Consider the following 57,521-nt stretch of genomic DNA (forward strand, 5'->3'; position numbering starts at 1 on the left):
CATGTCACTTTGAGTGCCCACACAGATTGTCTGATAAATTGTTAAAGAGCAGTGCCGCTTCGCTTTTCTCAGCGGCGCGGGGTGTGCATATTACGCTTTCCCGCCTCAGAGTCAAGCTTTAATTTCGCTTTTTTCTGCTAACCCGGCGGCGTGTGTGCCGTTGTTCCGTGTCAGTGGAGGCGCATTATAGGGAGTTATTCTGAGGCTGCAAGTGCAAAGTGAAAATTATTTACTGACTGCTCACTTTCCAGGCAAAACACATCTCAGATCTTCATTCTTGCCTGGTTTTTAAACAAAAACGAGCCGCAAGCGGCCCGTTTTTGCGTTTTGTGACTTACTGCACTGCCACAATTCGGTCTTCGTTGGCTTCCAGGCGGATAGCTTTACCCGGAATCAACTCGCCTGACAGTATCTGCTGTGCCAGCGGGTTTTCAATCTGCTGCTGGATAGCACGTTTCAACGGACGCGCCCCGTATACCGGATCGTACCCATTCTCGCTCAGCAGTTTCAGCGCATCGTCGGAGATGTGAATTTCATATCCACGCTCTTCCAGACGTTTGTACAGACGCTGCAGCTGGATCTGCGCAATCGAAGCAATATGTTTCTCACCCAGAGGATGGAACACAACCACTTCATCAATACGGTTGATGAATTCCGGACGGAAGCTATGGCTCACCACGCCCATCACCAGCTCTTTCATATGACCGTAATCCAGTTCGCCAAAGCGTTCCTGAATCAAATCTGAACCCAGGTTCGAGGTCATGATGACCACCGTGTTGCGGAAATCGACCGTTCTCCCCTGCCCGTCTGTAAGACGACCATCGTCCAGAACCTGCAGCAGGATGTTGAAGACATCCGGGTGCGCTTTTTCCACTTCATCCAGCAGGATCACGGAGTAAGGACGACGACGCACCGCTTCCGTCAGATAGCCCCCTTCTTCATAACCCACGTATCCCGGAGGCGCACCGACCAGACGCGAGACGGAGTGTTTCTCCATAAACTCGGACATATCGATACGAACCATTGCGTCATCGCTATCGAACATAAAGTTCGCCAACGCCTTACACAGCTCGGTTTTACCCACACCGGTCGGCCCCAGGAACAGGAACGAGCCGATTGGACGATTCGGATCGGATAACCCCGCGCGGCTACGACGAATGGCATTCGAGACCGCTTCAACCGCCTCGTTTTGACCAATAACGCGATGATGCAGATCCTGTTCCATGCGGAGCAGTTTTTCGCGTTCGCTCTCCAGCATGCGAGCGACCGGAATACCCGTCCAGCGCGCAAGCACTTCGGCAATCTCCGCATCCGTCACTTTATTACGTAACAGACGCATCGTTTTGCCTTCGGACTGCGTAGCAATCTCAAGCTGTTTTTCAAGCTCAGGGATTTTGCCGTACTGCAGTTCAGACATCCGCGCAAGATCGCCGACGCGACGCGCCTGCTCAATAGCGATTTTCGCCTGTTCCAGTTCCGCCTTGATTGTCTGCGTACCGGAGAGTGAAGCTTTCTCCGCTTTCCACTCTTCTTCTAACTCTGAATACTGGCGCTCTTTCTCGTCCAGCTCCTCGTTGAGCATATCCAGACGTTTCTTGCTGGCCTCATCAGACTCTTTCTTCAGCGCCTGCTGCTCCAGCTTGAGCTGAATAATTCGGCGATCGAGTCGGTCCAGTTCTTCCGGTTTCGAGTCAATCTGCATACGGATGCTGGACGCCGCTTCATCGATAAGGTCAATCGCTTTATCCGGCAACTGACGGTCAGCTATATAACGATGCGAAAGCGTCGCCGCCGCCACGATGGCCGGGTCAGTGATCTGCACATGGTGGTGCAGCTCATAACGCTCTTTCAGACCACGCAGGATTGCGATGGTGTCTTCGACGCTTGGCTCAGCCACAAATACTTTCTGGAAGCGACGTTCCAGCGCGGCATCTTTCTCAATGTACTGGCGATACTCATCAAGCGTGGTCGCGCCCACGCAGTGAAGTTCACCGCGCGCCAGCGCAGGTTTCAGCATGTTCCCGGCATCCATCGCACCGTCGGCCTTACCGGCACCCACCATGGTGTGCAGTTCGTCGATAAACAGAATGACGTTACCTTCCTGCTTCGCCAGATCGTTAAGCACGCCTTTCAGACGTTCTTCGAACTCACCGCGGTACTTCGCACCGGCCACCAGCGCACCCATATCCAGCGCCAGTACGCGGCGGCCCTTCAGCCCTTCCGGCACTTCGCCATTCACGATACGCTGCGCCAGCCCTTCAACGATGGCGGTTTTACCGACACCCGGCTCACCGATCAGCACCGGGTTGTTTTTGGTACGGCGCTGCAGAACCTGGATGGTACGGCGAATTTCTTCATCACGGCCGATAACCGGGTCCAGTTTGCCCTGCTCAGCACGCTCGGTCAGATCGACCGTAAATTTTTTCAAAGCCTGACGTTGGTCTTCGGCTCCCTGATCGTTCACGCTTTCACCTCCGCGCATTGTCTCAATCGCCTGAGTCACGTTGGCGGTGGTTGCGCCGGCAGATTTCAACAGGTCGGTCAACGTCCCGCGTGATTCAAGCGCCGCCAGAACAAACAGCTCTGACGAAATAAAGTTGTCCCCACGTTTTTGCGCCAGCTTGTCGCAAAGGTTCAGCACTCGCACCAAATCCTGTGAAGGCTGTACGTCACCACCGGTCCCTTCGACCTGCGGTAAACGGCTCAACGCCTGATCAATTGCCGTGCGTAACTGGCCAGCATTAATGCCAGCTGAGGTTAATAATGGACGTACCGATCCCCCTTCCTGATTCAGTAAGGCGCTCATTAAATGAAGAGGTTCGATGAATTGGTTGTCGTGCCCGAGTGCGAGAGACTGGGCATCGGCGAGAGCAAGCTGGAATTTATTAGTAAGACGATCCAGACGCATAACTCCTCCCATAACAGGTCAAATTTGCTACTGGAGATTAAATGAGGTCATCCCTCAATTATTCAAGGTTAATGACCTGAATTATGTGAAAAGAAAACGGCGCGTACCGGATCGTCTTGATTCTTTAGGTTATATCAGCCAAATGAAACTTGCCATACGCCCCGTCGTCTTGTCACGACGCCAGGAGAAAAAATCACCCGTTTCGGTGACCGTACAGCGATCGCCGCCGAAGATCTGCGTTACCCCGATATTATTCAGGCGCTGGCGTGCAAGCTGATAAATATCGGCCAGATATTTATCGCCCACGGGCGTAAACGCCTCGACCGCCTGCGGATCTTTCTCCATAAACGCTTCGCGAACTTCAGGCCCAACTTCAAACGCGCGTGGGCCGATTGCCGGACCGAGCCAGGCAAGGATATTGGCAGGGTTATCTACGAAACAGGCAACGGTCTCTTCCAGCACGCCCTGACACAGGCCACGCCAGCCCGCATGCGCTGCCGCGACCTCTGTACCCGCACGGTTACAAAACAGAACGGGCAGGCAATCGGCCGTCATAACGGCACAGACTGTTCCTGGAGTATTGCTGTAAGAGGCATCGGCGCGTTTTGAAGCATAGGGTTCCCCTGTTAACTTCAGAACGCCCGTACCGTGAACCTGCTCCAGCCAGACCGGTTTCGAAGGCAAATTCCCCGCAGCAAACAGACGATTGCGGTTCTCTTCGACATGCTCCGGGCTGTCGCCACAATGGGCACCGAGGTTCAACGACGCCCACGGCCCCTGGCTGACGCCACCGATACGGGTCGAACTACAGGCAGCCACGCCTTCAGGCAACGGCCACTCCGGAACAATCAGTTTGGTCATAACCAGTCCACGTGATCCTTATGTTCTTCAAAATCTGCACGCATCGCGTCGATAAGTTCCACCATATCCTGTGGGATAGGCGCATGCCACTCCATTTGAATGCCGGTGACAGGATGGTAAAGACGCAGCATTGTGGCGTGCAGCGCCTGGCGGTCAAATTTACGCAGTACGCTGATAAACTCCTCGGATGCGCCCTTTGGCGGACGCGGGCGACCACCGTAGACCGGATCACCCACCAGCGGATGAGTAATGTGCGCCATATGGACACGGATCTGGTGCGTACGCCCCGTTTCCAGACGCAGACGCAGGCGCGTATGAATGCGGAAATGTTCCATGATGCGGTAATGCGTTACCGCCGGTTTACCCATCGGATGAACGGACATATGGGTGCGCTTTGTTGGGTGACGGCTAATCGGCTCGTCAACCGTGCCGCCAGACGTCATATGACCAATGGCTACCGCTTCATATTCGCGCGTGATTTCGCGCAGCTGCAGGGATTCAACCAGATGGGTCTGGGCCGGAATGGTTTTTGCCACCACCATTAATCCGGTGGTGTCCTTATCCAGACGGTGAACAATCCCGGCGCGAGGAACGTCGATGATTGGCGGATAATAATGGAGAAGCGCGTTAAGCACCGTGCCGTCAGGGTTGCCAGCACCCGGATGAACAACCAGCCCACGCGGCTTATTGATCACCAGAATATCGTCATCTTCATAGACGATGTCCAGCGGGATATCCTGCGGTTCGAAGCGGACGTCTTCTTCAATTTCAACGTTGATGGCGACAGCTTCTCCACCAAACACTTTCTCTTTTGGCTTGTCCCAGATCTTGCCGTTTACCAGCACGCGCTGGTCAAGGATCCATTCTTTTATGCGTGAACGCGAATAATCAGGGAACAATTCGGCCAAAGCTTGATCTAAGCGTTGACCGAGCTGATTTTCGGAGACTGTTGCGGTGAGTTCTACTCGTTGTGCCATAAACTGCTTCTTCGTTTAACGTTGGGTTTTACGGCTTTGCCGTTTAATATAGTGTGCTATTGTAGCTGGTCTTAATCGGGAGCAGGAACAGAGATTCTCCCGGACAAACATTTGAGGAAAGTCAAAACGTCATGACGCGCATGAAATATCTGGTGGCAGCGGCCACGTTGAGCCTGGCTTTGGTGGGCTGCTCCGGTTCAAATGAACAGGTCCCTGACAATCCGCCGAATGAAATCTATGCGACTGCACAACAAAAACTGCAGGACGGTAACTGGAAACAGGCGATAACGCAACTGGAAGCGCTGGATAATCGCTATCCGTTTGGCCCGTATTCGCAACAGGTACAGTTAGATCTCATCTACGCCTATTACAAAAATGCCGATCTGCCGCTGGCTCAGGCCACTATCGATCGCTTCATGCGTTTGAATCCAACTCATCCTAACATCGATTATGTCATGTACATGCGTGGCCTGACTAATATGGCGCTGGATGACAGTGCATTGCAGGGCTTCTTCGGCGTGGATCGCTCTGACCGTGACCCGCAGCACGCGCGTGACGCCTTCAACGACTTCTCAAAACTGGTGCGCGGTTATCCGAACAGTCAGTACATCACTGACGCCACCAAACGTCTGGTGTTCCTGAAAGACCGTCTGGCTAAATACGAATACTCTGTGGCGGAATACTACACTCGCCGTGGCGCCTGGGTTGCGGTGGTTAACCGTGTCGAAGGCATGCTGCGCGACTATCCGGACACGCAGGCTACACGTGATGGCCTGAAGCTGATGGAGAACGCTTACCGTCAGATGCAAATGACCGGACAGGCTGAAAAAGTGGCTAAAATCATCGCCGCAAACAGCAGCAATACCTGATACAGGTTCAAACGCAAAACGGCAGCCCTGGGGCTGCCGTTTTTTTATTCATTTTCGTTTACGTCTGAAGCGCGTTGGATTCAACACAACCCGTCAACTATGACCGCAATTCCTGACTTCGACAAGGTAAATCTCGCCTCTTCCTGCCCTGCCTCACAAAATAATACGGTTGACAAAAAGTGACAAAAATACGTGATTTAGATCACACAATTTGACATTCGAAGAGGTATGCTGGAATCACCAAGACGGAAAGACAAGAGGTAAAATTTATGCCAATGAACATTACCAGTAAACAAATGGAAATTACTCCGGCAATTCGCCAGCACGTCGCAGACCGTCTCGCCAAACTGGATAAATGGCAAACACATTTGATTAACCCACATATCATTCTGTCTAAGGAGCCGCAGGGTTTCATCGCTGACGCAACTATCAATACTCCAAACGGCCATCTGGTCGCCAGCGCGAAGCATGAGGATATGTACACCGCTATCAACGATTTGATCAACAAGCTGGAACGGCAGCTCAATAAAGTGCAACACAAAGGTGAAGCCCGTCGCGCCGCAACATCGGTGAAAGACGCCAGCTTCGCGGAAGAAGTTGAAGAAGAGTAATCCTTTAAATTGAGTGTACCGCCAACGCGCCTTCGGGCGCGTTTTTTATTGACAGGATGAAAACAGTACGGGTACTTTAACGGTATCAATTTCAGGATGACCCTATGAAACATACGCCGTTTTTCTTCGCATTCTTTTTTACCTTCCCCTGATTGGGAGGCGTTTCGTCGTGTGATAAAGAATGCGAAGACGAACAACAAGGCCTCCCAACCGGGAGGCCTTTTTTATTGATAACGATAAATGAGACAGACAACACTATGACACCGGAAAACCCGTTACTGGACCTGCGCGTAAAGATAAGCGCGCTGGACGAAAAATTACTGGCCCTGCTGGCCGAGCGACGCACTCTGGCAGTGGAAGTTGGCAAAGCCAAGCTGGATTCACACCGCCCCGTGCGCGATATCGACCGCGAGCGCGATCTGCTTGAACGTCTGATCCACCTCGGCAAAGCGCATCATCTTGATGCGCATTACATTACCCGCCTGTTCCAGCTCATCATTGAAGATTCTGTTCTGACCCAGCAGGCGCTGCTGCAACAGCATCTGAACAAGACCAATCCACACTCCGCGCGTATCGCGTTTCTGGGGCCAAAAGGCTCTTACTCACATCTGGCGGCACGTCAGTATGCGGCCCGCCATTTCGAAGAGTTTATCGAAAGCGGCTGCGCGAAGTTTGCCGACATTTTTAATCAGGTTGAAACTGGCCAGGCGGATTACGCCGTGGTCCCCATTGAAAACACCAGCTCCGGCGCGATTAACGACGTGTACGACCTGCTGCAACACACCACCCTGTCTCTGGTTGGCGAGCTGACGATCCCAATTGACCACTGCGTGCTGGTCTCCGGCTCGACGGATTTGAATAAAATTGAGACGGTCTACAGCCATCCGCAACCTTTCCAGCAGTGCAGCCAGTTCCTGAACCGCTATCCACACTGGAAAATCGAGTACACCGAAAGCACATCAGCGGCGATGGAAAAGGTCGCTCAGGCCAATTCCCCGTCCGTTGCCGCCCTCGGCAGTGAAGCAGGCGGTGCGCTGTATGGCCTGCAGGTGCTGGAGCGAAATCTGGCTAACCAGACGCAAAATATCACCCGCTTCGTGGTGCTGGCACGCAAGGCGATCGATGTGTCAGAGCAGGTCCCCGCTAAAACCACCCTGCTGATGGCGACCGGTCAACAGGCAGGTGCGCTGGTTGAAGCCCTGCTGGTTCTGCGTAATCACAATCTGATCATGACCCGGCTGGAGTCCCGCCCAATTAACGGCAACCCGTGGGAAGAGATGTTTTATCTTGATATCCAGGCTAACCTGGAGTCTGCATCCATGCAGAAAGCCCTGCGTGAGCTTGGCAAGATCACGCGTTCCATGAAAGTTCTGGGCTGCTATCCGAGCGAAAACGTAGTGCCGGTCGACCCGGCTTAACGTTCGATAAACCGGCTTTTCTTCACACCTGCCACGCTGACGGGCAGGGTGAAGATCGCCCCTGAGAGCGGATATTTCGCCAGCTCTTCCTCGTCCATATTTTCCCGCGTGGTGGTGATAAACAACGTTTTCATATCCTCTCCACCAAAACAGACCATCGTCGGGCAGCGCACCGGCAGCCGATATTCTTCAAGCTGCTCACCCTGGGGCGAAAACCGCGCGATACGCCAGCCGTCAAACAACGCGCTCCAGTAACAGCCTTCAATGTCCGTCGCCGCACCATCAGGTATGCCCTCACCCTCTTTAAAGCGACGAAATACGTCACGTTGACCCGGCTCACCCTGCTCGTCCAGCGGCGTTCGGTAAATCACGCCGTTTGGCGTGTCGGCGGTAAACATCCATTTTTTATCCTGAGTAAACGCAAGGCCGTTGTGTCCCTGGATGTCCCACTGGATGACTTTAGGCGTCAGGTCGTTATCAATGCGCATCAGCATGGCACCGTTGTAGTCGCCTGGCCCCCAAAAGGTGCCCGCGTAGAAACGCCCTGCACTGTCGGTGCCTCCATCATTAAAACGCGCCAACTGCGGGTTAGAGGGGTTATCGCAGACCTTTTGCCGGAGCAGACCATGCTTGTCGGTCAGCCAGATGGCGTTACGCATCGCAACAATAAAACCGCCGTTTTCACGCAGGGCAAAACAGCCCACCTCTTCGTGAAACGAAAGTACAGTATGTTCCGCAGTGGCGATATGAAAGCGGTGGATCTCGCCTTCGAGAATATCCGCCCAGTAGAGCGCCTGCTCTTCCTCGCTCCACGTCGGGCATTCCGGCAGGTGGCCGGTGTAATTTAACAGCAGCTGTGGTTCGGACATGACAGTTCCCCAAAATGAAAAAAGCCAGCATTGCTGGCTTTCAGTATATACATCATCGCATTACTGGCGACTGTCATTTGCCTGTCGCAACAGCGTGCGGCTTTCGCTCTGGAACCGCGTCGCATAATCACCGAACCAGTGCTCAACCTTACGGAAGCTGTCGATGAACGCCTGCTTATCGCCGTGCTCCAGCAAGGTGATGGCTTCACCAAAGCGCCGGTAGTAGCGTTTGATCAGCGCGAGGTTATTCTCCGAGGACATAATAATGTCGGCATACAGCTGCGGATCCTGCGCAAACAGCCGCCCGACCATCGCAAGCTCCAGACGATAGATCGGCGAAGAGAGCGCAAGCAGTTGTTCAAGCTGAACGTTCTCTTCTGCCAAGTGCAGCCCGTAGGCAAAGGTGGCAAAGTGGCGCAGCGCCTGGATAAACGCCATGTTCTGGTCGTGCTCCACGGCGCTGATGCGATGCAAACGCGCGCCCCACACCTGAATCTGTTCCAGGAACCACTGATAGGCTTCTGGCTGACGACCATCGCAGTACACCACCACCTGTTTCGCCAGGCTGCCACTGTCCGGGCCAAACATCGGATGCAGCCCAAGAACAGGGCCACTGTGCGCTGCCAGCATCGCCTGTAGCGGACCATTTTTGACCGAGGCCAGATCGACCAGGATACAGTCGTCCGGCAACGGAGGAAGTTTCCCAACGATCTGCTCCGTTACGTGGATAGGCACGCTAACGATAACCATCCCCGCATCGGCGGTCAGCTCCGGCGCGCGCGCCCAGTCTTCTTTTTCCAGAATGCGCACCTGATAGCCGGAAAGCGTCAGCATCTTCTCAAACAGTCGGCCCATCTGACCACCGCCGCCCACAATCACCACAGGTCGTAGCGACGGGCAGAGTGTCTTGAAGCCTTTGTCGTTTTCGCTGGAATAGGATTCACGCATAACGCGGCGCAGAACGTCTTCAATTAAATCAGGCGAGACGCCCAGCGCCTGTGCTTCTTTACGGCGGGAGGCCAGCATTGACGCTTCGCGCTCCGGGACATAAATCGGCAAGCCGTACTGGCTTTTAACTTCACCTACCTCGGCAACCAGCGCCATACGGCGCGCCAGCAGCTCCAGCAGCGCCTTGTCCACTTCATCTATTTGATCGCGTAACGCGGTCAATTCAGCAACCATAACTAACCTCTTAAACCAGACGCGTCGACAGCTGGCCGCTTAAATCTTTATGGATCTCACGCAGCAGCGCATCGGTGGTTTCCCAGCTGATGCAGGCATCCGTCACGGATACGCCATGCTTCATTGCGCTGCGCGGTTGTTCTGATGACTGATTACCTTCATGAATATTACTTTCAATCATCAGACCGATAATAGAACGGTTGCCATCTTTGATCTGCGCGATCACAGACTCTGCCACCGCAGGCTGTCGACGGTAATCTTTATTGGAATTACCATGGCTGCAATCTACCATCAGAGCCGGGCGCAGTCCCGCCTGTTCCATCTCTTTTTCACACTGTGCCACGTCCGCCGGGCTGTAGTTCGGTGCTTTACCGCCGCGCAGGATCACATGTCCATCCGGGTTGCCCTGGGTTTGCAGCAGGCAAACCTGCCCTGCCTGGTTGATTCCAACAAAGCGGTGTGGCATCGCAGCGGCGCGCATTGCGTTGATTGCCGTCGCCAGGCTGCCGTCGGTACCGTTTTTAAAGCCAACCGGCATAGAGAGGCCAGAGGCCATCTCACGGTGAGTTTGTGATTCCGTGGTGCGTGCACCAATCGCAGACCAGCTAAACAGATCGCCAAGGTATTGCGGACTGTTCGGATCCAGCGCTTCGGTTGCCAGCGGCAGCCCCATGCTGACCAGCTCCACCAGCAGGCTACGCGCTATCTTCAGGCCTGCTTCCACATCAAACGAGCCATCCATGTGCGGGTCGTTGATCAACCCTTTCCAGCCAACGGTCGTACGTGGCTTTTCAAAATAGACGCGCATCACCAGATAGAGGCTATCGCTGACCTCCTCCGCTAATGTTTTAAACCGACGAGCGTACTCAATGGCGGCTTCAGGATCGTGAATAGAGCAAGGGCCACAGACCACCAGCAGGCGCGGATCGCGACCGGCAATGATGTCAGAAATGGTCTGGCGAGAGTGCTCAATTTGAGCCTCTTGTGCCGCGCTCAGCGGAAACTCCGCTTTCAGCTGATCCGGAGTAATCAAAATCTGTTCGTCGGTAATGTGTACGTTATTCAGCGCGTCTTTTTGCATGATGGCAGTCCTGTAAAGCTCGTTTGCGATAGTGGTTTCCTCTAAGAGGTGAAGCAACGATACCACATCAAGTAAAGATTTCAATCCAAAATACGTACAGATATGTTTACAAAAACCATTTGTTAGCAAAAATCAGGCGTCAAAATCGTAAACTTAAAATTACATCTCCGATTATCTTATGAGGCTATGCTGATAAGAAAAGGAGAATAACTATGCGTGCAATCGCATCTGCACTATTGATGCTGTGTCTGGCAGGCTGCCAGATTAACCCGTACACCTTTCAACCCGACTGGACGAGTCCTGACTGGTTTACCGCAGGGAAAGAGGACGCCATGAACGGCTTGCCTGCTAAAGATAACGCGGCCCTGGCCGATAACCTTAACGACAGGCATGTCGATCGACATGCCTATTTGCGCGGCTACGCCGATGGTCAAAAAAGAGTCTGCGAAGAAGAATTTATTCACGCCTGGGGATTAGCGGGAAAATCATTCCCGGCCAGCTGTGAAGGTACAGAAAACGCCCTGAAGCTGCACAAGGCGTGGCAAAAAGGAATGGATGACAGCATTAAAAGCAGTCGGCTTAATTGATTATTCAGCATTCACAAGAAATGCAACTGTAAGATTTTACCTACAGCACAGCAGGAATTTTCTGACATAATGACGGCTATATTAAACGACGTTATTCTGCCATCACGTTGTTAAGGCATCTGGCCCCTGAGCGATATGGCGGATTCTGATGAGAAAATCATTCTTGATCTCTTTATCACGGCTCACTCTGGCGCTCCTGTTGCTTCTTTTTATGGGTCAGGCAGCCGCAGTCGCCTTAACAGAAACGGATAAATCGGTTCGTTCTATTGTATCGGGTATCGTCAGTTACACCCGCTGGCCAGCCCTCGCAGGCCAGCCTGTGCTCTGTATTTACGCCTCTTCGCGCTATAGCCAGGCGCTCAGCACCCGGAATGAGGGGCAGAGCGTTTTGCCTTATACACCCGTCATTGTACGCAACGATCAAGAAGCACTCTCAGCAACATGCGACGCCATTTATTTCGGCTCGGAATCACCGGCAAAGCAGCTTGAATTAATAAGCCAGTATCAGGGCCGGGCATTGCTGTTACTTTCAGAGCAGAACCCGGAATGCGTTATTGGCAGCGCCTTTTGTCTGGTATTTGAAGGTGGCCGGGTTAGGTTTTCCGTCAATCTGGATGCGCTATCGCGCAGTGGCGTAAGAGTCAATCCGGATGTATTAATGCTTGCACGGAATACAAAGCATGAATAAGGATTTCACTTCAGCACCACGTCCGACGTTTAAAAGAACGCTGAGGCGTATCAATATGATAAGCGTAATAGTAACAATGACGTTTATATGGTTGTTACTCAGCTTTGCTTCCGTCGTGACATTAAAGGAATACGCCCAAAAGAATCTCGAATTAACGGGGGCGACCATGAGTCACAATCTGGAAGCCTCCCTGGTTTTCAACGATTCATTGGCGGCAAATGAAACCCTCACCACCCTTGGCAAGCAGGGGCAGTTCGCCGCAGCGGAAGTGCTCAACGTTCATGAGAAACGCTTCGCATACTGGTCCTGGAACCCGCAGGATAATAGCGACACCCTGGGCACGCTGGTTAGCCGCTGGCTGTTTCCCAATCCGGTTTCACAGCCAATTATGCACAACGGAAGCAAGATCGGCGAAATTCGCCTGACCGCACGCGACAGTCTGATCGGCCATTTCCTCTGGATGTCGTTTGCGGTTCTCACCGGCTGCATTCTTTTAGCCTCTGCCGTTGCCCTTACCCTGACGCGCTCGTTACACCATGGCATGGTCATCGCCATGCAGAACATTACCGATGTCGTTCATGATGTGCGCACCAACCGCAACTTCTCGCGGCGTGTAAAGGAAGGGCGTATCGAAGAGTTCCATCAGTTCGGTGAAGATTTCAACAGCCTGCTGGATGAGATGGAAGAATGGCAGCTTAAGCTTCAGGCAAAGAATGCCCAGCTTCTGCGTACCGCCATGCACGATCCCCTGACAGGCCTTGCAAACCGGGCGGCATTTCGTAACAGCATTGCCGCTCTGATGAATGATGTATCCGCTAAGGCACATTCCGCCCTGCTGTTCCTGGATGGCGACAACTTCAAATATATCAACGACACCTGGGGCCATGCCGCAGGCGACGGCGTGCTGATTGATGTCGCCGAAAGAATGGTCGAGTTCGGACAAAAGCGTCACCGGTCTTACCGTCTCGGCGGGGACGAATTTGCGATGATCCTGTACGGCGTCCATTCAGAAAATGAGGTTCAGCACATTTGCGCTGCCCTGGCGCAACGGTTCATTCGTCCGTTTGATGTTCATAACGGGCACACAGCATCAATGTCACTCAGCATTGGCTATGCTCTGGCGTGGGAAAATGCCTCCGTGGAGGTATTACTGGAGCAGGCCGACCGCAACATGTACCTGGTGAAAAACCAGCGAACCAAAACACTCTCTTAGAAAGGAATACGGTATGTTAAAGCGATACCTCGCGCCCCTGTTTATGGCATCACTTGTCCTGGCAGGCTGTCAGGCCCCGCCAAAAGGGAAATTCACCGCCGAGCAAATCGCCGCCATGCAGTCCTACGGTTTCAATGAATTGAACGGGGACTGGTCTCTGGGCCTGTCAGATAAGATCCTGTTTGATAAAAACGATGCCAGACTACGCCCGGAAAGCGAAACGCAAATCCGGACCATGGCTTCCCGCCTTGCGGCGACCGGTTTAAACCATGCGCGAATGGACGGACATACGGATAACTACGGAGAAGAGAGCTACAACGAAGCACTTTCGTTAAAACGCGCTAATGCCGTTGCCGACGCCTGGGCGAAAGGGGCAAATATCCCCCGTGGCAATCTCACCACGCAGGGACTCGGCAAAAAATATCCCGTTGCCAGCAACAGTACCCCACAAGGGCGTGCTGAAAACCGCCGGGTTGCGGTGGTCATCAGCACGCCATAGGGTTATTTAACGGATGATTCAGCGAGCGACACGCCTGATGCCGCTCGCCAGCACAGCCAGTCGATGACGATAAAGATTGCCAGACTCACGCCCATCACCGGCAGCGCCAGTCCCAGCAGGACGCTTATCATCACCGTCACTCCCCTTCCCCATCCCGACAACGCCAGCCAGCTCTGACAGAGCGTTTGCACCGGGTTCACCGCTGAGTTTGCCGGACGGCGCATCCACCACATCCGGTATCCCCAGAGGATCAGTACGCACAGCGCAGTTCCAAACGCGATAAGCAGCAACTGATTCACCAGGCCAAACAGAATGCCCATGTGGAAATCCACTCCCCAGCGGGTGAGTTTTGCCATTAGCGGGAAGTCAGCGAAGCGGGTGCTGTCCGTAACCTGCATTGAGTGCGGATCAACGGCAACGGCGTCCACCTGGGTCGGCCAGCGGCGATCGATTTCAGTCACCGTCCAGGCCCGATCGGCCATTTTTGCCGGGCGGATCTCCAGCTTACTGGCGTCAATCCCGGCCTTGCGGGCAGAGTGCAAAACGCCATCAAACAGCGTCATATCCAGCGCCATTTCTGGCATCTTCATTCCGGCATGGTGTCCGTGGTGCTCAGCATGTTCATCAAGCTCTTCCGGTAAGCCTGTGAGGGCGGTGTTCACCTGCGGCGTGAGCCAGTTCATCCCAGCGCGCAGCTTATCCACATTGCCCCCGGCCAGTTGCGACCATGTCAGACCGGTAGCCGAAAAAAGCAACATCCCGCCCAGCAGGATCCAGCCTAATGTGACATGTAAACGCCGACGATTCTGGAAGCGGTTGTTAATGCGCCGCTTAGGGCGAGTGAAAAACCACAGGGCGATACCGCCGAGCGCGGCAATCCACATCCATGAGGCTGCCAGCTCGCTGTAGAGACGTCCAACATCACCCAGCATCAGCGAAGTATGCAGATAATCAATGGTCTGACGCAGCGGCAAAATCCCGCTGGTGCCGTACACCGTCATATCGCCCAGCACCGCCAGGCTAACCGGATCGATAAAGACAGCCCGGTTTTCCGATGGCCCAAGCGTTGGGTCGGCAAACATCACCCGGGTAGTGTCGCCATCGGACAGCCCCGGGCGAACGGCGTGCAAACGCAGCTCTTTACCCACGACGTTTTCCGCCACGGCAATTTGCGCCCCCAGTGGCTGAGGTTCACCCACGTTATCCGTATGCAGCGCGTGACGGTAGAGCGCATTTTCCAGCTGCGGTGTCGCCACGTACAGCGTGCCGGTCAGCGCGGCGAAGAAGATAAACGGACCAACAAATAGCCCGACATAGAAATGAAGTCGACGCAGCAGGTTTCCCCATGCCGCGCGCGGAGTGCAGGTTGTCATACTTTTCCTTTTTCAGGCAAAAAGTTATCGATTTTGTTTTTAAAGGGAAAAAGCAGATCTACGCGGCGGCGCGCGGGTATCAGGATAGAGCCAGGGGAAAAAGTGCCAGTGACTGACCGCCTGCCGTGGCGGCCTCACGCGAAGCCGTTGCACTAGCGCAACGAGCAGGACGATCAGCGCCAGCATCATGCCCGGCACATGCGCCATCAGCACGCAATAGCCACACGCTTCGGCATGATCGACGGGGAGCGAGTGCTGCATGTCGCCGTGATGCTCATCCATCGACATCATGCTCATATCATGATGCATGCCCGGCATGGCGCTCATGGGATTTTTTTGCAGCGCAACGGAGATAAGCGGTGCCACGACGATCAGCAGGATCGCGAACAGCGCGGTCAATGCCGCTGTGCGTTTCCAGGTATGCTGATGCAGTACGTTATTCACTTACCCTCCGTTAAAGAGGCAAGCATTGTAAACGATTTATCACAAAAGAGTTAACGCGAGGAGTGCGATGAAATAAAAAAGGGCCAGCCTTTCGGCCAGCCCCTTTAACAGGATGTCGCTTAAGCGAATCTTAGTTCAGACGCTCTTTAATACGAGCAGACTTACCAGTACGCTCACGCAGGTAGTACAGTTTAGCTTTACGTACAGCACCACGACGTTTAACAGCAATGCTGTCAACTACCGGAGAGTGAGTCTGGAAGACACGCTCAACGCCTTCGCCGTTGGAAATTTTACGAACAGTGAATGCAGAGTGCAGACCGCGGTTACGAATAGCGATAACCACGCCCTCGAATGCCTGCAGACGTTTTTTGGAACCTTCAACAACCCATACTTTCACTTCCACGGAATCACCCGGACGGAAGGAAGGTACGTCCTGCTTCATCTGCTCTTGTTCAATTTGCTTAATAATGTTGCTCATAATTTAATCTCTTATCCTGGGTAAACTGATATTCGGGAGCGTATTACGCCTTCCCATCATGTTCATGTTGCTGGTGCGCGTGTTCGGTTTTGAACTCGGCCAGCAACTTTGCTTGCTCTTCAGTCAGAGCCAGGTTTTCCAGAAGTTCAGGTCTTCTAAGCCAGGTGCGGCCCAGCGACTGCTTCAAGCGCCAGCGACGTATCTCGGCATGGTTTCCGGACAGTAACACTGCCGGGACGTCCATCCCTTCTAACACTTCAGGACGAGTATAGTGTGGACAGTCCAGTAATCCATCAGCAAACGAATCTTCCGTTGCCGATGCTTCATGGCCCAGTACACCCGGAATGAACCGGGCAACGGAGTCAATCAGCGTCATTGCTGGTAACTCACCACCGCTGAGAACGTAATCGCCGATAGACCATTCTTCGTCAATCTCGGTTTGAATTACGCGCTCATCTATTCCTTCGTAGCGACCACAGACCAGAATCAGCTTTTGATTCGTCGCCAGTTCGCTCACGCCCGCTTGATCAAGCTTGCGTCCCTGAGGTGACAGATAAATCACCTTTGCGCCTTCACCCGCCGCGGCTTTTGCTGTGTGAATGGCGTCCCGTAAGGGTTGCACCATCATCAGCATCCCCGGTCCGCCGCCGTAAGGACGATCGTCCACGGTACGGTGCCGGTCATGCGTGAAGTCACGAGGACTCCAGCTCTGGATGCTCAGCAGGCCATTCTTTACTGCCCGGCCAGTTACCCCGTAATCAGTAATCGCGCGGAACATTTCAGGAAACAGGCTAATTATGCCAATCCACATAGCGCCGTCTTTTACCGTTTATCCGGAGAATTTAAAAACCAGGATCCCAATCTACTTCAATCGTCTGAGTAGTGAGATCGACTTTCTTGATAACCTGTCCATCGAGGAACGGAACCAACCGCTCCTTGATGCCAAATGCATCTTTCAGGTTTGCCTTAATGACGAGAACGTCATTTGACCCGGTTTCCATCATATCGATGACTTTCCCCAGGCTGTAGCCTTCAGTAGTGACCACCTGGCAACCCATAAGGTCTTTCCAGTAGTAGTCGCCCTCTTCCAGCTGTGGCAACTGCGACGAATCCACGACAATTTCACAATTAGTCAGCGCATTCGCGGCATCACGATCGTCAACGCCTTTCAGCTTGATGATGATGTCCTGATTGTGGTGACGCCAGCTTTCCAGCTCGACCTCTTCCCACTTACCGGCCTTCTGAATAAACCAGGGCTGGTAATTAAAAATGCTATCAGCGTCTTCAGTGGAGGAAAACACTCTGAGCCAACCACGGATACCGTAGCAAGAACCCATTTTTCCCAATACGATCGGTTCAACAGGTGCTTTATTGCTCATCATGACCACCGTGACAGATTAAGCTGCTTTGTTTGCTGCTTTGATCAGCGTAGCAACGCGATCGGAAACGGTAGCGCCCTGGCCAACCCAGTGAGCGATACGATCCAGATCCAGACGAGTTTCTTCTTCTGCACCAGCGGCCAGTGGGTTGAAGAAACCAACGCGCTCGATGAAGCGACCGTTGCGTGCATTACGGCTGTCGGTTACAACAACCTGGTAGAACGGACGCTTTTTAGCGCCGTGACGAGCTAAACGAATAGTTACCATAACATCCTCTTGTGTGAATAAAACAACCGGGCCCCATCGAGGAACGGAGCCCGGGTGTCATATTAAAAGCCCGAAAATTTTACTGATTTCTGGGGAAATTGCAATCAGCATATGCTTCACATATGCCAAACAAGGGTTATAAGGCGTATATCGGTGCAGCCAGTTTAGTTCCGGCGTGCGCGCAGAAAGCGGAGCGTACACGTAGTACGTGAGCATTTCGAGCACACCCCGGAGCTAAAATGGCAAACAAGATAGCCTTATATCCCTTGTTTTAGCGGCCAGGGAATCCTGGGGGCATCATGCCCTTCATCCCGCGCATCATCTTCGCCATGCCGCCTTTCTTCATTTTCTTCATCATGCGCTGCATGTCGTCGAACTGTTTCAGAAGACGGTTTACGTCCTGCACCTGCATACCGCAACCTGCGGCAATACGGCGTTTACGCGAACCTTTGATGATTTCTGGCTTCGCACGTTCTTTCAGCGTCATTGAGTTAATGATCGCCTCCATACGCACCAGCACCTTGTCATCCATCTGCGACTTCACGTTGTCCGGGATCTGGCCCATGCCTGGCAATTTGCCCATCAGGCTCGCCATGCCGCCCATGTTTTTCATCTGGCGCAGCTGCTCAAGGAAGTCGGTGAGGTCAAACCCATCGCCTTTTTTCAGCTTGCTGGCCAGCTTCTCGGCCTGCGCGCGGTCAACTTTGCTCTCGATATCTTCGATCAGCGACAGCACGTCGCCCATGCCGAGGATACGGGAGGCAATACGATCCGGGTGGAACGGCTCCAGCGCGTCGGTTTTTTCACCAACACCGAGGAATTTGATCGGCTTACCGGTGATATGACGAATAGAGAGCGCCGCACCGCCGCGGGCGTCACCGTCCACTTTGGTCAGCACCACACCGGTTAACGGCAGCGCTTCGTTGAAGGCTTTCGCGGTATTCGCCGCATCCTGACCGGTCATGGCATCGACAACAAACAGGGTCTCTACCGGATTGATAGAGGCATGAACCTGCTTGATTTCGTCCATCATCGCTTCGTCAACGTGCAGACGGCCAGCGGTATCCACCAGCAGCACGTCGTAGAACTTCAGCTTCGCTTCTTTCAGCGCCGCGTTCACGATGTCGACAGGTTTCTGAGCGACGTCTGACGGGAAGAAATCCACGCCAACCTGCTCAGCCAGCGTTTCCAGCTGTTTGATCGCCGCCGGGCGATAAACGTCCGCGGAGACCACCAGCACTTTCTTCTTGTGCTTCTCGCGCAGGAATTTACCCAGCTTACCGACGCTGGTTGTTTTACCCGCACCCTGCAGACCCGCCATCAGAACCACGGCCGGTGGCTGAGCGGCCAGGTTAAGCACCTGGTTTTCTTCGCCCATTGCCGCAACCAGTTCGTTACGGACAATTTTGACGAACTCCTGACCCGGGGTCAGGCTTTTGTTAACTTCATGCCCAACCGCTTTCTCTTTCACGCGGTTGATGAAATCACGCACGACCGGCAGCGCCACGTCGGCTTCGAGCAGCGCCATGCGGACTTCGCGCAGCGTCTCTTTAACATTTTCTTCAGTAAGGCGTCCGCGGCCGCTGATGTTGCGCAGCGTGCGCGACAAACGATCGGTTAAATTATCAAACATTGTCTCTCGCCTGGGTAGAAACGTTGGGTCGCATAAGCGACACATACACAGAATTTTGCCGGAGTATAACATGAAGGCAGCTTTGTTGTTATGCAACGGTTGGAGCAGGCGTCACGTAACGTTATACTGCTTCTCTTTCTTATTAAGACAACTGTCGACGCCTATATGCCCGTTTTCGCACTGATCGCCCTTGTTGCCTACTCTGTCAGCCTCGCGCTGATTATTCCCGGCCTGCTGCAAAAAAACAGCGGCTGGCGGCGCATGGCCATTCTTTCGGCGGTGATCGCACTGATTAGCCACGCCTTTGCGCTGGAATCACGTATCCTGCCCGGCGATGGCAGCGTGCAAAACCTGAGCGTGCTGAACGTGGGCTCGCTGGTAAGCCTGATGATCTGTACGGTGATGACCATCGTGGCGTCCAAAAATCGCGGTTGGCTGCTGCTGCCGATAATCTACGCCTTTGCGCTCATCAATCTGGCCTTAGCCACTTTTATGCCCAACGAGTTTATTACTCATCTGGAAGCCACGCCGGGAATGCTGGTGCATATCGGCCTGTCGCTGTTCTCGTATGCCACCCTGATTATTGCCGCGCTCTATGCCATGCAGCTGGCCTGGATTGATTACCAGCTGAAAAACAAAAAGCTGGCCTTTAATCATGAAATGCCGCCGCTGATGGTGATTGAGCGTAAGATGTTCCATATCACGCAGGTGGGCGTTGTTCTGCTCACGCTCACGCTCTGTACCGGCCTGTTCTATATGAAAAACCTGTTCAGCGTGGAGAATATTGATAAAGCCGTTCTCTCCATCATCGCGTGGTTTGTCTATATTGTCCTGTTATGGGGCCATTATCATGAAGGCTGGCGCGGTCGCCGTGTGGTCTGGTTCAACGTTGCGGGTGCAGGCATTCTTACTCTTGCCTATTTTGGCAGCCGCTTCATACAGCAATTTGCTGGTTAAGTCATAAAGGAGTTCCCCCTGGAACACATCTCTACCACCGCGCTGATCGTCACGCTGATCGTCATGGTGGTCATCTCCGCCTATTTCTCTGGTTCGGAAACCGGCATGATGACGCTAAACCGTTATCGGTTACGTCATCGCGCGAAGCAAGGTAACCGTGCCGCACGTCGTGTGGAAAAGCTGCTGCGTAAACCTGACCGCCTGATTAGCCTGGTGCTTATCGGCAATAACCTGGTCAATATTCTCGCCTCCGCGCTCGGCACCATCGTCGGGATGCGCCTTTACGGCAACGCGGGCGTCGCCATTGCGACCGGCGTACTGACGTTTGTGGTGCTGGTGTTTGCCGAAGTGCTACCCAAAACCGTCGCCGCGCTCTATCCCGAAAAAGTCGCCTACCCGAGCAGCTTCCTGCTGGCACCGCTGCTGATCCTGATGATGCCGCTGGTCTGGCTGCTCAATATGGTCACCCGGCTGCTGATGCGTATGGTGGGCATAAAAGCGGATGTCACCATCAGCAGCGCGCTCAGCAAAGACGAACTGCGCACCATCGTGAATGAATCCCGCTCGCAAATTTCGCGCCGCAACCAGGACATGCTCCTGTCGGTGTTAGATCTGGAAAAAGTCAGCGTCGACGACATCATGGTGCCGCGCAACGAGATTGTCGGAATCGATATCAACGACGACTGGAAAGCCATCGTCCGCCAGTTGACGCACTCTCCGCATGGCCGCATCGTGCTTTATCGCGACTCGCTGGACGACGCCATCAGCATGCTGCGCGTGCGTGAGGCCTATCGCCTGATGACCGAGAAAAAAGAGTTCACCAAAGAGGTGCTCCTGCGCGCCGCCGACGAAATTTACTACGTACCGGAAGGCACGCCGCTCAGCACGCAGCTGGTGAAGTTTCAGCGTAACAAGAAGAAAGTGGGTCTGGTGGTCGATGAATATGGCGACATCCAGGGTCTGGTGACGGTTGAAGATATTCTGGAAGAGATCGTCGGGGATTTTACGACCTCCATGTCACCTTCTCTCGCAGAGGAAGTCACTCCACAAAACGACGGCTCGGTTCTGATTGATGGCAGCGCGAACATTCGCGAGCTTAATAAAGCCTTTAACTGGCAGCTGCCGGAAGATGAAGCACGCACCATGAACGGGATGATTCTGGAAGCTCTGGAGGAGATCCCGGCGGCGGGCACGCGGGTGCGCATCGATCAATACGATATTGATATTCTGGACGTACAGGACAACATGATTAAGCAGGTGAAGGTCCTGCCCGTTAAGCCTTTACGCGAAAGTATCGCCGAGTAATGTTGTAGGCCGGGTAAGGCGAAGCCGCCACCCGGCACTACGGGTCGACAAATTACGCTTTCGCTTTCGCCACGGTCACCATCGCTGCGCGAATGGTACGGCCGTTCAGGGTATAGCCTTTCTGCATCACGCCAAGCACGTTACCGGCCTGAACGTCGTCAGATTCCACCATAGCAATCGCCTGGTGAACGTTTGGATCCAGCGCGACGTTGGTCTCGGCAATCACTTCTACGCCGAACTTGCGAACCACATCCAGCATGGATTTCAGCGTCAGTTCGATACCTTCGATCATCGCCGTGTTGTCCGGGTTAGCCTTGTCAGCCACTTCCAGGGCACGATCGAGACTGTCGATCACCGGCAGCAGTTCGTTGACAAACTTCTCCAGCGCGAACTTATGCGCTTTCTCAACGTCCAGCTCGGTACGACGACGCAGGTTTTCCATTTCCGCTTTGATGCGCAGTACAGCTTCGCGTTCGCGATTCTGCGCTTCTGCCAGCTGAGTTTCCAGGTTGGCAATTTTTTCATCGCGCGGGTCCACCTGATCAGCAGACGCGTCTGACTCTACGGCCTCAACCTCGTCGTGCTGTTCCGTGATAATTTCTTCCGGGGCTTGCCCCTCAGGCGTTTTCTGTTCTTTACTACTCATGAATTTCTCCGCGTTTTTCTGCATTCATCTCGCTAACTTCGCTTATTATGGGGATCAGTTTCCGGGATTCAAGGGAACAAGACAGATTGTCATCATTCATCAGGCACAAGGACCTCCAGAAAATGAATAATCATTTCAGGTGTATTGGGATCGTCGGGCATCCGCGTCACCCCACCGCATTGACGACACATGAAATGTTGTATCGCTGGCTGAGTGGCAAGGGCTATGACGTGATGGTTGAGCAGCAAATCGCCCAGGAGCTGCAGCTCAAAGGTGTCAAAACCGGCACGCTGGCAGAGATTGGTCAACAGGCCGATCTGGCGGTAGTGGTAGGCGGCGATGGCAATATGCTTGGTGCGGCCCGTACCCTGGCCCGCTATGACATCAAGGTTATCGGAGTCAACCGAGGCAATCTGGGTTTTTTAACTGACCTTGACCCGGACAACGCCCAGCAGCAGCTTGCCGACGTACTGGAAGGCCACTACATCAGCGAAAAACGCTTTTTGCTGGAAGCTCAGGTGTGCCAGCAGGATTGCCAGAAACGCATCAGCACCGCCATTAACGAAGTGGTTCTCCACCCCGGAAAAGTGGCGCACATGATTGAATTCGAAGTCTATATTGACGAGATTTTCGCGTTCTCCCAGCGTTCTGACGGCTTGATTATTTCTACCCCAACAGGCTCCACGGCCTATTCTCTCTCGGCCGGAGGCCCGATCCTCACTCCCTCGCTGGATGCCATAACGCTGGTACCGATGTTCCCGCATACGCTCTCTGCGCGCCCGCTGGTCATCAACGGCGACAGCACTATCCGCCTGCGGTTCTCACACCGCCGGAGCGACCTGGAGATCAGCTGCGACAGCCAGATTGCGCTGCCGATACAGGAAGGTGAAGACGTGCTCATTCGCCGCTGCGATTATCACCTGAACCTGATCCATCCCAAAGACTACAGCTATTTCAACACATTAAGCTCGAAGCTAGGCTGGTCAAAAAAATTGTTCTGATTTTGCATCCAGCACTTTACTGTATAAAAAACCAGTTTATACTGTATGAAAACACAGTTATGGTTTTTCATACAGGAAAACAATTATGCTGGCACAACTGACCATCAGTAACTTTGCCATTGTACGTGAGCTTGAGATCGATTTTCATAGCGGCATGACGGCGATCACCGGCGAAACCGGTGCAGGTAAATCCATTGCCATTGATGCCCTCGGCCTGTGCCTCGGCAGCCGTGCAGAAGGTGATATGGTTCGCACAGGTGCAAACCGTGCCGATCTCTGCGCGCGCTTTTCCCTGAAGGATACCCCGGCGGCGCTCCGCTGGCTGGAAGCAAACCAGCTTGAAGACGGACGTGAGTGTTTACTTCGCCGCGTAATAAGCAGCGATGGTCGCTCACGCGGCTTCATCAACGGTACGGCGGTCCCCCTTTCTCAGCTTCGCGAACTCGGCCAGTTGCTCATCCAGATCCACGGTCAGCACGCTCACCAGCAGCTCATCAAACCTGAGCAACAAAAAGCCCTGCTGGATGGTTATGCAGGTGAGTACGCACTTACTCAGCTGATGGCCGATCACTATCGTCAGTGGCACCAGAGCTGCCGGGAACTTGCGCAGCATCAGCAGCAAAGCCAGGAACGCGCCGCGCGTGCCGAGCTGCTGGAGTACCAGCTGAAAGAGCTGAACGAATTCAACCCGCAGCCGGGCGAGTTTGAGCAAATCGACGAAGAGTACAAGCGTCTGGCCAACAGCGGGCACCTGCTCTCAACCAGTCAAAACGCGCTCAACATGCTGGCAGATGGCGAAGACGTCAACCTGCAGAGCCAATTGTATAATGTGCGCCAGCTGCTGACAGAACTGGCAGGCATGGATAGCAAGCTCGGCGGCGTACTGGATATGCTGGAAGAAGCGGCCATTCAGATCTCTGAAGCCAGTGATGAGCTGCGCCATTACTGCGAGCGCCTGGAACTCGATCCAAATCGCCTGTTCGAGCTTGAGCAGCGCATTTCCCGCCAGATCTCGCTGGCGCGCAAACATCATGTCACTGCGGAAGAGTTACCTAATTACTATCAGTCTCTGCTCGAAGAGCAACAGCAGCTTGACGATCAGGCCGACTCGCTGGAGACCTTATCCCTGGCGGTGAACCTGCACCATCAGCAGGCGCTGGCAACGGCTAAGCAGCTGCATGACGTTCGCCAGCACTATGCACAGGAGTTGAGCCAGCACATCACCGACAGCATGCGCACGCTGGCAATGCCGCACGGTGTGTTCGCTATTGACGTTCGCTTCGAAGAGACACACTTAACGGCTGAAGGTGCCGATCGCATTGAATTCCGCGTGACCACGAACCCTGGACAGCCTTTACAGGCTATTTCGAAAGTTGCCTCCGGCGGTGAACTGTCGCGCATCGCGCTCGCCATCCAGGTGATTACCGCGCGTAAGATGGACACCCCGGCTCTGATTTTCGATGAAGTGGACGTGGGGATCAGTGGCCCGACGGCTGCCGTCGTGGGCAAACTGTTACGTCAACTGGGCGAATCAACGCAGGTGATGTGCGTTACCCACCTGCCGCAGGTTGCGGGTTGTGGTCATCATCACTTTATCGTCAGTAAAGAAACCGATGGTGAAATGACTGAAACGCACATGAAACCTCTCGACAAACGCGCGCGTTTACAAGAGCTGGCGCGCCTGCTGGGCGGGAGTGAGGTCACCCGTAACACCCTCGCTAACGCGAAAGAACTGCTGGCAGCATAAACTTTTTCGGGATCTCAGGGTCATACAGAACAATAAAAACGCCGCCAGACCGGTTTCAAAGTGGGGCAAGGTCTATTATCATCGGCATATTACATATGAGCCGCGTACTGCTCGGGCCCGAAAAGGAATCAAATCACTATGCGCTGTAAAACGCTGACCGCTGCCGCTGCGGTTCTTCTGATGTTGACCGCAGGCTGTTCCACTCTGGAGAAAGTGGTTTACCGTCCTGACATCAACCAGGGGAACTACCTTACCCCTAACGATGTGTCTAAAATCCGTGTAGGGATGACACAACAGCAGGTCGCTTATGCACTGGGAACCCCGATGATGTCCGATCCATTCGGTACAAACACCTGGTTCTATGTGTTCCGTCAGCAGCCTGGTCACGAAAACGTGACCCAGCAGACCCTGACGCTGACCTTCAGCAGCGCCGGTGTGTTGACCAATATCGACAACAAGCCAGCCCTGACCAAGTAATCAGGCTACTGAATTGCAAAAAGGTGCTCAATGAGCACCTTTTTTGTATTTATCACCTCACCCGCCTGGGGAGAGAACAAGGCTGTTGGGATAATTACTTGCCGGATTTTTCCGCACGTTGACGTCGCAGTTCTTTCGGGTCGGCAATGAGCGGGCGATAAATCTCAACCCTATCGCCATCCTTCAGCACATCAGCCAGTTTCACCGGACGGCTATAAATACCCACCTTATTCTTCGCCAGATCGATATCACTGCGAAGTTCAAGCAACCCCGAAGCACGGATGGCGTCTTCCACCGTCGCGCCCTCTTCCAGCGTTACGCGCTGTAAATATTGCTTCTCTGGCAGCGCATACACCACTTCCACAGCAATCTTAAGCGACACTGTAAACCTCTTTGGCGCGGGTGGTGAACGCCTGAACCATATTTGAGGCCAGTTCTTTGAAGATACGGCCAAACGCCAGTTCGATCAGCTTATTGGTAAATTCAAAGTCCAGATGGAACTCAATGCGACAGGCATCCGCGCTCAGGGGCGTAAACTTCCAGCCCCCCATCAGGGACTTGAAGGGACCGTCCACCAGATGCATCAAAATACTCTGATTATTGGTCAACGTATTGCGCGTGGTGAACGTCTTGCTAATCCCCGCTTTGGACACATCCACTGCCGCCGTCATCTGGGTAGGACCGGATTCCAGCACCCGACTGCCGGTGCACCCCGGGATAAACTGCGGGTAAGACTTCACGTCGTTCACTAACTGATACATTTGTTCCGCGCTGTAAGGAACAAGCGCAGTACGGCTAATCTGAGGCATAGCATTTTCCATGGTCACACAACGGACAAATAATAGCATTTATCACCTGTTAAAAAAACGCTAAGCCTTATCTCGTGCTAATATAGCGCGTTAGACCTCACGGGACGCAATGAGGTGACTTTTTGAAATCAGATTACCGACGGCTTTACGACACTTATGACGAAGAAAAAAGCACATAAACCAGGCTCGGCGACCATTGCGCAGAACAAGCGTGCTCGCCACGAGTATTTCATCGAAGAAGAATTCGAAGCTGGCCTTGCGCTGCAGGGCTGGGAAGTAAAATCGCTGCGCGCGGGTAAAGCGAACATTGGCGATAGCTACGTGATCCTTAAAGACGGCGAGGCCTTCCTGTTCGGCGCAAACTTCACGCCGCTCACGGTCGCCTCTTCACACTACGTATGTGACCCTACGCGTACCCGTAAGCTGCTGCTGAACAAGCGCGAGCTGGAGTCCCTGTACGGACGTATCAACCGTGAAGGCTTCACCGTGGTGGCGCTCTCTATGTACTGGAAAAATGCCTGGTGCAAAGTGAAAATTGGCGTCGCGAAAGGTAAGAAACAGCATGATAAACGTACTGACCTGAAAGAGCGCGAATGGCAGCTGGATAAAGCACGTATCATGAAAAACGCAGGACGTTGATTTCGAGCGCTTATTGTACAATTCAATAAGTTAGCTTTCCGGGCTGGTAACCTGAACGAGAAGTCTGGTATACTGTGCCTAACACTATTGGGGCTGATTCTGGATTCGACGGGATTTGCGAAACCCAAGGTGCATGCCGAGGGGCGGTTTGCCTCGTAAAAAGCCGCAAAAAAATAGTCGCAAACGACGAAAACTACGCTTTAGCAGCTTAATAACCTGCTAAGAGCCCTCTCTCCCTAGCTTCCGCTCTTAAGACGGGGATCAAGAGAGGTCAAACCCAAAAGAGATCGCGCGGATGCCCTGCCTGGGGTTGAAGTGCTAAAACTAATCAGGCTAGTTCGTTAGTGGCGTGTCTGTCCGCAGCTGGCGTGCGAATGTAAAGACAAACTAAGCATGTAGTACCGAGGATGTAGAAATTTCGGACGCGGGTTCAACTCCCGCCAGCTCCACCAATTTTTAGTTGTTTGAAGTACAATGAAGTCTACTAAGCCCGCATGGAACCAGTCTTGCGGGCTTTTTTACGTCTATTGTAGTCTAGTGAGAATTGCTGAGAACTATCACTTATGGCACCCTGAATGGGACCCACAACGAAGGGTCCAAAAACCGAGGGTCCCAAAATGGCAAAAATCGCTAAGAAGCTCACTGACACTGAAATCAAAAGCACCAAACCTGCCGAGAAAGAGGTTAACCTTTTTGACGGCGATGGTTTGCTCCTGCGAATCGCTCCCCTGGCGAAGGGAGGGAAGAAAAATTGGTATTTCAGATATGCAGTGCCTGTGACCAAAAAGCGAACTAAGGTGAGCTTAGGAACCTATCCTCATCTTACACTTGCTAAGGCACGAGCTTTACGTGATGAATACTTGTCGTTGCTTGCAAATGGTATAGACCCACAAGTTCATAACACCCAGAAAGCCAATGCCCTAAAAGATGCAACGGAACATACATTTCAAGCAGTAGCCAAGAAATGGCTTGATGAGAAAGTCAAAACGTCAGGCATCTCCCAGGATCATGCTAACGACATCTGGCGAAGCCTAGAAAGAAATATCTTTCCAACGTTGGGTGATACCCCCATTAAGGAGATTCGCCCTAAAATGCTTAAACAGCATTTAGACCCCATAGAAAAACGAGGTGTCCTTGAAACACTTCGCCGCATCATATCCCGCCTGAATGAAATTTTCCGCTATGCAGCAACAGAAGAACTCATAGAATTCAATCCGGCTGACAATCTTGCCCAGAGATTTAGTAAGCCGAAGAAACAGAACATGCCAGCCCTGCCCCCAACCGAACTCCCCCGCTTCCTTACAGTGTTAAACAACGCCTCAGTCCGTATGGAGACACGATTGCTGATTGAATGGCAGTTACTAACTTGGGTTCGTCCTGGTGAGGCTGTTCGCACCAGATGGGCCGATATAGATACTGACAACTCAATGTGGAACATCCCGGCGGAGTTCATGAAAATGAAGAAGCTTCATAAAGTTCCACTAAGTAAAGAAGCTTTGCGAGTCTTGGATTCAATGAAAGCCATCAGCGGGCGTAGAGAGTGGGTTTTCCCCAGTATCAAAGCTCCACTCAATCACATGCATGAACAAACAGCCAATGCGGCCATAATCCGTATGGGCTTCGGAGGTGAGCTTGTAGCTCACGGTATGCGATCCATTGCTAGAACGGCTGCTGAGGAGTCTGGCAAGTTCAGGACTGATGTCTTAGAAGCCGCCCTTGCCCACTCGAAGAAAGATGAAATAATTGCAGCCTACAATCGTGCAGAGTATCTCACTGAACGGGTGGATCTCATGCAATGGTGGAGTGACTATGTTTCGTCTCAAAAATGCAAAGTTATTGCCGCATAACTCTCCCATGATGGGTTAACTATCTTGATTTAGTTAAAGAATTAATAATCACACCATTAACCTATGTGGACTAAGCATAGCCATTTACAAATGGGGACCTTGAGTCCACATAACGAAAGCTGTCGGTCATATCAGCTAAATAATTCACATCTCCTCTCGATTATCATACACCTCGAAGATTTACCAAATTCGCGCTAATCGATGATAAAAGAGTTGAATTTGATTAAAAATTGATCAACTTTATCCTCTACATTGTATTGAATCATCCATGAGGTTTCGTGCATGGCTAGCGAAAATGATAAAAATCATAAAGTTAGAGTCGCACAGTACTTGAGGATGTCTACCGACCATCAGCAATATTCTTTACATAATCAGTCCGAATACATCAAAGATTATGCTGAAAAGAACAATATGGAAATCGCTTATACCTACGATGATGCAGGTAAGAGCGGAGTCAGTATCGTAGGCAGGCATTCTTTGCAGCAGTTACTTAGTGATGTAGAACAAAAGAAAATAGATATACAGGCTGTATTATTTTATGATGTGAGCCGTTTTGGTCGTTTTCAAAACAGTGATGAAGCTGCATATTATTCCTTTCTATTTGAGAGAAACGGAGTAGACCTTATATACTGTTCTGAACCTATACCCACTAAAGATTTCCCTTTAGAGTCTTCTGTAATACTGAATATAAAAAGATCTAGTGCTGCATATCACAGCAGGAATTTATCAGAAAAGGTATTTATAGGACAAGTAAATTTAATAAAGCTTGGTTATCATCAAGGCGGCATGGCTGGTTATGGGCTGAGACGTCTTTTGGTAGATGAAAATGGCATAGCTAAAGAAATATTGAGTTTCCGCAAAAGAAAGAGTATTCAAACAGATAGAGTAATATTAATTCCGGGCCCCAAAAATGAGATAAAAATTGTAAATAGAATCTATGATCTCTTTATAGATTATAACGTACCAGAATTCATTATTGCTGAGAGATTAAATGAACAGAATATACCTGCAGAAAATGGAACATTATGGACTCGTGCAAAAATACATCAAATCTTGACAAATGAAAAATATATTGGAAACAACATATATAACAAAACCTCATCTAAACTAAAAAGTAGACTTGTAAAAAACCCCAAACATGAATGGGTTAGATGTGACAAAGCATATAAACCCATTATTTCAAAGAAAAAATATGATAAAGCTCAAGATATAATTCAGCTCCGATCCATACATTTGACTAATGAAGAGCTTTTAGAAAAGCTAAAACAAAAATTGGAATCTAATGGAAAACTATCAGGATTTATCATTGATGAAGATGATACAGGCCCTTCATCTTCTGTTTACAGAACCCGATTTGGTGGTCTTTTAAGAGCATATACTTTGATTGGTTATAAGCCAGAACATGATTACAGCTATCTCCAAATAAATGAAGCACTAAGATCATTTTACTCAGGTATAATTGAGGATTTTAAGGGGAGGATTTTAAAAAGTAACTGCTATATAGACGAATATAAATATGCCCCAATGCTTTACATCAATGATGAGCTTTTAATTTCCGTCCTTATTACTAAATGCATACATATGAAATCAGGTAAACTTAGATGGAAGGTCCGGTTTGATAAATCACAGAAAGCAGACATAACAATTGTTATACGAATGGATTCACAAAATATTTCGCCTCTTGATTTTTATATCATACCAAAGATAGAAAACGAATATAGTAAAATGTGCATGACGGAAACAAACAACATTCGATTAGATCTCTATAGATTTGATAATCTGGATAAACTTCTACAAATTATTACTCGCATGAAAGTGAGGGAACTATATGCTGCCTGAAACAACTGAATTCCCAATAATTCAAATTGAGATTGCAAAAATAAAATTCCTTAACCCACGAACTAGAAATAAGGTAGTGCATGAAGAAATTAAGGAAAGCATAAAAAAAAGAGGATTAAGCAAGCCTATAAGCGTGAGAGCGATTGATGAAGACGATTACAAATATGCCTTAATTTGTGGTCAAGGGAGAATAGAGGCTCTCGTTGCATTAGGTGAAACCATTATTCCAGCAATTATAAGAGATGTATCAGAAGAAGATGCTTACGTTATGAGTTTAGTTGAAAACATTGCAAGGAGGAGACCACGTTCCAATGAGTTGTTATAGGTAATAAAAGATATGAAAATCAGAGGACTTTCAGACTCCGAAATAAGTGAGATTACTGGGTATTCATCGAACTGGGTGAGCAGTATAAATATGCTTCTTGATAAGGGAGAGCATAAACTTCTCTCTGCAGTCGAACGGGGGAATTTGCCTCTGTATCTTGCAGTGCAATTTGCAAGATGTGAAACTGAAGAAGCACAAGATATTCTTACCGAAGCATATGATAAAAAATTAATTAAAAGCCGGGACATTATAAAGATAAAACACATTCTAAATCAGCGAACAATTGGGAATAAAGGTGCAAAAGCAGCCGGGTTTTATTATCACAAACCATCAAAAAGAATGACTGCTGAGGAGTTAATTGAGCTTTATGAAAATAGTATCGCTGAACATAAATCTGTTTATAACAACTCTAAATTTATAAAAACTAATTTGCTGATAGTAAATGAGATTTTTAACATCATAATGATGAATAAAAGCTTTCAAAATATACTTGAACAAGAGAATCTATCAGAACTGCCATCTCAGATCCTCAATCCAATAAACAAAGAGGCATCAAAATGATTCAGATACGTTTTGGCGACAATTTTATTTATTTAGAAACTAACAAGCTAATTCCCTCAAAGGAATTGTTAGAAAATGTAAAGCTAAGTCATAAATATCATCAAATAGTTACCTCAATTGAAAGCTTAGGTATTATTGAACCAATAATAGTGTTCTATGACAAAGATAAAGATGCCATTAAGATACTCGATGGCCATTTGAGGGTTGAGGCTTTAAAAGATTTAGGCATAGAAAAAGCTCCATGTATACTTTCGAGCATAGATGATGCGTTCACTCCTAACAAACAAGTCAATCATATAAATGTAGTTGAAGAACATAGAATGATAATCAAGTCCTTGGCAAAAGTTTCAATTGAAAAACTTAGTGCTGCTTTGGGAATATCTATTGATGCTATAAAAGATAAAGCTAATGTGATGAACGGTATAGATCCAAGTGTAATTGCGAAACTTTCTGATAAACCTATACCTAAGGCTACATTTGATGTTTTGAGGAAAATGAAGCCAATTCGTCAAATTGAAGCAGTCGGTACAATGATTAATTTTGATAATTATAGTAAAAAATTTGCAATGAGCATCTTGGATGCTACACCGGCATCAATGATAGTAAATAAAGGGAAAAACACTCCCTATAAAAAGGACATAAAAAAAACCATACTTCGTCTGGAACAGGAAATGGCAACAACTTCGGAAGAAACAAAAAAACTTCAAACCGAGTATGGTTCAGATATGTTGAAATTCGTGATAATCCAGTCATATATTAATAAATTACTGGATAACTCTAAAGTTCTTCATTGGTTCTTGGAAAACGAGGTTGATTATCTTAATGAGTTAAAAAGAATTTCGAAAATTAATTCTTTAGATGATAAGACTCTTGCTGAAAACAGCCAGTCATAGGTATGATTTTATATATCAGAAATAAACCATGAAGTATACTTACACAATCATAATGGCTTCTCTTAGATATTAGCATAAGTAGGCAGTATAAGCCGTAATCATTCGAACGGTTTAAGGAGGTGAACTTATGGTTAACAGAATGAGATCTATTGTGAGAACGGCGACAGACGAATCTGGTAAGTTCAGGACTGGTGTCTTAGAAGCGGCCCTTGCCCACTCGAAGAAAGATGAAATAATTGCAGCTTACAATCGCCCGGAATATCTGGCAGAACGAGTGATTCTCATGCAGTGGTGGAGTGATTATGTCATTGCTCAAAAATTTAAAGCTATTGCGGCATAACAACTCTATAAGGGGTTAAATCTCCCAGCCCCTTATCCACCAAGACATAAACCTTTTTTGACACCACTTTGTTCTAAACCAAGATACATGGGCTGTAACTTACAAAAGCGATTTTCTGCATGAACTGGCAAACGTCTCTGGCATTGAAATATTTATTTAAAGCTTGTTCTTTTGTGGTTTACATAGCTTCTTTTTATAAATATCTGGGTCCACAGCAATTTTGCAGATCCTGACCTCATACCCAAAATTGGTAATACTCTTGTGGAAATTTTTCAAGTTTACTTTAGAAAACAAAGGTAAATCTTCGGGAAGATTTTTATTAGAAGCTATGGCGAAAACTAGTTTATATTTTTTAGCATCTGGTCTATTTATATGATCGGCTAATTTTATATGAGCAGGTAGTTTCTCATTAAGTTTGCCTCGAAATTCAGAGTCACTTATAAAAAGTTCAGAACCTATAAATCCTTGTGAAAAAAGATGGCTCATACTTTGCGAACCAGTATAATATTTTACATGGATAAAATCTGATTGACCTCTGATAAGATCACAAAATTCAATCTTACTTTTACCACCACCATGATGAATGAATTTCTGATCCATGTGTGTAAAGGAATTATCATCTTGGCAAAGTTTTTTATTATAATCCTCCTCTCGTTTATATGAATATACAGGGAATTTATCCGACTCCTCATAATGAATTATTTTTTTCATTTCATCATCAATAGTCGATACAAAATTCCTATCTGCAACATACCATATAGAGTCTCGAAGAATATAGTTCTGATCACCTTCTTTTATCTCGGCATAGAGGCACCTATATAAAGACCATTTTTTTATCGATTCAAAATCGGCATTCAAAACATGCAGGTAATTTTTTTTGAGTTCATCAACAGTTACTTCAGTTTTCTTACCATCAAAATAATCACAAACATGGTATATTGATAAGGTTTCATGAATGAATCTTTGTCTCTTATCAAAGCAATAGCCTATTTGATTTTCCCAGTCTACTATTTCTGGCTCTCCAAGCCATAAATCATTGAAGTCTTTTTCCTTTATCCGATCAATCAAAAGCGAATCCAATATCTCAACTTCTTGTTCATCAGCCTCCTTGATATTGTTAACCCATTCGAATTCTTCAGGAAGAGGTAATAAGTAAATAGAGTCTATTTTGGTCAACAGTGCTGGAATAGCCTTCAATTCAATATCCGGCATGATCACAAAAGCATCTTTGCCAGTAATTTTACTTCCTAAAATATCTTCTGTCGAAGTGCCTGTGAGAGTTGTGAGAATATCCATCTCAGAATCTATTTTTAGGTTGTATATATCGACTTCTTTACTGCTCTGACTGCGAGTTAACAGGTTCGTTTCGTTGTGACTGCCTTTATCTAAACTGCGAATTTTTTTATGTTCTATACTATTAAGAGTTGTTTTAAGCCCAAATCCTTTGACAATGCTGCCATCATTGATTAAGTGATGACCGGTTCCAAAGGGAATAAGATATCTGGAATTGTTAGCTTCAATAACTAATACTGCTCCTGTGCTACTATTCATACCGAAGAAATCAGGTTCTATGCCAGGATTTTGGCCCATAAAAAAGGTGGTCCATTCAGGAGGTTTTGGGTCCATGTACTCCTTTACATATAGATATGCTCGTGCATCCTCCATCTCGAATTCAACAGGTCTTTTGACCCTTTCCAAATTCAAAACCTGATCAATATCATCGCTAAACCTTTTTGTTTTATAAATAGAGAGTTTTATCTTCATTCTATTTCACCTAATATTTTAACGAGCCAGTATATTCAAAGAGTTCAATAACTGAGCATCTAATGTTTCTCTTACTGGAGTAGGAAGCCCATATGCAACTCTGTAATTTTTGATAGCAGTTCGTGTCGCAGGCCCCATACTTCCGTCTATATTGCCGTTATAAAACCCTTTATCCAGTAATGCGAACTGCACTCGCATGATCAAACGCTTACGCTTTTCAGTATCAGAAGCCAGCCCACTACTTGCACGAGTAGTTCCATTCATTCCAGCAGAGTTTGTGGTCGTAGAGGCATCGGTGCCATTAGAGCGAAGCGAACGAACAGATGAAGAAGACGATGGCGAATTTGTACCTGAAGTGGATGAGCCTGATGAGCTTGGTGAACTGTATGTTTTAGGATAATAAGGAGTGCTTCCACCATAGTACCCACCACCAGACGAAGATCTATGAGAACTATGGCTTCGATGGGAGCTATGACTACGATGCCCTGCAATGTAGAAAGGTACTTCCGTGTTAAGTGGAGCTATAACTAAATCATGCTCATTAAGAGTCATACCGGGCAAATCACTTGCACCAGTGGAGGAATCACTTGCCCATACAGAATTATTGAGTGCTAAAAATCCCGGAAGCAGAGCAGCGAAATTAAATTTTTTCATAAAATTGGTCTCGGTGGTTGATGAAAACGGCCTTTTGATGAACTGAAATAACCAGCACAGGAAGACTTCTGAGTACATTCATCACATTCTTTGGGGTAGTAATTTTTCCAGTCAGAAATTGACTGAGTAGCAAATCCCCAAGCTCTTTCAGGAAGATGGCACAATGGGTAATTGAAGATTGTTAGGGTGATGCCTGACCTTTGTGCTGTTCCTATGGCAGAGAGAATTTTCTCACTATAGCTATCATGCTCAATGAAGATTGATGACCAGTTTTTACGTGCCCAGCCGATAGATTCTAACCCCATAAGAGAAATCTGGTTGATATTGGAAAACACGCGACCAGCGAACTCTATGATTTTGTCCAGTTCCATATAGTTAGCCAGTGTCGGAATGATTCTTAACTCAATGTTGATCCCTGAGTTACCGGCATTGATAAGCCCCATAACTGTCTCATCAAATGCCCCTTCGCTTCCAACCAGATAGTCATGAACTGACGACCTTGAAGAATAAAGCGGAATACCGAAAGTTATTTTGAGCTTTTCGCTTCGCTCTTTCATCTGTTGAGTAAAACTGACATCTGCAAACTTTCGTCCATTGGTCAAAACATGCAAAGCTGTCTCAGGTGAGTTTTCGATTATGAAGTCCAGAAATTGCAAGAAATCTTCGCCATACAGTAGAGGTTCTCCCCCACTCACTCCTACTACACCATTCAGGGAGAAAGAGGCGATGGCAAGTGCTGACTGGTTAAGAAGCCTATCATCGTTTCCTGTCTTAGGAGGCTGAGAACAAAAAAGGCAACGGTTGTTGCACCTTTCAGTTACCAGAACAGTGTTATGGTTTGCTCTCCGTGACAAAATTACCCTAATCATGTTGCCATTGTTAACAATCCCTATATCACCATCTTCTATGGAATTGAAAAGATCAGTGCTCACAACGAAGTCTGCAAAATATGCAGGAAGTCTGGAATCAAGTTGAGTTTCACTGACCAGTAAATTTGGCAGATAGAATTGAGGATTTTCGGGCTTAGATTTGCACAAGCGATAGAAACCTTGCTGAACTGGCAGATCTGCCGTAAATCTGAAAATGTCGTTTCTCAGCACCTCAGACATAAGCCCACCCTTTAAGCATCTTTGCCATCGGTCCATCCTGAGAGATTTCATTCAGAAGGAAGCGGAACATGCCTTTGTGATACTGGCAGAAAGTAGAACGACTCTTGTCACCAACAGGTTCGCCATGAACACTAATGTTCTGGCAAGGATCTGCTCCACAGAAAGGCTGGTATGCACAGGTGTCACAACCTGGCATGGCGAAGTTAAATGAAGATGAGAGAGCGGAACGGTAGTATTCGTTGCTACTGAATGAGAGTGAGGCAAACTCTCCTGCACTGAAATCTGCTTCCGGGTTTACTTTCTGAAGCATACGACTTTCATCACTACCGTAGACTTTACCGTCATAATTGAACAGGATGCAGTTCAGCACAACTCCGCTTGGCGATTTTAGATCTGCATAACCACTGAAGCCTGGATTGAAAATTCGCTTGAGATGAATAGCAGCCGAGTGCTCAATGACAGGTATTCCCTTTTCATTCTGAATCAACACTTCCTGCATCAACTCTTTATAAAAAGCAAAATACTCTGGCATTGAAAAAGTGAAGCTCTGCTTCTGAGCAAACCCATAAGGACTAACAGGCCTGATAAACATGTCTGTAAGACCCAGAGACAAATGAGCATCTACTATGGAAGCTGGCTCTTTAGTCAGCTCCTTAGTAACTGTGGTAACCGTAGCTACCCGGTTTGCGCCAAGTTCTTCTGTGATTTTCCGAATACCAGTTACTGCTTTGTTATGAGCTTGAAAGTCAGTAAGGATGCGATTCTTGTTATGGACAGCTTCATTCCCATCAAGCGAGACCGAGAAGGTGATATTCCGCTCTTTAACCCATGAGAGGATGCTTTCATCGAGTAATGACAGACTTGTAGCAATCACCATTTCGAAAGCATCACTACCCAATGAAATCTCACACTCGTGATAGATTGACTGAACAAGATCGAACCTGAGAAGTGGTTCACCACCCTGTACTTCTACCTTGTAGGGAGGTGTGCCTAGTTTCTTTATGGTGCTGACAATTTGCGGTATCAGTTTCGGGTTGAGATCATAACCATCAGCGGTTACCGATGCCCTGCTGACCTGGCAATATTTGCAAGTATGATCGCAACGAAGAGTTGGTACAATCATGAAGATTGGCCTGACAGCCAGTTCATTCATGAGTCGTTTGGCAAAAGCCGAACTTAGTGCATAAGGGATAACGGAGGAAGATTCATCTCCGCAAATGAAAAGCTTGCTTTCAAGCGATGAGGACTGTTCTTGACTGATATGACCGTTTACCAGATCGAGAAATTCCTGCTCACATAAAAAATGATGAAAGCCAGCGAGGTTACTAATGAATACCCGGCCGTCAGGCATCCTGTCGAAGTTAAAAGGCATGTGTTTCATTATGCAAGCCTGTCATCTATGCTTCGGAGAACCTTGCTGATAATGGCATCACGCAATTGACCAGTTTGATGGTGAAGTTTCTCACGGAGGCTAAAATCGTTTAACAGCCTTCCGAATTCAAACTCACATTCAGGACCACCTATCTCAAAGAAGATAATCCACGAGGATGTATTTTCTTCAAGTTTCCATGGACTTACAGGAGTCATCCAGTATAGGGTGTTTCGAATAACCCATTCAGAATAAAGATGTTTTTGTAATATCTTTTCCCACATCGCCATTACCTTCCAAAATAAATAATAACGGAAAGAAACTTATTCCATTTAGGGATTTTTCTTATAGATTAATGATATAACATTTTTCAAAACATGTTACTGAGTATGTCAAAATTCTGAGATTCAGTTCAACTTGAAATTAATCGAATCACGCACTCACATGATGCAGAAGCACACTACAATTCAATCTAACCAATTGAAATATAATGTAATTATTTTTCTGGCTTGCTGTTTAGATACTTTTTTGCTAAGGCATCCGCCCGTATGGAGACTCGATTATTCATTGAGTGTGTTTTCCCCTGCATCAAAGCACCTCTTAGCCATATGCATAAACAAATGGCAAACGAATGGGGTTCGTAGTTGAGTCTGTAGACCACAGTATACGGCCTATAGCAAGAACGACTTCTGAAGAGAACGATAATTTTAGAATAGAAATTCTTGATATAACTTTGGTATACCACCGCTGGAAGCAGCGGTATCGGCAAAAAAAAGGAAGCCATAAGTGGCTTCCTTTTTCTTCTACTATGGTGGTCAGCGGTTTATCCGATAACTTCATCAGCCGATAAACATGACCTTTCTTTTCAGTTTCATCAACGATTTAGTGGACATCATTGATCAAAATTTCTAATATAGTGTTATGCTAACTCAAATCATATAAAAAGTCAAGACAACTATGAAAATTGATAAGTTAATAACGCCAGAGAGTTACAACGAAACTCAGAAATTCTTTTTAGGTACATGGTATAACTTATGCCTATCCGAAACTTTAGATAGTGAGAGGGTCAATTACTTAAACCCTCTAAATGGATTAAACGAACTCTTAGAACTGTATTCATTAGGGGATAAATATAGTGCCCCTACCAAAAGATTGCATCTTGTTTCGGAATTATTATCAATATTCGAAAATGATCAAAACTTAACAAACCCTGCATTTAATGAAACGAATCTAAAAATAACAACACTTCTATTAGACATTATAAATGACGTTTCGCTTGATGACGCGGCAAAAATTAATAAGCTTGATTCCAATAAAAACCTGATAATTAGCCTTTCAAAAGAACTCATTTATAAGCTAGAAACAAATTACAGAACTATTTGCACTGATGAAATAATAGATTTTTTATTAAACCACCCAACTTTATTACCTGGTCAAGATGAAAAACTTTATCGACTTACTAATTCCCTTATGAGTCTTTTAATGACTGAAGGAATGCCTTTAGCAGAATTTCATAGTATATACAAAAACACATTAACTAATGATATTGAAGAAAAAGATTTTAAAAATCGTCTTAAATGGTTTAGAGAAGCGGTAACGTCTCAAAAAAGAGATTATAACATTGAGTTAAAAATAACCTCAAAGAAACTATATAGCTTAATCAATAACCAACCACATGATAAAATAACAGTTAATTTTAGTGAAATATTCCCAGATAAAAACGAAAACAGCACAATAATATTTAGAACAAAGGTTAATACCTTATCGGCGTATGCTGCTAAAAAGAAAGCAGATCATAGAGCACGCGAAATAATTGATTGCTATTCATATATAATTGAAAAAGCACATATCTCACTATCCCAGGTATTCATAATAAGAAGTGATGAAGGAACATTAACAAATAAGTTAACATTCCGAGATATAGTCAGCAATGATGAGGATAAGTTCAATTTCGATATTTTCACCGCTTACTCAGAAGTAATTGATAGATTATTAAGGGATGGTAATTTTCAGAAACTGAGGTTGAAACTACTTTCTTCTTTTCGCCAATATCAAAACGGTGTTTCTTCATTATCAATGGAAAGTAAATTTGTTAGCTTCTGGTCAGCTCTTGAAGCATTAACGCTCGGAGCATCTGAAAAAAAATTAACACATGATGCTCATGTATTGCATGTAGTAATTCCCAACATCGGCGTGAATTACATCGTAAAAAAATTATCCATGTTTAAAAAAGCATTACGAGCCGCAGGAATACTTAACATAAATGATGGTAATGAAGAAAGAAACATATATGAATTGAATAATAAAGAACTATTTTATTCATTAAAAAACCCAATAGTCATTCAGAATATTATGAATGCGTTAAACGATCACATTTATTTAAAATTCAGATTGAATAAATTCATCACCTCAATATCAAGCTGTGATTTATTATACAATAGTTTAGTAAAACATGAACTTAAAGTTCGTCATCATATTAATAGACTATACAGAGTCAGGAATGGCATTGTCCATAACGCTCTCTCATATCCAGTATTAGATATTTTGTGTCTAAACCTTGAGCATTATTTAAGAAGCTGTATTAATTCAGTTTTTGATATGATTGAAAAAAACCCAACAATCACAACTACATCTGAAGCATTTTTGAGGTTTAATTATGAGAAAAATGTAGCAATGCTGAAACTTAACCCTCTACATGGAGTTGAAGACAAAAAGAAAATATCGGAATTAAAACGAAATATCGAAGATAAAAAAATAACTCCAAGCGATCAACATTTTGCAGATTTATTATTATAATTCTGAAAGCAAGAGCTAACTCTACGAAGCTCCGCTTCTCTGAGTTGCCTTGCTTTTTCTGCTCTTCGATTGTAAAAGTAAACAATTAGTCAATATTGATATATAGTATCAGAAATTCCGTTTTAGCTCTGGTCACGTCATTATTGGAATCTTATCCGTGGAGCTAAGTTTATTTTTTGAAGTGGTAGTTTCAAACTCAAATTATATATAGTTATCTAACAATAAAATTACAACCTAAGTCAAAAAATACTCTCGTAATAATGAGCAAACACTAAGGTATAATTTATGCATTACTTTACCCTCAACTATAGTTTATAATAAAAATTGTTTTAACATACTTTTATGTGACCATTAGAAATGCATCAATTGCCATTTTTTTTATTAGGATAAAATTTATGAATTGGGATTTAGGTCAGTTAGAATGTGATTTTTGCAAGGATATTTTTAATTGCAGCATAGGATTATCAAACAAAAACACCCCACAAGTGTTCGGCTTTTGCTGCCCTCACTGTAGTGGTATTCTCTCAATTGAGATTGATCCAATACGATCTACGAATCGAATATTGAAAAATGTCACTGCAGTCGGGCGAAAAAATAAAGATATATTTAATGTAAAATCAATTAGGTTACATTTGGATTTCCCAGCCTTACTAACTAATGGCTGGTCTCCTTTCACTCCTTTCAATATTGCATGTCTTGGATTAAAAGAAGGTTATAACATTGAACATTTCAAGGTTGTAACCAGTGAACTTAACTTCTACAGTGAACATATTTTAGTACTTCAGAGCCTTTTCAATTTCTATAAAAACAGCAAGATTAAGGAGTTGTATCATACTTCAAGGACATTATTGCGTGAAGATTTCGATATTGTAATCGGTGTGGATTCAGACTACATTGATAGTATTTCTGTTATTGATTATATAACTTCAAGAGATGTTGATATTATATTTTACAAAACACTATTCGGTATATCAATTGCCTTAAATAAAGGTATGAAACCTGATCATGATATAAAAGAACTATCATCCTATTTATCAGGTTTAAATAAAGAGAAATTATGTGAGTTTCATTCTTACTTATCTAATAATAGGCATTTAAAAGACTCCATAATAACAACAAACAAGATCTACTCCAACATATATTCCAATGAAGAATTTTTTAGGCCATCCATTTTCCTTTCGGATTATAGTAGTACTAATTATAAGAAAGAAAAATCGCCACTACGTTTAGTTAGCGAAAAGGTTGAGGTTATTCTTAATATATACAAAGACTTGACCGAAGTTATATCAAAACAATATATTCTTATTGTCGGGTTAAGAAACATTGACGAAAGTGATAATTATGACACTTTCAAAATAAATTATGTGAGGACAAGGAAAGGAAAGGTATCCATAAATAACATTGCCGAATTCTCAGAACTTGATCTTGGAATGAAAGCACGCTTCATGAAGGGAAGCTACTTTGAGAAGGACCTAAAGATCATCTCTAATAAGATTAGAAATTCTATCGCACATAATAACTGGGAGTATAATGAATTAAGTCAAGAAGTTTTATTCAGATTTAACAAAGGGATTAATGATGCACATAAAGAAAAAGACTTCGAATGCAAAACAATTCTTGAAATAAATAGTGAAATAATCAATCTATTTAGGTTGATGCATAAATTAAATATTATTTACTACCTATTTGGTTGTTTTTATGGACTCAATGATTGGGATAAAGGAGAATTAGACAACATATGATTGATATTCAAACAGAAAATGTCCTCTTAACCAATCAGATACATCATTTAAGTTCTTAAAGGTTACTTACGGCATTAAGTTAACAGTAGATCATTATTTAATACTGGGTTAGTTAAATCCCAGTATTAAATCAAAAAAAAAATCAATAACTAATTTTTATTTTTATAACTATATTGCATAGAATCTATAAATAACATAAACATCATCTTAATGTACCTACGCAATAATAAAAATTGTAATCTTGGTTCAATAAGAGCAATCCAAATCGCTCTTGACAAAGACCCAAAATAAAATAAACCTTAATTACACATTCAATTTCAAATATGAAAAGGAGTTCATATGGAAAAAAAATTACCGATATTTCACATTGGAACAAGTACTACACCTGTAATAGAAAAATCTTCAAACGTTACCAACTTGATACCACAAATGCTGAGAACTCACTGCGTTAGTGTTCGGCTTAATGACACAGAACTTCACCTGCTCAACACTAAACGCGGTTCTACACCCAAAGGCGAATGGTTACGTATGGCCTCGTTACAGAAGCTCCCCACTATTGTGCCACCGATCAACCTAAGTACATGGAAGACTTTGGGCGAGATTAATCAGAAGTTAAATCGCATTGCTCTACATATTGATAACAAAAGTGCAGACAGCAAGCTTACAAATACAGAGCTTTTTGCAGTCAGAAGACAGATCATAGAACTTCGCCAGAACCTTATCTCAGCAGATATTTGGAGCAAACCCGATGAAGGGTATGCAGAAGATCAAAAGGGGTAAGAGCTTCTCAGGTGTGGTTCTCTATGTGTTAAAGCCAGGCTCACACCATAGAACCGTTCCAGAAGTAATTGGTGGCAACATGACAGGTGATTGCTCACAAGAGTTAATCGACGAATTTAACCTTACGAAAGAGCTTCGCTCAGATGTGGCAAAACCTGTTTGGCACAATTCACTTCGATTACCCCAGGGAGAATCTCTTACCAACGAACAATGGAAACGAATTGCTGACGATTACATGAAGCGAATGGGGTTCGGTGATACACACCTCCGTTGCTATGTTCTTCATGATGATCAGGCTGGTCAGCACATACACATTATTGCAAGTCGCATAGATCTCAATGGCGGGAAGCTCTACTTGGGTAGGAACGAAAACCTCATCAGCACCCGCATAATCAGTGAACTCGAATTCGCTCATGGTCTGACAGTGACCAGGACAGCCTCTTCAATTGCACCAAAGCAACCGAAGCGGAAGAGAATCTCTCGCAACGAACAGATGCTATCAGAACGAACTGGTGTTCCCTGCCCCAAGAAGTCCCTTCAACAGATCATAGATAAAAGTTTGGCAGATTCACCGGACCTTTTAACTTTTATCAAGAGGCTGGAAGAAGCCGAAGTCGGCTGGACAACGAATGTCGCTTCTACCGGGAAAATGAACGGCTTCTCTTTCGAATACACAGGAATAGCTTTCAAAGCTTCGCAATTGGGTAAGAGCTACAGTTGGGCAAATCTTAGTAACCGACTCAAGTACAACCCAGGCGATCTAGAAGCTCTGCGATCCAGCACACCGGCAAAAGACCACCCTGCTCCTGCTCCTGCTCCTGCTCCTGCTCCTGCTCCTGCTCCTGCTCCTGCTCCTGCAACCATTTTAAAAACCACTGAGAGAAAGGAAAGTATCAGTGAAAAAATTGCTGAACTCGAACTGCGACTCAGAAAAGACAGACGAAACGAGATCGTTGAGAAGATTCTCCAAAAGAATACGGTTAACCAGCAAAAGCATCTCAGGCTTATCGGCTGGCTTCCATTTCTTAGAAGGCTTGCAGAGCTTCTCCGAAGCTATGGTAAGAGCATTCTTCAAAAGCCCCTCCCTGGATTCTCAAATCTCTATGTAACCCGACCTTTACATAAAGAAAGGAAAATTCATTTATAAACATAATCTTACCGCTTATCCCTGACAGCAATATCGTTTGGGCAGTGGTTAATTTAGGATAAGTCAACAATATATTGATCGTTATTACAGATCGATAAACTAGTTATGATAGTTTTTACCTATCATGATTCAAACATCGATCGGTACAAGTGATTTTACTTTAGCCAGCCAGCCATCGAGAATCCCTACAAACACGCAGTAAATCTTCCACCTTGGGGTTGCTATGAAAAACGAAACAATAAAGTGCCCGTTCTGCTTTACACAAAGTCCTCACGGTGTGCGGATTTGTAAAGGCTGCCATGCAAAGATCGCTTACGGTGAAAGCCCGCTCAGTGTGGCATTCCTGTTTCAATTCGTTGCATTTGGTCTCGCGTGGTTAGCATTTTCGTGGACTGGCAGCACTCTTGTATCAGTCATTACGTTTTTCGTAAGCATCATTATTCTTATCTATAAAATTAAAAAAACGTATGCAGACAGAGTTGTTTTTATACGGTGAAATTAATTTCACACAACCGCAAACCTAAAATGAGAAAGTAAATGAACCGATTTATAAAGTCCTCTTTTTTTATTATTGTCTTCCTGCTTTCTGGCTGTTCAACATCAGGGAACCAGAACCTTAAAAACGAAACACCTCAAAGCCTCCAGTCAAAGATCATTAAAAACAAAACAACTAAGACGGAATTGCTCACTAAGTTAGGTGAGCCTGATACAAGAACCATACTTGATGACGGGAATGAGCAGTGGAGATACTTCATGTATAACAATCAGTTTAATGCCTCGACTTTTATCCCTGTTGTCGGTTTGCTAACTGGCGGTTCCCAGACTCATTCTAAAACTCTCGAAATCGACTTCAATGGAGAAACCGTAAGCAAATGGACATTCTCTACTGACAATAACAACACCAAAACGGGCGTTCTTAATTAATTATTTCTGGATAATAAAATGAAAATATACTCAATCCTTACAGTTATCCTTACTACATGTCTTCTAACTGCATGTAACAGTGAACCATCGCAAGACGATATATACAATGCTTTTAAAAATGTTGTAGATAGATCAAATGCAAGTATGAAAGCTTTGAACTCAAGTATTCCAGAAAAAGATCTTTTGAAAATTGATTATGTGAAGAAAGTTAGTTGCACAGAAGAAGCAAATAATGTTTATAACTGCATTGTCGATGCTTCTATTAGCAACAATAAACAGACAAAACCAATCAAGCTGGTAAAATCAGACGGTATCTGGAAAGAAATACAGCAATAGAAAGCCATAATATTTTAAAGCCCCTATCCTTAGGGGCTTTTATTTAATGTTCATCCAAAATTTAGCTGATCATTATAATTTTTACAGAAGCCCTGTGCAGCTTCAAGTGTAGTGTATTGAGTCGCTTCTGGTCCTTCATAAACATCATTAGTTCCTTCGTAATAGATAGTTACGATACCATCCACTTCACGAGCTATAAGCTTTTTCCCAGACGATTTAAAATAACCCGTTGGAAGAGGTGATTTTGAGTAAGGTTTATTTCCATAAGCCATGTGGTTTTTCTCTTATGAACCAAATGAGCTATAAGTATGATGCTATCCGTTGGGAAAATCAAACAAAAATCAGACTACTTAACAATATACAATTCTGGTTTCATTAACCTAAGTCTTTCAATCATTTCATTAATATCAAAGAGAGTAATGTCGTTACTATTGAGTCTGACACTCACCAATCCGCTTACTATTTTTTGGTCTTTTAAATACTGTAAAAAATCAATATAATCATTTTTTTTACTCATATAATATCGCTTCTGATTGATGTTCTCCTGTTCAGTACGATACCATGCCTGCTCTTCATCCCAGGTAGTGATGTCCTGAATATTTATACGGCGGGGATAATGCACCTGAAAACCGTTTTCCAAAAGTATTTCAATTCCTCGTTTCATTTTATCAATATGGGGTAAATGTATATCCCGGATATGAATGTCCATGGATTTTATTTTATCCCTGTGCTTCATAAATATTTCAGGATGGCCAAAATACCCCATACTGGATAGAACATGATCTCCTTCAAAATTTAGAAGATCTGGATTAATACCAGCTTCAAACAATCGATCTATGATTTCAATTTCATATTCATAATAACCCGACTTCCACAATGCTGTGTTACCAACAAAGTTCCGATGATTTATATCAACACCATTTGCTATTAGCCAGTCCACTTCCTCAATGCTTGTAGCTTCAAACAAAAGAGTCTGGTTAAGCATTCCTCTGTGTGTAGAAAGCGGTAAAACCTCTGGTTCTAATTCCAACCATTCTTTTCGTATCATAAATAATCCTGCAAAAATATTATCGTTTTCTTTTATTTAGCGTGAAAAAAGATAATATTCAAATAAATTACAGGATTTATATTTATAATAATTAAAGTCGCAAACTTCTAACTTTTATAACTTCGTGAGTAATTTCTTTTTCAATAACTCTCATTTCATATTGAGCTTTAAAAGTTGTATAGATTTCTTCTGCTCGTTCCTGATTGTCATCAATATAGTTAACGAGAGAGTTTAGTTCACGAAGAACAGCCTCTTTATTGTTTAATTGTCGCAGTAGATTACTTGTAAAGCATTTATACACAGAACTGAACATCGTCATGATGTTGTCTATGTTTCGGTTAGATCGAGTATAGATCTGTTTAGGATAGAAATACTTTAAGTGATACCCAACAAACACTAAATATAATTGGCGGGAAAAACTTTTATCGTTCGGCTGGTATCTTTTTGAGATATACCTATCGACGATAATGATAAGCTGTTCTTCCAGTGTTTCCACTGGAAAGTTGTTTTGTTTGTCCATAAATTGCATCCTTGCAAATTTGATTTTGTCTTCCTGACAAAATATATATTTATCGCATTTATTTAACTTGTCAATAGGTGTAACCTATCAAATATTATTTTTTATTAAATGGTCTATTCAATTGTTCCATAGTGAGACCATGTCTGTAAGCATTATACTGCCAATAGCTAAACTGCTCTTTGTATCTATTGTTCTGTTTTTTCAACATTTCATTTTCGGCTTTAAGGTTTATTATTTGTTGTGCCGCAATAGTTAAGTTAGCTGGTTTATTAAGACCAGATTTTTTCAAATTGGATAAATTTTTCTTTGTTCTATATGCTTCAACAACTTCATCATGAGCACTTAAAGATTGCCTTGTGATAGTTCTGTTTAGATTCTTATAAACTGATTCACATAAATCACTCCATGTGATTTTACCATCCCAAGTCAGTATAATGTTTTTAATTGCCTTTATTTCACTCCTGTTCAAATGTTTTGCCATAAGTATCTCCTGTTTTAATTATTCAAAAGCTTATTAATTCTTTCCAAATTTTTTTCATGGTGTTGCAACCATTTGTCTGCACCATAATCACCCTTTTCATAAGCGATCTGAGTTATTCTCTTTAATTGCATTACTTTCTCTCGGACAGATTGCAGTCTAATTCTATCTACTGAGTTAATATCCGGTGTTTCATTATCACATTCAATAAAATGATTAATTTTTGCACAAGGCTTGATTAAATAGTTATGTACACAGTAACCAAATTCAGTTAAGTGTATTGCACCTTGATTAAGGTTATCAAAATCAATTGTCAATTCATTTGTGGGTATTGACTCCCTTTGACAGTAATTACTCCTATTCAATTTAATAGCTTTGATTTTATCTAACATATCTTCTTCTGACACATGGTTATAAACTCTGTTCTGATTCGCATTGATACGACCAGACCATTTAGCTATATCCAGTTCAGACATTTCACCATAATGGGCTATTGTGTTTAAAAGGTGCCGTGGCTGGTGTGAGCGAATAAGTAGTGGTTTACCTTCATCATCATAATACTCATATCGGGAAAATATATTTTTATAATTCATCTCATAGCTTTTTTTACTTTGTATATCACTGAAAAAGAAACTTTTAGTAGGCTTATAAAATGTGAAAATTGAAGTCATTCTTGATAAAGAAAATTGATCAGTATTGAGCAAGCATAAAGCATTACTAAATTTTATGGATTTTTCTTTATCATACCATGGAAAGTCTCTGCTAAAATTAGAACTAATAATTTCCCACAAATCACTCAATGAATAGTTGTAATCATTGTGGTTTAAGAAGCTTTTCCCACCATCCAAACTCGTTCTTTTAATTTTTAAAACACATGATTTATGATCAAATAAATGATATCCCAGTGCATGGCAAACTTGTACAACGGTCAATTTAGCTTTTTCATCAACTGTTGGGCAAAGCTCATGTCGGTAAAATTTATCCGGGTACTTTTCGCACCAGTGAGCAAGTGCTCTTGCATGTTGTGATAAGGAAAGTAATCTTCTAATCGCTTTCTTTGCAACTGGTATCATAACCCGTGGAATCCATTTGATATTAGGACCATACCCTTTTACCGAATAAAATCTCAACCCATATCTTTCGATACCCTTGCCATCTATTTGTGTAATCTCACAATCAGCAGGTAAGGCTAAAATTTCAGAGATTCTGCTCGGACAACAAAGTAGAAGTGCAAATACTGAACTGGTGAACTTATCCCTTGGACTCAGTAACTCATCATTTTGTGAAAAAATATCAGCAATAGCGAGTAATGCCTCTTCATCTGGTAACTTATCGCTTCGGTGATAATCCTCAATCTCAGGAAGATAATTGTTTTTGACTTTCTGTTTTACATGATTTTTCCATGAGATATATCCTGACTTCACAAGATTATGTTCACATAGAAACTTTGATATTTTTTCAAGCTGTATTCCACATTTAGCTAAAACGTTACCTTCAAAATATTTACTCCCGATCTGCATTGCCTCATCGAAAACAACGGCTGTAACATTATAAATGAGACCAGTGTTCTGAACCTGCAAAAGGGCCTGTTCGAGACATCGCAAGGCCATCATAATAACCCCATAATTTTTCAATGGTTTCAATGAGTGTTGATATCTGATATATGCTTTCGCAAAATTGATATAATCTTCGTGCATTGCATCAATGGAATCAAAGACTTTATTTCCAACCCCTATTTTTCTAAATGTTACATATCCTTTCCAGGCATACTGCTCCCAATCCTGAGTTTGGGTTAGTCCGGGCAGTTGATAGCGACAAAATTTTATAAACTCATTATAATTTTCTTCTACAAGAATATGTTTTTTTGATTTGAACAAAATAATATCATTCATAGTTGATTCACCTCACTGCGATCAATCGGAATAAAAAATATACATTGATTGCAAGGGAATCCTGAATTCTGACTCTGGCATCTACTTGAAGAAAAAAATTTGAAATGACAACTCTTTTTCGATTTGATTCCGTTCATAAAAATATCAGCGAAAAATGACAATTGTTCTGAAACAGCGGAATCAATCCTTTCAACACTGTCAGCATGATTTTTAATATAAATCCCCGCACTTGAAGTAGAGGAATGATCCAATAATTCAGCTATAGTATTAACATTATGCCCATCCTTAGCCAGCATAGTTGCTATTGTATAACGAAGCCTACGAGGAGTAACATTTAGTATCGAATCGGTACGGTTGGATATTACACCCTCATTATTAACAATACTTTTCAATGCTACATTAGCAATTGTAGGCTTCGCATGTAATTTATTATATTCCAGAAGAATTGAACCTGTTATGGATAAATCTGAGAGTTTTTCCTCATTTAAGAAAATAGGAACTTCTCGTTTAGAATAATCATCAAGAGTTTTTCCAAGAGCTTGCTCAACAAGTTTCACTGATTGATTAGCTTGCAATTGAACAATTGATGCAACCTCTGATATTATTGCAAGTTCTCGATATCGTAGTTCTTTACCCCGTTGTTTAACTCGTGGCACTGAAATTACATATTCTACTTTGCCATTATCTAAGTTCTTTTGAAGAAGGTCTTTATATTTCAACATAACTAACTGCTGAGGTCTTCTACCTGTAAGGCTGATCAATAGTGATATTGCATAATGTGGCAGTGACAGTTCACCTTTTCTATATGCATGATTCATAGCCTTAATCAAAGAAGTATGTTCTTCTTTAGTTAGTGGTCCCTCTGTTGGATCATCTTGAAGCACAGACTGACCAGATTTTTTTATCTTTAGGTCCAAATGCTTTAACAGCTCTACCGCACTTTCATCTATTCCTGGATATCCTAACTCAAACCATTTAATCAAAAATGGTCGTAAAACGCGAAATGATGCCGGGGCTTTTGATAATTTCTTATTTTGATATTCAATTAGAACCTTATCATCAATATGAGTAGGAGATAGTTTACGGATAAGACTCTCCATATTTCTAACAATATTTTTCACATACAAATAGCTGTTGCTATTAAAATAATATTGTACTGTATATACAAATCCACAAACCAAATTTTCGTTCATAGCATATATTAAGTTTGTAAGATTGATTCCGTTATTTTCAATCGAACTGACGATTTTATGTTCATGCAAAGACATTTTATCAGAGTTATATTTAATTAAATTATTCATCAAATCCTCCTTTGAATAGTTGCTCTTGTTGTTCAAGTGCAGTTTTTTTCGATAGCTCAAAAATATGCCTGCGATTATAAATTATTGAAGTATCTGAACCAGGTCGCCATCCCATGAGATAAGAACGGATTTGCTGTTCTTTTTCATCGGATATATCTTGGGCATTGTCTATCGTTTTTGAGAACTCATAATTCCATGTGTGTCGTAATTTATGACCTGTTAATCCACTTAGAAGTGAGGATGATTGACGAACAACACTCACTATCTTATGGTATGAGGAAAATGACAGAGGTTGCCCTTGGGTCTTCCCTTCCTTATAGGTAATAAACAGAAAATCATGCTTATTAGAATTTTTAACTTTCCTACGATCATTCAAAATATAATCTGAAATTTCATATATGAGTTTTGTGTCAGCAATTAATTTTCTCTCGCAAGTCTTAACTAATGGCTGATAAACTCGTGGATCTGTTTTATCATTTGCTCTCCTCCTTATTGCTATTGTTGATTCTGAAAAATCTATGTCACCAATTCGCAGATTCAAAAGTTCACCGGCTCTCATGCCAAAGCAATGTAATAATAGGAACATTAGGTTATTTCTTTTTTGTACTGTTTCCGTAAACGGATTCAAGTTACTTCCTGGCGAAAGAATGCTAAACAAAGAATCCAGTTGAGCTTTGTCTAAGCTCTTTTCGATATCCATAATATATTTGTCATTGTTTCTTGGTTTCTTTCTTTTTATGTTGTTGATGAAAACAAGTATCTGTTTGATTGTATCTTTCTGACCTGTATGAGAAAGAAGTATTTTACATAGCCATTCCAGATAGTTAGCTATTGTTGTAATACGAAAATATTTAGTTGGTTTTTTGACATTTGAAACGTAAAAATCATTATCTCCACCACTTTTAAAATTGAATGAAGTAAACTCAATCAAATCATCAATTTCATGAGGAACCAGAAATATCCTTTTCTGAATTCTTTCATCAATATTGATCTCTTTCCTCATAAAGAATCGATATAACAATGAAATGCTACCAGCAATAACTTTCATTGTTGATATAGACTCTGACCGATTTCTGACTTGTGTTGTTATATACAAATTTGGATAATACAATGGTTCACCAGTTTTTTTATTTACAACATGGCAATACCTCTCACCATTTTCCAACATAAACGAATCTACACAAATACTGCACATATTTCCCTCCTAAACCTTACAAAAAGTATAATTCCAATATATTAATAATAAGCATTTCGTAGATTTACAAATTTATTTGGATCGATTAAGATATTTATTTAAATTAAAACAGTGAGATAGACGATTATTCCTGTCAAATTATCATCTGGTAGATCTAGTTAATATTATGTACACCTAATACTTCGAAAACTATCTCACTGCCTTGCTAATAAACGGCAACCAAAATAATGTAAGTTATTTTGTAAGGTTTTATGCCAAAATATGGGGCCAAACTTTACAATTTTATAAAAGAGTTTTCAGCCCAATCTGATATCGAATTATCCGTTTCGATAAATTCCTAATTTCATCAGGGCATTTAATTAGCGAGAACCATGTCTCATAAACATAAAACTGTTCGAAAATATTAAGCTCAGAGATCGAATCTAATGGTTCTCTTAGATTCCCCACTAAATACTGGCTTAACCAGTAAACAATCTTTCTGTTAAACTCATTATCAGGTAAATCGTAAATCGCTCCGGGTTCGAAAATTTCACAAAAAAGGTCCTGACCCAGATTACACATATGGTTATCTTCACTCACAAATTCTTCGATATTCATAACATGTCTCCCCAAATTCACTAAGCAACATTATTTCGACTTGTTTCGATAACTGATTGAATCCACTCGTCAACTTCACTCTCGACAAAAGCAACGGCACGAACACCGATCTTCACTGGTGCCGGAAACCGACTTTCACTGATCAGACGATAGATCCAGGCTTTTCCGTAGCCAGTTCGTTCGAGAACTTCTGGTAAGCGTATGAGGCGGGTTGCTTGATTATTCATTTCGTTATCCCTTGTCGTTTCGGTGAAATCACTATATGAACAGTTGGGAAAAGAAAGGAGTGAAGCTCCTGAAGCGGAGGTTCTTCGCTGCTATGCAGGATAGTTTTCTCGAAGTTGGTGCCGTACAAAACAGGGGAACTTGAGAGTAGTTGAAATTCCCCTGTTTTATGGCAAGTGGCAAAATGGCCGGTTTAAAGTAAAAATCGCAAAAAAAAACATCATTTACAATGATGCTATTGGTTTTTCAAGTTAAAACAGACAGTTATAGATAAAATACTAATCCGATAGTTTCATTACATCAGAGACTTTCATTTGCTTCAAATGGCTATTTTTGTTCATGAAGTAATGGAATTGTCGGATAAAGTCAGTTGTGCAGGATTTAAGAGCCAAAGGCCTGTCGGTATCTTTGATTTGACTGGACTGCCTCATTTCACTTTCTTCGTCATCGTCTGTATATAGTAGTCTGGATAACCTGTCGTCAGAGACACGGATTTTTTTAACGGCTGCCCACACTAGGATATCCAGCATAGGTATTACACGATAGCTGATGAGTTTCTTGATAGTTCCGTATCCAAAACGAACAGATTCCAATGGGTTTTCATCAATACCCTTAACTTTACGCCATTGCGGTAATGCAGCTTTAAGCGACTCTGCAATCTCTTCGTCTGTGCCACTTGCCAAATCAATCTCGAACATGACTGTTCGTGTAAACTGATCGGGCATAATGTCTGAAAGTGATTCCTCTCGAAGCTCTGCGTTTATAGAATAATTGTCACCTTCATGCCAAACAAAACCTCCGCGTTGCATAGCAATAATGCTCGTTTCAGCAAGGCGATCAAGAGTTGTTAGAAAAAAATGGGGAGGTTGAAAAAGTTTGTTGGCAGGAGTCATGTATCCAAGTTGCCCTTCTGGAATCAAAAAAGGGTTGCCGGTGAAAATCTTTGAGAAGTAACTCATAAGAGTTCTGCTCTCAAACTCTTCCCGATACTCCTTAAAGAACAGATTCCGGGCCCATAACTCGTGATAGAAGTGTATCAATGAGAGATCTTCAAACTTGCGATAGTTATCTATGTTAAGCCAAGCTTTGATTTCTTTTGTATGCTCTGGTGACCAGTTGTTCAAAATCCATTCTCCACCTATGCTGGTACTGCCCTACGGGTACAATTCAGTTATGCTGAAAAACTACCGTATATACTAATCGGTGGAAAGCAGATCCTGCTTACGCAGTTCAACTCCCAGTTGGTAGCTGAACTGAAGATTTATTATCTTTTGATACAATTTGCCAGTCAGCTAATCGTGAGAACTCATACCATTAAGATTTATGGTTCCTTTTTAGAACCACCAATAAAATAGAAATAGAAAATTAATATAAAAATCAATAGGTTGAATAACCAATCACAGGGACGCCAGCCCAAAATTCTCCATCGGTGATTTTCAGAGTCATCCGATGAAGTCCTAAGAGCCCGCATGGCACAAGCCCTGCGGGCTTTTTTGTGCCTGCATTTTGTCCCGCGAAGTCTGATGCCAACTCATTAAATCCGAACCTGTTAGGTTCCTCTTTAAGCATTATTGTTGTTGAGATGCCATAATCGATGAAAACCCAGCAATGGCAAGACATATTTCTATCGATCAAGAAAATCGAATCTGCTCAACTCAAGGAAGCAGACTACGTCGGACGTACCCGGCAGAGACACTGTATTTTTATCGCTTCAGAAGCCTGAGTGAGGCGCAGGAAATTACAGCGTGCTGTAACAGCCTCACGAATAGTAATGAACTGTGAGTAGCACTACACATCGAGTTGAGAGGGAAAATGTTTTCCCCAGTCACCACATTCAGGATGAAAAAACACAGGGGATTTTCCCCTGTGTTTTATCTTTAACTCAGCGCTGTGTCTTTTCCCCCATATTCGCGACGTACCTGTACCCGCGCTGATGAGAATGCCACTGCCTGACGGTTAATTTACAGCCGAACAGTTAATGCTCTGGCTGTAACTTAGCCAGTCAATCACGCACTGGTTATTACCCTTTTCTAGATAGTTAAACTTCACGCTGAATTTATTGGTCGCCAGTATAGATTCAACAGTGGGAACCCAGGTGCCATATTCTCCCGCTACTGCATACTGGGTTCCATTTTTCCAGGGCTGACTGAACCAGTTATCGGTCACGGTAATAGGCCCCCTCGATGGCTGACCACGCACGCCAATTGAGGATCGATTGCTGGTACCGTAGCGGCCATAGTCAAACCAGTTTTGCGTGACTTCCATAAACGCGCCGGCCCCTTCAGACTGATATTTATGCATGTCAAACTGATGATAAGCGCCGCGCCCGCCACCATTTAATACCAGATTGTGATGCGCCGCATATCCCTCTCCAGCCTTGCCGCTGCCGGCAATCGAATGTCTGTTGCTGTTAAAAAGATTGCAGGCAACTTCCGCCGTGGCATTGCCGTTTTGAACAACAACGCCATAACCGAGTTCAGATTTGATATTGTCATGGATATAGCTGTGATGTACCCGCACATTTGTCGATTTTTTCACACTCACGGCTGCCCATGGCCATCCCCAGAGCTCCATATTATCCACCTCAACATTATGGCTGCCTTCCACCGTCTGGATACCAATAGTGGTATTTTTAGTCAGCGTACCTTTATAGGGTCCCTCATAGCGAATGCCAGACATTCGCGTATTGCTGTCCATAACAATAATCGGGAACTGATTATTTTGTTCGCTCAAATAGGGAATGCTGAGGCGAGCTCCCTCGCTACCGTCAGAACCGCGGTCGCTGAAAATAGTCGTTCCGCTTTTAATAAAGATTGCATTTTTCGTGACCGGTAATTCAATTTCAACATCGCCCGGGATATAGATATAGGGCGTTCCGGCATCAACCAGCGCCTTCAGCGTCGTATAATCGGTCGCTTCCTGATAATTTACACTCTCTTTATCAATCTGGTTCGCATAACCCTCGCCCCCACCCACAACAGAGCACTGGCCGCTCGCATCCAGAAGTCGTGTTGTAACAACGATGTTCAAATCCAGCGGTGAGGATACCCGGCCTCTCTTATCGACGGCCCGTATCGTTACTGGGTATCGGTTTTCCCCACCCACGACAAAGCCCGGCAGGGTCAACTTAGAGCTTCCCTCTTTCTCCATGATAGTGCCCCCGGCGGCTTTGAAGGCGGAAGCGTCAATCTTGTAATTCGCCACACCGTACAGACTCTGAACCTCCGGCGTCACCTCGGTTGTACTGCCCTCAAAGCCCGTGACGGCCGTATCCGCGGTGATGACGAACGGGGCCTGACTGACGGCGATATCTATCTTCGTCGGTTCACTGATATTGCCGTGCGCGTCCTTTCCGGTAACCGTGATGCTGTAGTGGTTGCTTCCCGTTGCCTGCCATGCGGGCATGACAAAATGATAGTCAGGCAGTGTGCCGGTAATTTTACCGCCTGCGGCAAGGAAATCCTCCGCGCTGAATTGGACGTCACTTACGGTAGTTCCTTCTGACACCACGTTCAGGGTGGCATCCACCGTCTCCTGCTCGGTTCCTGTCAGCGTGCCGGGCGCCGAAACGGCAATGTTGACAGGCCTCACCTCTAGCGTCAGGGTGACCGGTGTCGATGAACGGCCTGACTTATCCCATGCGACAGCGCGCACAGAATAGCGGTTGGTCCCCTCTTTTTTCCATAAAGGCAGGGTGAACCGCCAGGCATTCGTGCCGTCCTGCGTGATTTTCCCGCCAGCGCTGAAAAATGCCTCACCCTGCCACTCGATGCGATCGATGCCGGACTGGGCGCTGGCCTGCGGCGTAACGACAAGTTCCTCACCTGATTTACCCGTCATATTTTCATCAAGAATAAGGTTAACGGTCGCTGAAGCCACTGAAACAGTGGCGGTTACCGGCGCGGAACGGTGATTCTGATCGTCACCTGCGGTAAGAGTAATGACATACTGGTTGGAGCCCACGTCCGACCACGCAGGCAGTTCCAGCCAGACTTTTTCTTTTTCCACGCTGACTTTACCCCCACGGGCAATAAACTCGGGCGCCTCCCAGTCGAGCCGGGTTACGGGAGTTCTTGCATCAATCGTCAGCGGCAGCGCAATACGCTCCCCCTCATTACCCGCTACCTCTGGCGGAACGGTGAGCACAATAGAGCGAGGCTCAACCACGATTCGGGCTGAAGCGGTGTTAGAAATGTTCCCCTCGCTGTCACTCACCGTCACTTCAATGGGATAACTGTTTTCACCGCCAGCCTTATAAGGAGGCAGAACGGCACTATAGTTCAGGCTCAGGCTATCTGCTTTTGCAGCACGCGTCTGGATAAATTTGCCCCCGGCAGCAAGAAATTCAGGCGCCTTCCAGTCAACTTTGCCAATGGCGCCGGTAGTGCGAACATTGAGGCCGATCGCCAGCGTTTGTCCCTCTTCGCCCTTCAGATCGCCCGCAAGTGAGATGTTGACATCCATCGGCACAACATCCACCTCGACGCGGAACGGCGCTGAAAGATTGCCTTTTTCATCAATGGCGCGTCCTTCCAGCTGGTAATGATTACTTCCGTTTGTTTGCCATTCGGGCAGAGCCATAACGTAGGCGCCGTTTACATAGGTAATATCACCACCGGCGGCGAAGAACGCCTCGCCCTGCCAGCTAATCCCGGTCACGGCATAGCGCGAAGAAATATCCAGGTTTAGCGCGAGCTGGCTGCTTTCAACGCCCGAAACCTTGTGATGAGGAGACACGTTAAACAGGCGATCCTTTTTATATTCCAGAACAATAACGTTGTTTCTGTCCACCAGGTCATAGCGGGAGCCCGCCAGCGTGCGGTTAAAACGAACGCGGTCCGGGTCAAGCTGCGTTTTGAGCGGCAAGCCAAACTGCCAGGAGAAGTTAAGCCCTACGGAAAATTCGTCTCCCCCGCCACGC

At 45.4% G+C, this 57,521-nt stretch carries 56 protein-coding genes, 1 other RNA gene, 2 pseudogenes and 1 other annotated feature (1 of these 60 running past the window's edge); of the genes and pseudogenes, 27 read left to right on the forward strand and 32 right to left on the reverse strand.

Annotated elements, in window-relative coordinates; genetic code table 11:
• Nucleotides 1-334 precede the first annotated feature (334 nt).
• From clpB to rluD, 3 genes are all read right to left on the reverse strand, one after another.
• A complete protein-coding gene (clpB, locus tag QLG21_RS19145; RefSeq protein ID WP_058608431.1) occupies nt 335-2,908 on the reverse strand; it encodes an ATP-dependent chaperone ClpB in 2,574 nt (857 codons plus the stop codon).
• Nucleotides 2,909-3,037: 129 nt separating this feature from the next.
• A complete protein-coding gene (gene yfiH, locus QLG21_RS19150; RefSeq protein ID WP_282485002.1) occupies nt 3,038-3,769 on the reverse strand; it encodes a purine nucleoside phosphorylase YfiH in 732 nt (243 codons plus the stop codon).
• Nucleotides 3,766-4,746, reverse strand: a complete 981-nt coding sequence (gene rluD, locus QLG21_RS19155; protein ID WP_006178038.1) for a 23S rRNA pseudouridine(1911/1915/1917) synthase RluD — start codon at nt 4,744-4,746, stop codon at nt 3,766-3,768. The genes yfiH and rluD overlap by 4 nt, the downstream gene beginning before the upstream one ends.
• 131 nt (nt 4,747-4,877) lie before the next feature.
• Here rluD and bamD point away from each other — a divergent pair, with 131 nt between their 5' ends.
• The 4 genes from bamD to pheA all read left to right on the forward strand — a co-directional run bounded on the left by bamD (nt 4,878) and on the right by pheA (nt 7,644).
• Nucleotides 4,878-5,615 carry an outer membrane protein assembly factor BamD gene (gene bamD, locus QLG21_RS19160; RefSeq protein WP_006178039.1) on the forward strand — a complete coding sequence of 246 codons (738 nt, stop codon included), beginning with the start codon at nt 4,878-4,880 and terminating at the stop codon, nt 5,613-5,615.
• A 269-nt stretch (nt 5,616-5,884) separates the two neighbouring features.
• Nucleotides 5,885-6,226: a ribosome-associated translation inhibitor RaiA gene (gene raiA / locus QLG21_RS19165; RefSeq protein WP_137903881.1), complete on the forward strand. Its 342-nt coding sequence runs from the start codon at nt 5,885-5,887 to the stop codon at nt 6,224-6,226.
• A gap of 103 nt (nt 6,227-6,329) precedes the next feature.
• Nucleotides 6,330-6,454, forward strand: a sequence feature (Phe leader region).
• On the forward strand, nt 6,331-6,378 hold the full coding sequence (gene pheL / locus QLG21_RS19170; RefSeq protein WP_001386991.1) for a pheA operon leader peptide PheL: 48 nt from the start codon (nt 6,331-6,333) through the stop codon (nt 6,376-6,378). (Overlaps the previous feature by 48 nt.)
• Before the next feature lie 29 nt (nt 6,455-6,483).
• On the forward strand, nt 6,484-7,644 hold the full coding sequence (gene pheA, locus QLG21_RS19175) for a bifunctional chorismate mutase/prephenate dehydratase (RefSeq protein ID WP_282485003.1): 1,161 nt from the start codon (nt 6,484-6,486) through the stop codon (nt 7,642-7,644).
• Here pheA and QLG21_RS19180 read toward each other — a convergent pair.
• Genes QLG21_RS19180 through aroF form a run of 3 tightly spaced genes read right to left on the reverse strand, consistent with a single transcriptional unit; the run spans nt 7,641 to nt 10,776 of the window.
• Nucleotides 7,641-8,513: an SMP-30/gluconolactonase/LRE family protein gene (locus QLG21_RS19180; protein ID WP_282485004.1), complete on the reverse strand. Its 873-nt coding sequence runs from the start codon at nt 8,511-8,513 to the stop codon at nt 7,641-7,643. The genes pheA and QLG21_RS19180 overlap by 4 nt on opposite strands.
• A gap of 60 nt (nt 8,514-8,573) precedes the next feature.
• Nucleotides 8,574-9,695 carry a bifunctional chorismate mutase/prephenate dehydrogenase gene (gene tyrA / locus QLG21_RS19185; RefSeq protein ID WP_088209387.1) on the reverse strand — a complete coding sequence of 374 codons (1,122 nt, stop codon included), beginning with the start codon at nt 9,693-9,695 and terminating at the stop codon, nt 8,574-8,576.
• A 10-nt stretch (nt 9,696-9,705) separates the two neighbouring features.
• Nucleotides 9,706-10,776, reverse strand: coding sequence for a 3-deoxy-7-phosphoheptulonate synthase AroF (gene aroF / locus QLG21_RS19190; RefSeq protein ID WP_137903884.1), 1,071 nt, complete (start codon nt 10,774-10,776; stop codon nt 9,706-9,708).
• A gap of 212 nt (nt 10,777-10,988) precedes the next feature.
• On the opposite strand from aroF, the gene QLG21_RS19195 reads away from it, so the two are divergent.
• The 4 genes from QLG21_RS19195 (at nt 10,989) to QLG21_RS19210 (ending at nt 13,763) form a co-directional block, all read left to right on the forward strand.
• Nucleotides 10,989-11,363 carry a DUF2799 domain-containing protein gene (locus tag QLG21_RS19195; protein ID WP_282485005.1) on the forward strand — a complete coding sequence of 125 codons (375 nt, stop codon included), beginning with the start codon at nt 10,989-10,991 and terminating at the stop codon, nt 11,361-11,363.
• A 148-nt stretch (nt 11,364-11,511) separates the two neighbouring features.
• A complete protein-coding gene (locus QLG21_RS19200) occupies nt 11,512-12,051 on the forward strand; it encodes a YfiR family protein (protein WP_282485006.1) in 540 nt (179 codons plus the stop codon).
• Nucleotides 12,044-13,264 (forward strand): diguanylate cyclase DgcN, encoded by a 1,221-nt coding sequence (dgcN, locus tag QLG21_RS19205; RefSeq protein WP_282485007.1) that lies wholly within the window; start codon nt 12,044-12,046, stop codon nt 13,262-13,264. Before QLG21_RS19200 ends, dgcN begins: the two co-directional genes overlap by 8 nt.
• Before the next feature lie 13 nt (nt 13,265-13,277).
• Nucleotides 13,278-13,763, forward strand: coding sequence for an OmpA family protein (locus tag QLG21_RS19210; protein WP_006178048.1), 486 nt, complete (start codon nt 13,278-13,280; stop codon nt 13,761-13,763).
• Between the two features lie 2 nt (nt 13,764-13,765).
• Here QLG21_RS19210 and QLG21_RS19215 read toward each other — a convergent pair whose 3' ends face one another.
• From QLG21_RS19215 to ffh, 7 genes are all read right to left on the reverse strand, one after another.
• Entirely contained in the window at nt 13,766-15,136 is a 1,371-nt protein-coding gene (locus QLG21_RS19215) for a PepSY-associated TM helix domain-containing protein (protein ID WP_282485008.1), read from the reverse strand.
• Nucleotides 15,137-15,175: 39 nt separating this feature from the next.
• Nucleotides 15,176-15,580 (reverse strand): DUF2946 domain-containing protein, encoded by a 405-nt coding sequence (locus QLG21_RS19220; protein WP_282485009.1) that lies wholly within the window; start codon nt 15,578-15,580, stop codon nt 15,176-15,178.
• Nucleotides 15,581-15,710: 130 nt separating this feature from the next.
• Nucleotides 15,711-16,058, reverse strand: coding sequence for a 50S ribosomal protein L19 (gene rplS, locus QLG21_RS19225; protein ID WP_041146788.1), 348 nt, complete (start codon nt 16,056-16,058; stop codon nt 15,711-15,713).
• Nucleotides 16,059-16,101: 43 nt separating this feature from the next.
• Complete coding sequence (gene trmD, locus QLG21_RS19230; RefSeq protein WP_006178052.1) at nt 16,102-16,869, reverse strand: tRNA (guanosine(37)-N1)-methyltransferase TrmD; 768 nt, start codon at nt 16,867-16,869, stop codon at nt 16,102-16,104.
• A 31-nt stretch (nt 16,870-16,900) separates the two neighbouring features.
• Nucleotides 16,901-17,440, reverse strand: coding sequence for a ribosome maturation factor RimM (gene rimM, locus QLG21_RS19235; protein WP_006178053.1), 540 nt, complete (start codon nt 17,438-17,440; stop codon nt 16,901-16,903).
• 15 nt (nt 17,441-17,455) lie between these two features.
• Complete coding sequence (gene rpsP, locus QLG21_RS19240; RefSeq protein WP_003863133.1) at nt 17,456-17,704, reverse strand: 30S ribosomal protein S16; 249 nt, start codon at nt 17,702-17,704, stop codon at nt 17,456-17,458.
• Between the two features lie 271 nt (nt 17,705-17,975).
• The gene (ffh, locus tag QLG21_RS19245; RefSeq protein ID WP_006178054.1) at nt 17,976-19,337 is read right to left on the reverse strand and encodes a signal recognition particle protein; all 1,362 of its coding nucleotides are present in this window, start codon (nt 19,335-19,337) and stop codon (nt 17,976-17,978) included.
• Nucleotides 19,338-19,502: 165 nt separating this feature from the next.
• Between ffh and QLG21_RS19250 the strand changes: the two genes are divergently transcribed.
• Both QLG21_RS19250 and QLG21_RS19255 read left to right on the forward strand, forming a co-directional pair.
• Nucleotides 19,503-20,294: an inner membrane protein YpjD gene (locus QLG21_RS19250; RefSeq protein WP_042322262.1), complete on the forward strand. Its 792-nt coding sequence runs from the start codon at nt 19,503-19,505 to the stop codon at nt 20,292-20,294.
• A gap of 18 nt (nt 20,295-20,312) precedes the next feature.
• Complete coding sequence (locus tag QLG21_RS19255) at nt 20,313-21,599, forward strand: HlyC/CorC family transporter (protein WP_042321706.1); 1,287 nt, start codon at nt 20,313-20,315, stop codon at nt 21,597-21,599.
• 52 nt (nt 21,600-21,651) lie between these two features.
• Here QLG21_RS19255 and grpE read toward each other — a convergent pair whose 3' ends face one another.
• Complete coding sequence (grpE, locus tag QLG21_RS19260) at nt 21,652-22,245, reverse strand: nucleotide exchange factor GrpE (RefSeq protein WP_042321711.1); 594 nt, start codon at nt 22,243-22,245, stop codon at nt 21,652-21,654.
• 122 nt (nt 22,246-22,367) lie between these two features.
• Here grpE and nadK point away from each other — a divergent pair, with 122 nt between their 5' ends.
• The 3 genes from nadK (at nt 22,368) to bamE (ending at nt 25,470) form a co-directional block, all read left to right on the forward strand.
• Nucleotides 22,368-23,246 carry an NAD(+) kinase gene (gene nadK / locus QLG21_RS19265; protein WP_042321716.1) on the forward strand — a complete coding sequence of 293 codons (879 nt, stop codon included), beginning with the start codon at nt 22,368-22,370 and terminating at the stop codon, nt 23,244-23,246.
• 85 nt (nt 23,247-23,331) lie between these two features.
• Nucleotides 23,332-24,993, forward strand: a complete 1,662-nt coding sequence (gene recN / locus QLG21_RS19270) for a DNA repair protein RecN (protein ID WP_006178059.1) — start codon at nt 23,332-23,334, stop codon at nt 24,991-24,993.
• Between the two features lie 138 nt (nt 24,994-25,131).
• Nucleotides 25,132-25,470: an outer membrane protein assembly factor BamE gene (gene bamE, locus QLG21_RS19275; protein WP_006178060.1), complete on the forward strand. Its 339-nt coding sequence runs from the start codon at nt 25,132-25,134 to the stop codon at nt 25,468-25,470.
• Nucleotides 25,471-25,564: 94 nt separating this feature from the next.
• Here the strand turns inward: bamE and QLG21_RS19280 are convergent, their stop codons facing one another.
• Entirely contained in the window at nt 25,565-25,852 is a 288-nt protein-coding gene (locus tag QLG21_RS19280) for an RnfH family protein (protein ID WP_058608440.1), read from the reverse strand.
• A complete protein-coding gene (locus tag QLG21_RS19285; protein WP_199559838.1) occupies nt 25,842-26,279 on the reverse strand; it encodes a type II toxin-antitoxin system RatA family toxin in 438 nt (145 codons plus the stop codon). The genes QLG21_RS19280 and QLG21_RS19285 overlap by 11 nt, the downstream gene beginning before the upstream one ends.
• A gap of 156 nt (nt 26,280-26,435) precedes the next feature.
• Here QLG21_RS19285 and smpB point away from each other — a divergent pair, with 156 nt between their 5' ends.
• From smpB to QLG21_RS19325, 7 genes and pseudogenes are all read left to right on the forward strand, one after another.
• Nucleotides 26,436-26,918, forward strand: coding sequence for an SsrA-binding protein SmpB (gene smpB / locus QLG21_RS19290; protein WP_006178063.1), 483 nt, complete (start codon nt 26,436-26,438; stop codon nt 26,916-26,918).
• A gap of 89 nt (nt 26,919-27,007) precedes the next feature.
• Nucleotides 27,008-27,370, forward strand: a transfer-messenger RNA (tmRNA) gene (ssrA, locus tag QLG21_RS19295).
• 165 nt (nt 27,371-27,535) lie between these two features.
• Nucleotides 27,536-28,765 (forward strand): integrase domain-containing protein, encoded by a 1,230-nt coding sequence (locus QLG21_RS19300; RefSeq protein ID WP_282485010.1) that lies wholly within the window; start codon nt 27,536-27,538, stop codon nt 28,763-28,765.
• A gap of 282 nt (nt 28,766-29,047) precedes the next feature.
• Nucleotides 29,048-30,604: a recombinase family protein gene (locus QLG21_RS19305; protein WP_282485011.1), complete on the forward strand. Its 1,557-nt coding sequence runs from the start codon at nt 29,048-29,050 to the stop codon at nt 30,602-30,604.
• A pseudogene (locus QLG21_RS22155) lies at nt 30,594-31,490 on the forward strand (ParB/RepB/Spo0J family partition protein). The gene QLG21_RS19305 and the pseudogene QLG21_RS22155 overlap by 11 nt, the downstream one beginning before the upstream one ends.
• Nucleotides 31,487-32,383 carry a plasmid partitioning protein RepB C-terminal domain-containing protein gene (locus QLG21_RS19320; RefSeq protein WP_282485014.1) on the forward strand — a complete coding sequence of 299 codons (897 nt, stop codon included), beginning with the start codon at nt 31,487-31,489 and terminating at the stop codon, nt 32,381-32,383. The pseudogene QLG21_RS22155 and the gene QLG21_RS19320 overlap by 4 nt, the downstream one beginning before the upstream one ends.
• A gap of 91 nt (nt 32,384-32,474) precedes the next feature.
• Nucleotides 32,475-32,723, forward strand: a pseudogene (locus tag QLG21_RS19325) (integrase); the annotation flags it as partial.
• 156 nt (nt 32,724-32,879) lie between these two features.
• Here QLG21_RS19325 and QLG21_RS19330 read toward each other — a convergent pair.
• From QLG21_RS19330 to hxsD, 5 genes are read right to left on the reverse strand one after another with little or no spacing between them, the layout of a single operon-like run.
• On the reverse strand, nt 32,880-34,487 hold the full coding sequence (locus QLG21_RS19330; protein WP_000694699.1) for a TIGR04141 family sporadically distributed protein: 1,608 nt from the start codon (nt 34,485-34,487) through the stop codon (nt 32,880-32,882).
• 18 nt (nt 34,488-34,505) lie between these two features.
• Complete coding sequence (gene hxsA / locus QLG21_RS19335) at nt 34,506-35,141, reverse strand: His-Xaa-Ser repeat protein HxsA (protein ID WP_282485015.1); 636 nt, start codon at nt 35,139-35,141, stop codon at nt 34,506-34,508.
• The gene (hxsC, locus tag QLG21_RS19340; RefSeq protein ID WP_282485016.1) at nt 35,138-36,250 is read right to left on the reverse strand and encodes a His-Xaa-Ser system radical SAM maturase HxsC; all 1,113 of its coding nucleotides are present in this window, start codon (nt 36,248-36,250) and stop codon (nt 35,138-35,140) included. The genes hxsA and hxsC overlap by 4 nt, the downstream gene beginning before the upstream one ends.
• Nucleotides 36,243-37,631 carry a His-Xaa-Ser system radical SAM maturase HxsB gene (gene hxsB, locus QLG21_RS19345; protein WP_282485017.1) on the reverse strand — a complete coding sequence of 463 codons (1,389 nt, stop codon included), beginning with the start codon at nt 37,629-37,631 and terminating at the stop codon, nt 36,243-36,245. The genes hxsC and hxsB overlap by 8 nt, the downstream gene beginning before the upstream one ends.
• Nucleotides 37,631-37,903 carry a His-Xaa-Ser system protein HxsD gene (gene hxsD, locus QLG21_RS19350; protein WP_136784042.1) on the reverse strand — a complete coding sequence of 91 codons (273 nt, stop codon included), beginning with the start codon at nt 37,901-37,903 and terminating at the stop codon, nt 37,631-37,633. The genes hxsB and hxsD overlap by 1 nt, the downstream gene beginning before the upstream one ends.
• Before the next feature lie 673 nt (nt 37,904-38,576).
• Between hxsD and QLG21_RS19355 the strand changes: the two genes are divergently transcribed.
• From QLG21_RS19355 to QLG21_RS19385, 7 genes are all read left to right on the forward strand, one after another.
• A complete protein-coding gene (locus QLG21_RS19355) occupies nt 38,577-40,415 on the forward strand; it encodes a hypothetical protein (RefSeq protein ID WP_282485018.1) in 1,839 nt (612 codons plus the stop codon).
• 395 nt (nt 40,416-40,810) lie between these two features.
• Nucleotides 40,811-42,157 carry a hypothetical protein gene (locus QLG21_RS19360; protein WP_282485019.1) on the forward strand — a complete coding sequence of 449 codons (1,347 nt, stop codon included), beginning with the start codon at nt 40,811-40,813 and terminating at the stop codon, nt 42,155-42,157.
• Nucleotides 42,158-42,586: 429 nt separating this feature from the next.
• Nucleotides 42,587-42,937, forward strand: a complete 351-nt coding sequence (locus QLG21_RS19365; protein ID WP_282485072.1) for a hypothetical protein — start codon at nt 42,587-42,589, stop codon at nt 42,935-42,937.
• Nucleotides 42,906-44,084 (forward strand): relaxase/mobilization nuclease domain-containing protein, encoded by a 1,179-nt coding sequence (locus tag QLG21_RS19370; RefSeq protein ID WP_282485020.1) that lies wholly within the window; start codon nt 42,906-42,908, stop codon nt 44,082-44,084. The genes QLG21_RS19365 and QLG21_RS19370 overlap by 32 nt, the downstream gene beginning before the upstream one ends.
• 223 nt (nt 44,085-44,307) lie before the next feature.
• Nucleotides 44,308-44,580 carry a hypothetical protein gene (locus tag QLG21_RS19375; protein WP_000787429.1) on the forward strand — a complete coding sequence of 91 codons (273 nt, stop codon included), beginning with the start codon at nt 44,308-44,310 and terminating at the stop codon, nt 44,578-44,580.
• A gap of 41 nt (nt 44,581-44,621) precedes the next feature.
• A complete protein-coding gene (locus QLG21_RS19380; protein ID WP_282485021.1) occupies nt 44,622-45,008 on the forward strand; it encodes a hypothetical protein in 387 nt (128 codons plus the stop codon).
• A gap of 18 nt (nt 45,009-45,026) precedes the next feature.
• The gene (locus QLG21_RS19385; protein ID WP_282485022.1) at nt 45,027-45,344 is read left to right on the forward strand and encodes a cell wall-binding protein; all 318 of its coding nucleotides are present in this window, start codon (nt 45,027-45,029) and stop codon (nt 45,342-45,344) included.
• Between the two features lie 50 nt (nt 45,345-45,394).
• Here QLG21_RS19385 and QLG21_RS19390 read toward each other — a convergent pair whose 3' ends face one another.
• From QLG21_RS19390 to QLG21_RS19440, 11 genes are all read right to left on the reverse strand, one after another.
• The gene (locus tag QLG21_RS19390; protein ID WP_148048090.1) at nt 45,395-45,616 is read right to left on the reverse strand and encodes a hypothetical protein; all 222 of its coding nucleotides are present in this window, start codon (nt 45,614-45,616) and stop codon (nt 45,395-45,397) included.
• A gap of 74 nt (nt 45,617-45,690) precedes the next feature.
• Nucleotides 45,691-46,392: an ankyrin repeat domain-containing protein gene (locus QLG21_RS19395; RefSeq protein ID WP_148048089.1), complete on the reverse strand. Its 702-nt coding sequence runs from the start codon at nt 46,390-46,392 to the stop codon at nt 45,691-45,693.
• A gap of 91 nt (nt 46,393-46,483) precedes the next feature.
• Nucleotides 46,484-46,912, reverse strand: coding sequence for a hypothetical protein (locus QLG21_RS19400; protein ID WP_282485023.1), 429 nt, complete (start codon nt 46,910-46,912; stop codon nt 46,484-46,486).
• 94 nt (nt 46,913-47,006) lie between these two features.
• Nucleotides 47,007-47,393, reverse strand: coding sequence for a hypothetical protein (locus QLG21_RS19405; protein ID WP_282485024.1), 387 nt, complete (start codon nt 47,391-47,393; stop codon nt 47,007-47,009).
• 14 nt (nt 47,394-47,407) lie between these two features.
• The gene (locus QLG21_RS19410) at nt 47,408-49,282 is read right to left on the reverse strand and encodes a DNA-binding protein (protein WP_282485025.1); all 1,875 of its coding nucleotides are present in this window, start codon (nt 49,280-49,282) and stop codon (nt 47,408-47,410) included.
• Nucleotides 49,279-50,583 carry a tyrosine-type recombinase/integrase gene (locus QLG21_RS19415; protein WP_282485026.1) on the reverse strand — a complete coding sequence of 435 codons (1,305 nt, stop codon included), beginning with the start codon at nt 50,581-50,583 and terminating at the stop codon, nt 49,279-49,281. Before QLG21_RS19415 ends, QLG21_RS19410 begins: the two co-directional genes overlap by 4 nt.
• The gene (locus QLG21_RS19420) at nt 50,576-51,778 is read right to left on the reverse strand and encodes a tyrosine-type recombinase/integrase (protein WP_131046470.1); all 1,203 of its coding nucleotides are present in this window, start codon (nt 51,776-51,778) and stop codon (nt 50,576-50,578) included. Before QLG21_RS19420 ends, QLG21_RS19415 begins: the two co-directional genes overlap by 8 nt.
• A gap of 282 nt (nt 51,779-52,060) precedes the next feature.
• Entirely contained in the window at nt 52,061-52,375 is a 315-nt protein-coding gene (locus tag QLG21_RS19425; RefSeq protein WP_023323134.1) for a hypothetical protein, read from the reverse strand.
• Nucleotides 52,376-52,395: 20 nt separating this feature from the next.
• Entirely contained in the window at nt 52,396-52,602 is a 207-nt protein-coding gene (locus tag QLG21_RS19430; RefSeq protein ID WP_047734110.1) for an AlpA family transcriptional regulator, read from the reverse strand.
• Nucleotides 52,603-52,878: 276 nt separating this feature from the next.
• Nucleotides 52,879-53,724: a DUF6387 family protein gene (locus QLG21_RS19435; RefSeq protein ID WP_063144140.1), complete on the reverse strand. Its 846-nt coding sequence runs from the start codon at nt 53,722-53,724 to the stop codon at nt 52,879-52,881.
• 832 nt (nt 53,725-54,556) lie between these two features.
• Nucleotides 54,557-57,521 carry the 3' portion of an inverse autotransporter beta domain-containing protein gene (locus QLG21_RS19440; RefSeq protein ID WP_282485027.1) on the reverse strand. The gene runs 917 nt beyond the window's last position, so the window shows 2,965 of its 3,882 coding nt (coding positions 918-3,882); its start codon lies off the right edge, out of view; it ends in the stop codon at nt 54,557-54,559.

Source organism: Enterobacter sp. V87_3 (assembly GCF_029967835.1).
GTDB classification, from domain to species: domain Bacteria; phylum Pseudomonadota; class Gammaproteobacteria; order Enterobacterales; family Enterobacteriaceae; genus Enterobacter; species Enterobacter cancerogenus.

What these genes read in the sequence shown, in the direction of transcription:
- clpB (WP_058608431.1), bottom strand. Translation starts at nt 2,908, where the DNA reads ATGCGTCTGGATCGTCTTACTAATAAATTCCAGCTTGCTCTCGCCGAT.
- yfiH (WP_282485002.1), bottom strand. Translation starts at nt 3,769, where the DNA reads ATGACCAAACTGATTGTTCCGGAGTGGCCGTTGCCTGAAGGCGTGGCT.
- rluD (WP_006178038.1), bottom strand. Translation starts at nt 4,746, where the DNA reads ATGGCACAACGAGTAGAACTCACCGCAACAGTCTCCGAAAATCAGCTC.
- bamD (WP_006178039.1), top strand. Translation starts at nt 4,878, where the DNA reads ATGACGCGCATGAAATATCTGGTGGCAGCGGCCACGTTGAGCCTGGCT.
- raiA (WP_137903881.1), top strand. Translation starts at nt 5,885, where the DNA reads ATGCCAATGAACATTACCAGTAAACAAATGGAAATTACTCCGGCAATT.
- pheA (WP_282485003.1), top strand. Translation starts at nt 6,484, where the DNA reads ATGACACCGGAAAACCCGTTACTGGACCTGCGCGTAAAGATAAGCGCG.
- QLG21_RS19180 (WP_282485004.1), bottom strand. Translation starts at nt 8,513, where the DNA reads ATGTCCGAACCACAGCTGCTGTTAAATTACACCGGCCACCTGCCGGAA.
- tyrA (WP_088209387.1), bottom strand. Translation starts at nt 9,695, where the DNA reads ATGGTTGCTGAATTGACCGCGTTACGCGATCAAATAGATGAAGTGGAC.
- aroF (WP_137903884.1), bottom strand. Translation starts at nt 10,776, where the DNA reads ATGCAAAAAGACGCGCTGAATAACGTACACATTACCGACGAACAGATT.
- QLG21_RS19195 (WP_282485005.1), top strand. Translation starts at nt 10,989, where the DNA reads ATGCGTGCAATCGCATCTGCACTATTGATGCTGTGTCTGGCAGGCTGC.
- QLG21_RS19200 (WP_282485006.1), top strand. Translation starts at nt 11,512, where the DNA reads ATGAGAAAATCATTCTTGATCTCTTTATCACGGCTCACTCTGGCGCTC.
- dgcN (WP_282485007.1), top strand. Translation starts at nt 12,044, where the DNA reads ATGAATAAGGATTTCACTTCAGCACCACGTCCGACGTTTAAAAGAACG.
- QLG21_RS19210 (WP_006178048.1), top strand. Translation starts at nt 13,278, where the DNA reads ATGTTAAAGCGATACCTCGCGCCCCTGTTTATGGCATCACTTGTCCTG.
- QLG21_RS19215 (WP_282485008.1), bottom strand. Translation starts at nt 15,136, where the DNA reads ATGACAACCTGCACTCCGCGCGCGGCATGGGGAAACCTGCTGCGTCGA.
- rplS (WP_041146788.1), bottom strand. Translation starts at nt 16,058, where the DNA reads ATGAGCAACATTATTAAGCAAATTGAACAAGAGCAGATGAAGCAGGAC.
- trmD (WP_006178052.1), bottom strand. Translation starts at nt 16,869, where the DNA reads ATGTGGATTGGCATAATTAGCCTGTTTCCTGAAATGTTCCGCGCGATT.
- rimM (WP_006178053.1), bottom strand. Translation starts at nt 17,440, where the DNA reads ATGATGAGCAATAAAGCACCTGTTGAACCGATCGTATTGGGAAAAATG.
- rpsP (WP_003863133.1), bottom strand. Translation starts at nt 17,704, where the DNA reads ATGGTAACTATTCGTTTAGCTCGTCACGGCGCTAAAAAGCGTCCGTTC.
- ffh (WP_006178054.1), bottom strand. Translation starts at nt 19,337, where the DNA reads ATGTTTGATAATTTAACCGATCGTTTGTCGCGCACGCTGCGCAACATC.
- QLG21_RS19250 (WP_042322262.1), top strand. Translation starts at nt 19,503, where the DNA reads ATGCCCGTTTTCGCACTGATCGCCCTTGTTGCCTACTCTGTCAGCCTC.
- grpE (WP_042321711.1), bottom strand. Translation starts at nt 22,245, where the DNA reads ATGAGTAGTAAAGAACAGAAAACGCCTGAGGGGCAAGCCCCGGAAGAA.
- nadK (WP_042321716.1), top strand. Translation starts at nt 22,368, where the DNA reads ATGAATAATCATTTCAGGTGTATTGGGATCGTCGGGCATCCGCGTCAC.
- recN (WP_006178059.1), top strand. Translation starts at nt 23,332, where the DNA reads ATGCTGGCACAACTGACCATCAGTAACTTTGCCATTGTACGTGAGCTT.
- bamE (WP_006178060.1), top strand. Translation starts at nt 25,132, where the DNA reads ATGCGCTGTAAAACGCTGACCGCTGCCGCTGCGGTTCTTCTGATGTTG.
- QLG21_RS19285 (WP_199559838.1), bottom strand. Translation starts at nt 26,279, where the DNA reads ATGCCTCAGATTAGCCGTACTGCGCTTGTTCCTTACAGCGCGGAACAA.
- smpB (WP_006178063.1), top strand. Translation starts at nt 26,436, where the DNA reads ATGACGAAGAAAAAAGCACATAAACCAGGCTCGGCGACCATTGCGCAG.
- QLG21_RS19300 (WP_282485010.1), top strand. Translation starts at nt 27,536, where the DNA reads ATGGCAAAAATCGCTAAGAAGCTCACTGACACTGAAATCAAAAGCACC.
- QLG21_RS19305 (WP_282485011.1), top strand. Translation starts at nt 29,048, where the DNA reads ATGGCTAGCGAAAATGATAAAAATCATAAAGTTAGAGTCGCACAGTAC.
- QLG21_RS19320 (WP_282485014.1), top strand. Translation starts at nt 31,487, where the DNA reads ATGATTCAGATACGTTTTGGCGACAATTTTATTTATTTAGAAACTAAC.
- QLG21_RS19330 (WP_000694699.1), bottom strand. Translation starts at nt 34,487, where the DNA reads ATGAAGATAAAACTCTCTATTTATAAAACAAAAAGGTTTAGCGATGAT.
- hxsA (WP_282485015.1), bottom strand. Translation starts at nt 35,141, where the DNA reads ATGAAAAAATTTAATTTCGCTGCTCTGCTTCCGGGATTTTTAGCACTC.
- hxsC (WP_282485016.1), bottom strand. Translation starts at nt 36,250, where the DNA reads ATGTCTGAGGTGCTGAGAAACGACATTTTCAGATTTACGGCAGATCTG.
- hxsB (WP_282485017.1), bottom strand. Translation starts at nt 37,631, where the DNA reads ATGAAACACATGCCTTTTAACTTCGACAGGATGCCTGACGGCCGGGTA.
- hxsD (WP_136784042.1), bottom strand. Translation starts at nt 37,903, where the DNA reads ATGTGGGAAAAGATATTACAAAAACATCTTTATTCTGAATGGGTTATT.
- QLG21_RS19355 (WP_282485018.1), top strand. Translation starts at nt 38,577, where the DNA reads ATGAAAATTGATAAGTTAATAACGCCAGAGAGTTACAACGAAACTCAG.
- QLG21_RS19360 (WP_282485019.1), top strand. Translation starts at nt 40,811, where the DNA reads ATGAATTGGGATTTAGGTCAGTTAGAATGTGATTTTTGCAAGGATATT.
- QLG21_RS19365 (WP_282485072.1), top strand. Translation starts at nt 42,587, where the DNA reads ATGCTGAGAACTCACTGCGTTAGTGTTCGGCTTAATGACACAGAACTT.
- QLG21_RS19370 (WP_282485020.1), top strand. Translation starts at nt 42,906, where the DNA reads ATGAAGGGTATGCAGAAGATCAAAAGGGGTAAGAGCTTCTCAGGTGTG.
- QLG21_RS19375 (WP_000787429.1), top strand. Translation starts at nt 44,308, where the DNA reads ATGAAAAACGAAACAATAAAGTGCCCGTTCTGCTTTACACAAAGTCCT.
- QLG21_RS19380 (WP_282485021.1), top strand. Translation starts at nt 44,622, where the DNA reads ATGAACCGATTTATAAAGTCCTCTTTTTTTATTATTGTCTTCCTGCTT.
- QLG21_RS19385 (WP_282485022.1), top strand. Translation starts at nt 45,027, where the DNA reads ATGAAAATATACTCAATCCTTACAGTTATCCTTACTACATGTCTTCTA.
- QLG21_RS19390 (WP_148048090.1), bottom strand. Translation starts at nt 45,616, where the DNA reads ATGGCTTATGGAAATAAACCTTACTCAAAATCACCTCTTCCAACGGGT.
- QLG21_RS19395 (WP_148048089.1), bottom strand. Translation starts at nt 46,392, where the DNA reads ATGATACGAAAAGAATGGTTGGAATTAGAACCAGAGGTTTTACCGCTT.
- QLG21_RS19400 (WP_282485023.1), bottom strand. Translation starts at nt 46,912, where the DNA reads ATGGACAAACAAAACAACTTTCCAGTGGAAACACTGGAAGAACAGCTT.
- QLG21_RS19405 (WP_282485024.1), bottom strand. Translation starts at nt 47,393, where the DNA reads ATGGCAAAACATTTGAACAGGAGTGAAATAAAGGCAATTAAAAACATT.
- QLG21_RS19410 (WP_282485025.1), bottom strand. Translation starts at nt 49,282, where the DNA reads ATGAATGATATTATTTTGTTCAAATCAAAAAAACATATTCTTGTAGAA.
- QLG21_RS19415 (WP_282485026.1), bottom strand. Translation starts at nt 50,583, where the DNA reads ATGAATAATTTAATTAAATATAACTCTGATAAAATGTCTTTGCATGAA.
- QLG21_RS19420 (WP_131046470.1), bottom strand. Translation starts at nt 51,778, where the DNA reads ATGTGCAGTATTTGTGTAGATTCGTTTATGTTGGAAAATGGTGAGAGG.
- QLG21_RS19425 (WP_023323134.1), bottom strand. Translation starts at nt 52,375, where the DNA reads ATGAATATCGAAGAATTTGTGAGTGAAGATAACCATATGTGTAATCTG.
- QLG21_RS19430 (WP_047734110.1), bottom strand. Translation starts at nt 52,602, where the DNA reads ATGAATAATCAAGCAACCCGCCTCATACGCTTACCAGAAGTTCTCGAA.